This window comes from Thiocapsa sp. C2-2m, from assembly GCF_041903745.1.
Classification (GTDB): Bacteria; Pseudomonadota; Gammaproteobacteria; order Chromatiales; family Chromatiaceae; genus Thiocapsa; species Thiocapsa roseilacustris.
Map to the genome: position 1 here is coordinate 55,396 of NZ_JBBWVD010000012.1, position 56,800 is coordinate 112,195.

The following is a 56,800-nucleotide window of genomic DNA, read 5'->3' on the forward strand; positions in this document are numbered from 1 at the left end:
GGCAATGCGTGCGAAACGCGGCGCGTCGTCGGCGATGAGGCGATGGCCACGCGCGATCAGATCGAGCGCCAGCTCGCTTTTGCCGACGGCCGGATCGCCCACTAGGAGGACGCCCATGCCCAAGACCTCGATGAAGACGCCGTGCACCGTGCGGCGCTCGGCGAGCGCATGGGTAAGGAAATAACGCAGATGATTGATCAGCTCCTCGTCGCCCAGGGAGGAGCCGAGCAGCGGCGTGTGTGTCCGCTCGGCGGCCTCGCGGAAGGCAAACTCCGGATCAATGCCGTCGGAGAAGATGACGGCGGCCGGATGATCCGAGAAGAGCTTGTCCACGGTCTCGCCGAAGGCGGTCCGGCCCAGATCCGCCAGGTAGAGGATCTCGGCGTGTCCGATGACCTGCAGGCGATTGGGGTGGATGCAGTTCAGGGAGCCGATCAACGACTGCCGGGAGCGTCCCGGATCGTCGCCGCGCAGCGGGCGCGCGGTCGCCGGCTCCGGCGTGATCCAGCGCAGCTTGAGCCGGGGTCCGGTCTGGTCGATCAGGGATTGCAGGCTGTCGATCATCGCTGGCGGCCCGTCTCGACCGCTAGGTGGCCTTCAGAAGGTCCAGAATGACCGCGGGCGAGTCGGCATCGCGCAGTCGTGACCGCGTTGCGGACTCGCTGAAGCGACCCGCCAGATAGGCGAGCAGTTGGAGGTGCTCCTCGGTCGCGGTCTCCGGAACCAAGAGCGCGAAGGCGAGATCGACCGGCTCGCCGTCGGCCGCGTCGTAATCCACCCCACGCGTGGTTTGCACGAAAGCGCCGATGACGTGCGAGACATCTTTGACCCGCGCGTGCGGTAGGGCGACGCCGTGGCCTAGACCGGTGCTTCCGAGCCGTTCCCGCTCGAGAAGGCGCTCGAAGACAGTCTCCGTGCTCAAGCGTGGGTGGTCGTTGGCAAGCAGCTCGGCAAGGGTCTCGAGCAAGCGCTTCTTGCTGGCAATCTCAAGCCCTTGACCGATCCGGGCCTCGTTGATCAGTGCGGGGCTGAGCATCGGTATCGGCTCCCGTGCGCCGCTGGTAAGCGGCACTTCGGCTGGCTTCTGGATCGCTGTCCGCACGGCGATGGCGGGCGAAGGTGTCTGCTCATGGATCCTGAATATCGTGGTTAGTGTTTAGTGGTTAGTGGCTAGAAACAAATTCTTGAACTGTGCCGTCACGACCGGAACGCCAAAAAAGCGGCGCGTATTGGGTCTGTCCTCGGATGCTCCGGTCGGGGCCGTCGATTGCGTCTGCCGACCCCGTGCCGGATCCCGTTCGTTAAATGCCTTCGACGGGCAGGAGCGCCCCTCGGAGGTCTCGGGTACGTCAGATCCGATCGGGCTCTTCGCCCTCGCTGATCTTCGGGTTCGCGCCGCGATGATCGCTCTTCTTCTCCTTGTGGCGCAGCACTTGGCGATCGAGTTTGTCGATCAGTCCGTCGATCGCGGCATACATGTCCTCGTGGACAGAGTCGGCAAAGACTTTGTTGCCGTTGATATGCAGAGTGGCCTCCGCCTTTTGGGCAAGCTTTTCAACGCTCAGAACGACATGAGCGTTGATGACGTGGTCGAAGTGCCGCGCAAGGCGCTCGAACTTCGTGTCGACGTAGCCTTTCAGCGCGTCGGTGACGTCGATGTGATGACCCGTCAGGTTGATCTGCATCTGTTGACTCCTTATGGTTCAAACGGCCTGTTAATCCAGGCGCTTGCGCTCGTTCGAGGGTGGAACCCCCATGGCCTCGCGGTACTTGGCGACAGTTCGCCGCGCGACGTTGATCCCCTGATCGGCAAGCTCCTGTGCGATCTTGCTGTCGCTCATGGGCTTTTTCGCGGACTCGGCGGCGATCAGCTTGCGGATCAGGGCGCGAATCGCGGTCGACGAGCATTCCCCGCCGGAAGCGGTGTTGACGTGCGAGGAAAAGAAATACTTGAACTCGAAGCTCCCCCGCGGCGTATGCATGAATTTCTGTGTGGTTACTCGAGATACGGTCGACTCGTGCAGCTCCAATGCCTCGGCGACATCGCGCAGAACCATCGGCTTCATCGCCTCGTCCCCGTGCTCGAAGAATTCCTGCTGCATCTCGACGATCTTCGCGCCGACGCGCAGCACCGTGTCGTTGCGGCTGGCCAGGCTCTTGATGAACCAGCGTGCCTCCTGCAAATGGCTCTTCAAGGTGACGCCGTCCGCGCTTTGATCGGCGCGCCGGATCAGGCGCGCATAGTCGGCGTTCACTCTGAGTTTAGGCATCGACTCGGGATTTAGCTCGACCGACCATCGGCCCTCGCGTTTGCGCACGAAGATATCCGGGACGACATACTGGGCCGGCGTGCCGGCGATCAGGCTTCCGGGGCGCGGATTGAGCCGACGGATCAACGTCAGCGCACCGGCAACGGTCTCCTCGGGTTCCTTCAACTGACGCACCAGGGAGGCGACGTCGCGCTTGGCCAGATACTCGAACCCGTCGCGGCAGATCGCCGTCGCAGCGCTCCGACATGGCGTTTGGGGGGGCAGCTGACTCAGTTGGATCAGCAGACATTCCGCAAGGTTGCGGGCACCCACGCCCGGCGGGTCGAAGGACTGAATGCGGTGAACGACCGCCTCCACTTCCTCTGCACTGATCTCGGGATGGTCGATGGTCAGGAGCAGCTCGTCGACATCGATGCGCAGATAGCCGTCGGCGTCGATCGAATCGATGACCGCTTGGGCGATCATGTTGTCGCGCTCGCTCAGCCTGCAGAGGTTGAGCTGCCACGCGAGGTGGTCGAGCAGTGTCTGAGGGCGGCTCTGCTGGGCAAAGGGATCGTAATCCGAACCGTCGTCCGAGCCGTGCGACGTGCTCGGCAAGTAGGAATCGAAGACATCGGTCCAGAGCGTGTCGACCGGCAGCTCCTCGGGCATCTCGTTGGATTCGGCGTGAATCTCGCGGTCGACGGCTTGCTCGACCGAACCCCGCGGTGTTTCGATATCTTCGCTTTGGATCGTGCCCGTCTGCTGCTCCTCGCCGGCGTTGAAGCGGTCCGCGTCGTCGCCTTCCTCCAACATCAGGTTGGTATCCAGCGCCTCCTGAATCTCCTTCTGAAGCTCCAGGGTCGAGAGCTGCAACAGACGGATCGCCTGCTGCAACTGAGGCGTCATGGTCAGGTGCTGGCCGAGCCGAAGCTGGATGGATTGCTTCATGGATCGCGGATGCGCTTCTCGAGGTGTTCGATCAGGTGGCCGCCATGGCCCATGCTGCTCGATTCTAGCCGTTTCAGTCCGGTGAAGGCGTCATCAGCCGTGGCAGGATCCCATCTTACACCCAACATCTCGGAAAGAGCAGCCAACCGATGCACGTGCCGATGCGCATGCGGGCTCGCCCCTACATGGAAAAATCCGCGCCAAGGTAGACATCGCGGACCTGCTGATCGGCCAGAAGCTGCGCCGGGGTGCCCGCCGCGATGACGCACCCCGAGCTGATGATGTAGCCTCGATCACAGATATCGAGCGTCTCGCGCACGTTGTGATCGGTGATCAGCACGCCGATCCCGCGATCGCGCAGATGCGAGACAATGGCCTTGATGTCGCCGACGGCGATAGGGTCGACCCCGGCGAAGGGCTCGTCGAGCAGCATCACCAGGGGGTCGACCGCGAGCGCGCGTGCGATCTCGAGGCGCCGTCGCTCCCCGCCCGAGAGGCTGAGCGCGAGCGATCCGCCGACATGGGCGATCCCGAGCTCTTCGAGCAGGCGCTCGCAGCGCAGGTTGCGATCAGCCCGAGAAAGGTCGCCGCGCGCCTCCAGGATGGCGAGGATGTTGTCGCGCGCGCTGAGCTTGCGAAACACCGAGGGTTCCTGTGCCAGATAGCTCAGGCCGGCGCGTGCGCGCGCATGCATGGGTTTTAGGGTGATGTCCTGCCCGCTCAGCGCGATACGGCCCTCGTCCGCGGGAATGAGGCCGACGATTAGATAGAAGCAGGTGGTCTTGCCCGCCCCGTTCGGTCCGAGCAGGCCCACGACCTCGCCGGCGTCCACGCCGACGCTCACATCGCGTAAAACTTGACGGCCGCGATAGCTCTTCTTCAGATGCTCCGCGCGCAACGTGCTGGACCGGCTACCCGAAACAAGGTCGTTCATCTGAACCGCGCTGGCTCCGAGGCTATTGGCGGCATCCGAAATGCGCTCCCGCATCGACCCCGGTGATTGCCTCCGGCGCGGTTCAGTTTCATTCCTCCTCCGGCGTGATGGTGATCTTGACCCGTCCGCCGCCCCCCGCACGGAAATGGGCGCGGGCGCGATCATAGACGATGCGCTCGCTCGCGACGCGGTCGGCTCCCTGAATCAGCAAGGCGTCCTCGATGAGGGTGAGCTCGTCCTTGTCGGCGTCGTATTCCATGCGCCTGGCGAAGGCCAGGACCTCGCCCTCGTCGTTGTCGAGGAGCTGTTTGAAGCTGGCCGGCGCGCCGAGTGCGATAATAAAGCGCGGGCGGCGGTCGTCGCGATGGTAAACGGTCACATGATCGCCGAGAAGCCGCATGCTCCCCTGGTCGACTTGGACATTGCCGACATAAATACTGGTGTTCTCCGCCTCCAGGACCTCGACATCGTCTGCTTCGATCAGGATGGGTTGGCTCGCATCGTCCTCGAGCGCCGCCGCCGTGGCGCACGCGAGGGTGATGACGCAGGCCAGGGTCGCGGCCAGGGCGGAGCCCCGGCGCTGACGGTCGTAGAATCCTCTGTCGCTCATGGCTCCTCGATCTGCTCGGGTGCGATAAAGATATGTGCGCGTCCGTCGAACTGGGCACGCACGGGCTCGTCGTACCAGAGGCGCATCCCGGTCGCGGTCAGCCGATCCAACGCGCTGTTGACTTGGACCGGTCGATCGGTTTCGGCGAAGGCCTGTTTGTGCCAGATGCGCATCAGCTCGGTCTCCATCCGGGTGGCGGGCCGACTCGCGTCACCCTTGCGCTCAAGCTCCACGGCGCCCTCGAGACGGACCTCTTCGCCGCCGGGGAGGACCAGGCCGCTATTCGCGCGTGCGCGCCAGGGCTCGGCTTCGGTCTCGCCTTCACGCTGAAAGAGTGTCATGCGCGGGCGATCCAGCTCCGAGAGATCCTCCTCGACATACTGGCGCAGCTCCTCGGCGATCAAGCGCCGGCTCGGTTTGCCCGTGTCGTCGGTCTCGACAGCGGTGAAGCGTGCAACGACATAATCCGGGAGCCGCGCACGCTCGACCTCGGGTGCGGCCGGCTCGGGTTCGGGGCGCAGCTGCCACCATCCCAACAGTCCGGAGCCGACGAAGAAGGCGGCGAGCATCCACTGCCGTGAGGACCAGATCGGCAGGTCGCTGACCCGAAGTCGTCCGCTCATGGCGTGCCGGAGACGATCCGCGCCCAGGTTCCCTGCGCCTCCATGACGAGCTCGCAGACCTCGCGCGCGGCCCCGCGACCGCCGCGCGCTTGGGTACAGAGATGGGCGTGGCCGCGCACCAAATGGTGCGCGTCTGCGACCGCGATGGCGAGCCCGACCCGACGCATGATCGGCAGATCCATCAGATCGTCTCCGACATAGGCGATGGCCTCGTCGTCGAGAGACAGGTCGCGTTTGAGCGTCTCGTAGGCCGGAAGCTTGTCGCGACAGCCCTGGAAAAGGTGCTCTACGCCCAGACTTTGCATGCGGATGCTCACCACCTGCGAGGTCCGGCCCGTGATGATCCCGATCTGCACCCCGCTCTCCTGAAGCATCACCATACCGTGTCCGTCACGCGAGTTGAACGCCTTGTACTCTTGGCCGTCGTCGCCGAGATAGAGGCTGCCGTCGGTCAGCACCCCGTCGACGTCGAAGATGACCAGGCGGATCCGGGCGGCGCGTTCGAGGATGTCTTGCATGGGGTCAGTCCTCTTGGGTGTCGAGTCGGGGGGCCGGGGGGAGCCTCCGGTTTCTAGTCTCCAGCTATCAGCTATCAGCTATCAGCTATCAGCTATCAGCTATCAGCTATCAGCTATCAGCTATCAGCTTTCAACCTTTGGCTGGCGGCCGGTAGCTGACGGCTGGTGGCCGGCGGCTGACGGCTGATAGCTGATAGCTGATAGCTGAAAGCTGGCGGCTTCCTCACATGACCCCTGCGCGCAGTAGATCGTGCATGTTCAGTGCGCCGACGGGTCGGCCGGCGTCGTCGATGACCAGCAGCGCGTTGATGGACCGCGACTCCATGAGGCGCAGGGCCTCGGCAGCAAGGGCCTCGGCCTGGATCGTGATGCAGTTGGGGGTCAGTAGGGTGTCGATGGCGGTGCGATGGACATCGATCCCGCGGTCGAGCGCGCGTCGCAGGTCGCCGTCGGTGAAGATCCCGGCAAGGCGGCCGTCGTCGTCGACCACGGCGCTCATGCCCAGGCCTTTGCGGGACATCTCTTCCAGGGTGGCGCGCAAGGTCGTGCCTAGAGGGACCGACGGCAACTGCTCGTCGCGGTGCATGACCTCGCCGACATGCAGCAACAGCCGCCGTCCGAGACTGCCGGCCGGATGGGAGCGGGCGAAGTCCTCGGCGGTGAAACCGCGGCTCTCGAGCAGGGCGATGGCCAGGGCATCGCCCATCACCAGGGTTGCGGTGGTGCTTGAGGTCGGGGCAAGGCCGAGCGGACAGGCCTCGCTCGCGACGCTCACGTCGAGATGGACGTCGCCCTCTCGCGCCAAGGTTGATTTGGGCTTGCCGGTCATACTGATCAGGGGCACGCCGAGCCGTTTGAGCAAGGGCAGCAGCATCAAGAGCTCGGCCGTTTCGCCAGAGTTGGACAGGGCCAGGACCACGTCGCGGGGCGTGATCATCCCGAGGTCGCCATGGCTGGCCTCGCCCGGATGCACGAAGAAGGCGGGGCTACCGGTGCTGGCCAGGGTCGCCGCGATTTTGCCGCCGATGTGGCCCGACTTACCCATCCCGAGGACGACGATGCGGCCCTCGCAGGCCAGCAGGTAGCGGCACGCGGCGACGAAGTCGTCGTCGATCCGCTCGGCCAAGGCGGTGACCGCGCCGGCCTCGGTCTCCACGACGGCGCGCCCGAGCGCCTTGATCTTGGCCGATTCGCCAAGCGCGAGTTGAGCCGGCAGGCTGCCGAGTCTGCGTGGATCTGTCATGCTGGTCCGAGGTCCTCCATCGCGCCCCTTCGCGCATCGGCAATGGCGCGATGCAAAATACACCAACGATCGCCCCGCTGTCCCCCGGGGCGATCGCCCCGCCTAGGTGGCTTGGCGCGGTACGTCGTTGCACCACAGGGCATCGTCAAGATAGAAGATAATCCGATCGGAGTGACCTCGAGAACATGAGCCGCATTCTCCCCGTTAGAACCGGATGGGATCCGTCGCCCGACGACGACTTCTATCCCGACGACCTCCCCGAGGATTGGCGGTTGACCTATTTTGCCAATATGCTCGGTGCCGTTGCGCTTGACGCCGACGCCTGGGACTCTGCCGATGTGGGAACTCTCGCGCAATGGTGCCGCGATGTGCCGGCAACATTCGCATTCTATCTTCACCATGACACCTGCGCAGTGGCGGTCTCTGAGTCTGTCGGGACTCAAGCAGGTCTCGGCGAGCATTTCGGCGGTTGGATCCTGTGCCCGGATCAAGGCCACGGAGGCGACCTTACCGGGTCTGCATACGTGCTGCTCGAATGCGTCGCCGCGGCAGCGGGGTCGCGCGCATCGGCCCTTGCCTGTGCGGTGCCCGCAGGGCTCTATACCGACCTGCGCGCTGCGCGCGGCTGGTTGGAGGAGCTTGCGGCGGCGGCCCGAGGGCGACCCGCGCTCGCCTTGATGGGCAGAGCGCGGTTCGAGGACGTGAGCCGCTGGCAGTCACTCGTAGAGCTGCTCGGCCTAGGTTGACGATCGGGGTTGACGATCGGGGTTGACGATCGGGGTTGACGATCCGGCGGTTGACGCTCCGACACGAGCCCGCCAGAATGCCGGGTTTTCCAACCGCGCCGACAGCGATACGATCTATGGGAAGTCGACGCACCCGAGCGACGCCCCCCGCCGCAGTCTCCGCGATCGGCTCCTTCGAGCCCGCGGCGACGCCCGATGCCGCACGCCCCGGACCTTCGCCGGAGAAGGGCTCGCGTCCCGGCGGCGATGTTCTGGTAAAGATCCGCGGACTTTCTTTCCGCCGCGGCTCGCAGGTCGTGCTCCATCGGGTCGACATGGACATCCGGCGCGGCGCAGTGACCGCCGTCATGGGGCCGAGCGGCACGGGCAAGACGACCCTGCTCAAGCTGATCACCGGGCAGCTCCGCCCGGACGCCGGGAGCATCGAGGTCGATGGCGAGCCTGTTCACACGCTCGGAAAATCGGCGTTGTTTCGGCTGCGTCGGCGCATGGGGATGCTGTTCCAAAGCGGCGCTCTGCTGACCGACTTGAATGTCTTCGAGAACGTCGCCTATCCGTTGCGCGAGCATACGGATCTGGGCCCGTCGATGCTGCGCAAGCTTGTGCTCCTGAAGCTCGAGGCGGTCGGTCTGCGCGGCGCGCGCGACCTGATGCCGAGCGAGCTCTCCGGAGGCATGGCGCGTCGCGTGGCCCTGGCCCGGGCGATCGCGTTGGATCCCGACATGATTCTCTATGACGAGCCCTTCACGGGTCAGGATCCCATTTCCAAGGGGATGCTGGTGACCCTGATCCGACAGCTCAACGACGCCGCCGGCCTGACAAGCGTCCTGGTGTCCCACGATGTGGACGAGACGGCCAGTATCGCCGACCACCTTTACGTGATCTCACACGGGGAGGTCATCGCGCAGGGAACGCCGCAGGAGATCGCCGCGGACCGCTCGGCCTGGGTACGTCAGTTCATGGACGGCCTGCCGGACGGCCCCGTGCATTTCCACTATCCGGCGCCGCCCTTGGCGGATGATCTGTTGCCGCGGGGTGCCGCCTGATGCTTCTGGACGGCTTGGCGCGACTGGGACGCAGCGGGCTCGGCGCGCTCGAGCGACTCGGTCGAGCACATCTGCTGCTCGCCGGCATGGTGCTGGGCATCGGCGAGATCCTGCGACGTCCGGGTCTGCTGATTGCGCAGCTCTTCAATATCGGCGTGCTCTCGATGCTGATCATCGGGGTGTCCGGGTTGTTTGTCGGCATGGTGCTGGGTCTTCAAGGCTATTACGTGCTTGCCCAGTTCGGGGCGGCGGAGAGCCTCGGCGTCATGGTCGCGGCCTCGTTGGTGCGCGAGCTCGGCCCGGTGGTCACTGCCCTTCTGGTGGCCGGGCGTGCCGGCTCGGCCCTGACCGCCGAGATCGGTCTGATGAAGGCAACCGAGCAGCTCTCGGGTCTGGAGATGATGGCGGTCGATCCGGTGCGCCGCATCCTGACCCCGCGCTTTTTCGGCGGGGTCCTTGCGATGCCGCTGCTCGCGGCCATGTTCAGCGCGGTCGGCGTGCTCGGCGGCTATTTCGTTGGTGTCGGTCTGCTCGGCGTGGATTCGGGAGCCTTCTGGAGTCAGATGCAGTCAAAGGTCGACTTCCATGAGGACATCGTCAATGGCGTGCTCAAAAGCGTCGTTTTCGGGGTCGTGGTGACCTGGATCGCACTGTTCCAGGGGCATGACTCGGTCCCGACCTCGGAGGGCGTGAGCCGGGCGACGACGCGCTCCGTGGTCCACGCTGCACTCGCAGTGCTGGGACTCGACTTCGTCTTGACGGCCTTGATGTTCGGGGAATGATGGGTATGGGAAAACAACGCGGCATCGAGATCCTGGTCGGCCTCTTCATGGCGGTGGGCTTCGTGGCCCTTTTCTTCCTGGCGATGCAGGTCAGCAACCTGAGCGCGGCGGTCAACAGCGACGGCTATCGCTTGACCGCGCGTTTCTCCAACGTCGGCAGTCTCAAGGCAAGGTCGCCGGTGAGCATGGCCGGCGTGCGCGTCGGGCGTGTCGAGGCGGTGACCTTCGATAAGGACACCTACGAGGCGGTGGTGGCCATGCGCATCGATGCGGCCACGGATACCATCCCGGACGACACCTTCGCGAACATCTTCACAGCCGGTCTGCTCGGGGAGCAGTACATCGCCCTCGAGCCGGGCGGGAGCATGGAATATCTGCGCGACGGCGACGAGATCGCCCACACCCAGTCGGCCCTGATCCTGGAGCAGATGATCGGACAATTCCTATTCAGTAAAGCCGGAGGCGACTAATGCCGTATCGAGGTTCCTTCTTCCTTCTCTTTGCCCTGCTCGGGGTGCTTTGGACGAGTGCGTCTTTCGCCTATGCCGACGACGCGACGGCCTTGGTCAAGCGCACCACCGAGAACATGCTGAAGACGCTCGAAGCGCGTCGTTCCGAAGTCGACCGTGATCCTTCGCTGATCTTCGGGATGATCGAGAGCGGGGTCGCCCCGCATTTCGATTTCGATCGTATCACCCAAGGCGCGGTCGGTCAGTCCTGGCGCGACGCGACCCCCGCGCAGCAACGCGCACTGGTCAACGGCTTTAAACAGGTCTTGGTCCGAACCTATGCGCGCTCGATCCTGAGCTATTCGGGCGAAGAGATCCGCTACCTGCCGATCAAGCCGGGTCGCCAGCCCTCCACCGTCACCGTCTCCACCGAGATCCTCTCGCCCGGTTCCGCGCCGATCCCGGTCGACTATCGGATGCACAACAACGCCGGAGGCTGGAAGGTCTACGACGTGGTCATCAACAATGCCAGCCTGGTCGGGAACTACCGCACGAGCTTCGCAAACGAGATCCGCCGGGGCGGGATCGACGGTCTGATCGCAACGCTCGGCGAGATGAATACCCGGACGCGCGAATGAAGGAGGCGCGACTGACGCCCCTCGGCGAGGGGCGTTATTCTCTGGACGGCGTGCTGGACTTCTCGACGGTCAACCGTGTCGCCGTCGGCGGAATCGCCTTGTTCAAGCGGGATGCCTTGGTCGATATCGACCTTGCCGGTGTGGAGTCCGCGAACAGCGCGGGGCTCGCACTCTTGCTGGAGTGGTTGGACGTCGCCCGTGCGCGTGGCGCCCGTGTGACCTATCGGAACCTGCCGGATTCGCTAGTGCGGATCGCTGCCGTGTCGAACCTCGCCGCACTCTTGCCTATGGAAACCGCCATCGGTCGCTGAGGCTCCGGCGCCGCGGGTGCGTCTTTGCCCGGATGTCGACGCGCCCTGCGCGCCCCCGCCGTCGACCACATCAATCCAACCGTTTCCGAGACCTCATTTCCGAATGCTATGTTTTTTAATATCTTAAACCGCGCCAACTCCGGCGGTCGTCAAGTCTGCCCGGGCCGATCCCACCCAAGAACATCGCATGCCGCTCTGTGCGCGGTTTAAGGTCTTCATGGATAAGCTTCTCATCACAGGCGGTACCCCGTTGCAGGGTCGGGTTCGCGCGTCCGGCGCGAAGAACGCCGCCTTGCCGATCCTCGCCGCCACCCTCCTAGCCGATGCGCCCGTCACACTCGGCAACATCCCGCGTCTGCGCGACATCCGAACCACGTTGGAGCTGCTCGGACGCATGGGTGCCTCCTTGTCGCTCGAAGACGGATGCAGGGTCGAGGTGCAGCCCCGCGAGCTGACCAGCTTCGCCGCGCCCTACGAGCTGGTGAAGACCATGCGCGCCTCGATCCTGGTGCTCGGACCGCTGCTTGCCCGCTACGGGCAGGCCGATGTCTCCCTGCCGGGTGGTTGCGCGATCGGGGCGCGGCCGGTCAACCTGCATATCGATGGCCTGCGCGCCATGGGTGCCGAGATCCATGTGGAGGGCGGCTACATCCGGGCGCGTGCGCAACGGCTGCATGGCGCGCGTCTGGTCATGGATCTGGTTTCGGTCACCGGGACCGAGAATCTGCTGATGGCCGCGACCTTGGCCAAGGGCGAGACCCTGATCGAGAATGCGGCGCGCGAGCCCGAGGTGATCGATCTTGCCGAGTTTCTGATCGCCCTGGGTGCGCGCATCGAGGGCGCCGGAACCGACCGGATCTACATACAGGGCGTGGAGCGTCTCGGCGGTGCAGTCTACGAGGTCATGCCCGATCGCATCGAGACCGGGACCTTCCTGGTTGGCGCGGCCATGACCGGCGGCTGTGTTACGGTCACCCACACGCGGCCGGATTGTCTGGATGCCGTGCTTCAGAAGCTGCGCGAGGCCGGCGCCGAGATCGAGGTCGGCACGGACTCGATCCGGCTCGACATGCAGGGCAAACGCCCGCGCGCCGTCGACATCCACACGGCCCCGCATCCCGCGTTTCCGACCGACATGCAGGCCCAGTTCTGTGCCTTGAACAGCATCGCCGAAGGGGTCGGGACCATCACCGAGACCATCTTCGAGAACCGTTTCATGCATGTGCTCGAGCTGCAGCGTATGGGCGCGGACATCCGCATCGAGGGTAATGTCGCCATCTGCCGCGGTGTGGAGCGACTCACCGCCGCGCCCGTCATGGCGACCGATCTGCGCGCCTCGGCCGGTCTGGTGCTGGCCGGGCTCGTCGCCTCGGGCGAGACGCTGATCGACCGCATCTATCACCTCGACCGCGGTTATGACAACATCGAGGCAAAGCTCTCGGCCCTGGGCGCGGCGATTCGCCGAACCGAAGGGGCAGGGACGAGCCGATAGGGGCTACTCGCAGCCAACAGGACAGCGACATTATGAGTCTCGACACGCCGCTTACCATCGCGCTCTCCAAGGGTCGGATCTTCGACGAGACCCTGCCGCTCCTGGCCCATGCCGGCATCGAGCCGCTCGACGACCCCGAGACCAGCCGCAAGCTGATCCTCGAGACCAACATGCCGCATGTGCGCTTTCTCATCATCCGCGCGAGCGACGTGCCGACCTATGTCCAATACGGCGCCGCGGATCTGGGCGTGTCGGGCAAGGATGTGCTGCTTGAGCACGGCGGCGAGGGGCTCTACGAGCCGCTCGACCTCGGTATCGCGCGCTGTCGTCTGATGGTCGCCGGTCTGCCGGATGTGGCCGCACCCGCGACGCGGCGGCTGCGGATCGCGACCAAATATGTCAAAAGCGCTGAGCGCTACTATGCCTCCAAGGGTGAGCAGGTCGAGATCATCAAGCTCTACGGCTCGATGGAGCTCGCTCCACTGGTCCATCTGTCCGATCGGATCGTCGATTTGGTGGAGAGCGGCAACACCCTGAAGGCCAACGGTCTGGTCCCGCTCGAGCACATCGCCGACATCAGCTCGCGCCTGGTGGTCAACAAGGCATCTTGGAAGATGAAACATTCCGGGGTCACGACCTTGCTGGACGCGCTGCGCGAGGCCGTGGCGAGCCGATCGGCACCAGCCCAATCGGCCCAAACCCAATCGGATCGGTCGCGCGGGCCGGGGAGCTGAGCATCCATGAGCATGATGAGACGTCTCTCGACGACGGCCCCTGACTTCCACGCCGACTTGGACGGCCTGCTCGCCTGGGATTCGGTCTCGGACGATCGGGTTCAGCAAACGGTCGCCGATATCATCGGCGACCTGCGCACGCGCGGCGATGCGGCGCTGCTCGACTACACGACGCGCTTCGACCGCTGGACGCCGGCATCCGCCGCCGATCTGGAGATCCCGCGGGTGCGCCTGGAAGAGGCTTGGGGACGCATACCCGATGTCCAGCGCGAGGCCCTGCAGACCGCCGCCGCCCGCATCCGCGCCTATGCCGAGCAGCAAAGGATCGAGAGTTGGAGCTACACCGAGGCCGACGGCACCCTGCTGGGACAGCAGGTGACGCCCTTGGATCGTGTCGGGCTCTATGTACCGGGCGGCAAGGCGGCCTATCCCTCCTCGGTCCTCATGAACGCCATCCCGGCTAAGGTCGCCGGCGTCGGCGAGCTCATCATGGTGGTGCCCACGCCCGACGGTGAGCTCAACGAGCTGGTCCTGGCCGCGGCCCATATCGCGGGAACGGATCGCGCCTTCGCCGTCGGCGGGGCGCAGGCGGTCGCCGCGCTCGCCTTCGGGACCGAGACCATCCCGGGTGTCGACAAGATCGTCGGACCCGGCAACATCTATGTGGCGACGGCCAAACGGGCGGTGTTCGGGCAGGTCGGCATCGACATGGTCGCCGGCCCCTCCGAGATCCTGGTTGTCTGCGACGGCGGGACGGATCCGGACTGGATCGCGATGGACCTCTTCTCGCAGGCCGAGCACGACGAGGACGCGCAATCCATCCTGGTCAGCTGGGATGCCGACTTCCTGGATCGAGTCACCGCGAGTATCGAGCGTTTGCTCCCGACCATGGAGCGCGCGACCATCATCGCGACCGCCTTGCGCGGGCGCGGGGCCATGATCCAGGCGCGTGATCTCGATGATGCCGTCGCCGTCGCCAATCGGATTGCGCCCGAGCATTTGGAGCTGTCGGTCGAGGACCCGCAGGCCATCGTGGGCAGGGTCCGCCATGCCGGCGCCATCTTTATGGGGCGCTACACAGCCGAGGCGGTCGGCGACTATTGCGCCGGGCCGAACCATGTCTTGCCGACCTCGCGCACGGCGCGCTTTTCATCCCCGCTGGGTGTCTACGACTTCCAGAAGCGTTCGAGCCTGATTATGGCCTCGGCCGCCGGTGCGGCGCAGTTGGCCAAGACCGCCTCGGTGTTGGCGAGAGGGGAGGGGCTCACCGCACATGCACGCTCGGCGGAATATCGCGGCGCGGCGCAGTCACCGGTCGAGCCTGGTTTATCCTAGTGGAGCAATGCAGAGATTCCGAGACCGTCCGAGATCGTCCTCGTTGTCGTTGTCGTAATCGATCATCGATACGGCCACGACCACGACAACGACAACGACAACGAACGGTCTCGACACATCTGCCGCGCTGCACTATGACCTTCGCGAGACGCCCATGCATGACCTGATCAGCCAGCTCATTCGTCCCGATATCCGTGCACTGACGGCCTACCACGTTCCGGATCCGGCGGGACTGGTGAAGCTCGATGCCATGGAGAACCCCTACGGTTGGCCGCAGGCCCTCAAGGTCGAGTGGCTCGAGGTCCTGCATGAGCTCGCCCTGAACCGCTATCCGGACCCGCAGGGCACGGCGGTCCAGGCGGCCTTGCGCGAGGCGATGGGCATCCCGTCCGAGATGGGCGTACTCCTGGGGAACGGCTCGGACGAGCTCATCCAGATGCTCGCCATGGCTGTCGCCCGGCCCGGACGCAAAGTCCTGTCGCTCGATCCGGGCTTCGTCATGTATCGGATGATCGCCCGCTTCGCCGGGATGGACTATGTCGGCGTCCCTTTGCGCCAGGGCGACTTCTCGATCGATCTTCCGGTCATGCTCGACGCCGTCGAGCGCGAGCAGCCGGCATTGATCTATCTCGCCTATCCGAACAACCCGACCGGCAATCGCTTCGATGCCGACGACATGGTACGCATCATCGAGGCAGCGCCGGGCCTGGTCATCGTCGACGAGGCCTATGCGCCATTCACCGATTGCAGTTTCTTGGGTCTTCTTGGCGACTGGCAGAACCTCCTGGTCATGCGCACGGTCTCGAAGATGGGGCTTGCCGGGATCCGGTTGGGTTATCTGGTTGGTCCGCAGGCCTGGCTCGAGCAGATCGACAAGGTGCGTCTGCCGTACAACATCAACGTCTTGACCCAGGCATCCGCGGCCTTCGCACTGAAGCACAAACCGCTTCTCGACGAGCAGGCACGGATGATTCGAGCCGAGCGTCAGCGTCTTCAGACCGCGCTCTCGACCCTGAACGGGGTCCACGCCTATCCGAGCGAGGCCAATTTCATCCTGATGCGTGTCGCCGAAGATCGCGCCGACAGCATCTTCCAGGGGCTGAAGGATCAGGGTATCTTGATCAAGAACCTCAACGGCGCGCACCCGATGCTGAAGGACTGTTTGCGGGTAACGGTCGGTCGGGCCGAGGAGAACGCCGTCTTTCTGAGTGCACTGACCGGGCTCTTGTAGCCTGATGATCAGGCGGCGCCACCCGAACGGGAAGAATTCGATGACGCTGAAGACCCAACCGCAGTATGGATTCGAGGACTACCTCGCTGCCGAGCGCGCGGGTCGCGATGCCAAGCATGAGTACGTGAACGGCGAGGTGTTCGCCATGACGGGCGCCTCCTTCAATCACAACCTGATCGTGCTCAATCTGGGAAGCGAGCTGCGCGCCCGACTGAAGGGTTCACCCTGTTACGTGCTGCCGAGCGACATGCGGGTTCGTATCGAAGCGGCGAACGCCGGGAAGTATCCGGATCTGACGGCACTGTGCGAAGCGCCTCGTTTCCACGACGATCGACAGGATGTGCTGCTGAACCCGGCGCTGATCGTCGAAGTTCTGTCCGTATCGACCGAAGCCTACGATCGCGGCGGCAAGTTCGCGACCTACCGCCGACTGCCGAGCCTCGAAGAATACGCCCTGGTCAGCCAGGATCAGCCGCTGGTCGAGGTTTTTTCCCGCCAGCCGGACGGCCGTTGGGTACTGAGCGAGAGCGAGGGGCTTGATGCGGAGGTGGTCTTTTCCTCTCTCGGGTGCCGGGTCGCGATGCGGGAGATCTACGATAAGGTGGATTTCGAGCAGGGGAGTGATCGAGGAGACTGACCGGGACGCCTTGAAGCGACCGAACGACGATGGAGCAGCGTTCGTAACCTATGGGGCAATGTCCTCGATTCGAATCGGATCACCCGCGCTCAGTCCCAACTCGGCGGCGCGCCCCGCCCGCAGCTCGAGCACCTGATCGACCGCTCGCTTGAAGGGGCCGTAGCTCGGGCAGGACGCCTCGAGGCAGGGCGGCACCTGCTCGGCCATTGCCACGACCCGACCTTCGTACATGAAGATCAGGTCGAGCGCGACCGGGACGTTCTTCATCCACATCCGGATCGGGCGCGAGGGGTCGGCGGGGAACAGCATCCCGCGATCGTCCGCAAGGGCCGGTCTGAACATGAGGCCGAGTGCGCGCTGCTGCGGCGTGCGCGCGACTTCCAGTTGGATGGTCGCCGAGCCCACCTCGGCCTTGGCCGATATCGGCAGGTATTGGGGTTCGCTCGCAGGCGCAGCGCCGATCGCGATGTTTATGGACAACCAGAGTGCCGCAGCGGCGGCCGGGAGGACGAGGTGAAGGCTTCTCGGTCGGGCGGTCATGGGGTCATCCGGTTGTGTGACGTCAAAGATCACCTATCTTTGCATGGGGCAATGTATCAAGGTCGTTCTCTCGGTTCCATTATCGTGGGGTTGCTGCTCATGCTCGCTATCCTCAATCCATCCCTCGCGGACGGGGGTCTGATCGACGATTTCTCCCGTGCGGACGGTCTCTCGGTACTGGGTACGCCTTGGCGAGCCGTGACCGACCAGGTCATGGGCGGGCGCTCGGAGGGGGCCATCAAGCGGCGTGTTCTCGACGGGCGGCAGGCGCTCTGTCTCGCCGGCGAGGTCAGTCTGGCGAACAACGGCGGTTTCGTGCAGGCGATGCTGGATCTGACCCAGCCGGGCGGTCCCGAGACCGGGTTGGATGCGAGCACGTTCGACGGGGTTCGGCTCTTGGTGCACGGCAACCGCGAGGTCTACAACCTCCATCTCAAATCCACGGCGACCCTTCTGCCCTGGCAGTCCTATCGCGCCACCTTCGTCGCCGGACCCGAGTGGCGCGAGGTGCATCTGCCCTTCGAGTCCTTCGAGCCGCATCGCCTGGTCCAGCGGCTTGATACCCGTCGACTGACCAAGCTCGGGATCCTCGGCATCGGTCGTGTGTTTCACGCCGATGTCTGTATCGCCGAGGTCGGCTTCTATCGTCTGAAGCGGGATTGATGCTCCTCTGCTTGGCTCGCGCTCGACTTCACCTGTCCAAAGTCCGTCATTCCAAACGCCACCGTGCCCGCGGCCAACCTGACCGAGCAAGAGCTCGTCGACCTGGCGGCCTCTCTGCTCTCCCTACGCTGACTCTTGGCGGTCGGCCGAGCGGTCATCGCGGTCATCGCGGGCGTCTCGGGGAATCGGCATCCAAGCGTCGGCAGGCAAGGGCCGCGGCAGCGGGGTGACCTTCAGGCTCGGCGTCTCGTGTCGCGCGATCAGGACGAGGATCAGGAGCGCGGGCATTACGAACGACAAGAGGCGCAGCGGCGAGCCCTCCGGGGCGCCGAACAGCAGGATCCCCGGACCGATGGCCAAGAGACCGGCGATGGTCATGAGTCCGAGTGTGCGTCTCGCCAGTGCGAGCCAGCGCTGCCGCAACCAGGTCCGGTGAAAGTCGGCGGGCGGGGCGCCGAGTGTCGCGACGAGATGTTCCAAGGTCCGCGCGAGCTTGGCCTCGACATCCGGGGTGCGTGCCGGCTCGGCAGCCTGGATGCGCAGATGGGCACGCCAACCCCCGTTGAACGGACGTAAGGACCGCCACGCCCATCCCAACACCGCCAGCAGATCCTCCGGTGGACGGATCGACCGCTGAGGGGTCGGAAGGAGCCGGATCTCGGCAGGCATCCCATGTCCGACCTGTGCGTCGAGCTCGATGCCGATCCCGTAGAGGTCCGTCAAGGCGCGCAGGAAGACGAGACGCACCGCCCCGTTCGAGCCCCCGTCGGTGCCCGGGTCGACCTCGATTCGATAACTGCAGGCCACCCGCACACCGCCGAGCCTCGGGAACTGGCGCCTCGGATCCACCGCATCGACCCGCTCGATCAGGGCCTTCGGGTCAGGCCCGTCGCTGCGCAGGGTCGCGACGCGACCGGCCACGTCGGTCAGCGTCCGGATCAAACGGAAGTGTTGTCGACCCGGGTTCTCGAGGACGAGCGTCTCGGTCAGTCCGCCCGGACCATCCTGCGTGCCCGGATACTCTTTTAGTTTGAAACGGATACGGCGCGCCAGTCGGTCGCTCCCGGCGAGATCGACATGTCGCCCCCGACGCGTAAAGGGCTCCGCAAGGGCCAGGATCTCGTGATGCGTGAGCGGGATGCGCGGCTGACGTCGCGCGTCCTCGGTTCGCCCGGACTTGCGGGGCTTGTCCCGCTTGATCGGCGGCGGCCAGAGCGGTCGCATCGGCTTCGGCGCATACATGCTAAACCGCGTCCCGAGCGAACCCTGAGCTCGAGTCTGGAATGGCCGTCGGGTGGATCCCTTGAGATACGAGTTGGACGCGGTTTAGAAATAAGCAAGAAAAAGACTTAAACCGCGTTAACGGCGTTGCTCGTTGGCGCGTGCAAGGCAGCCGGATTGACTCGGAGCGATTCATGTCACACCGAGACGCGGTTTAACCCTTCATGGAGGAGAAGAACTCGTCGTTGGTCTTGGTCGCCTTGAGCTTGTCGTGCAGGAATTCCATTGCGGCGAGCTCGTCCATCGGGTGCAGGATCTTGCGCAGGATCCACATCTTCTGAAGCTCGGCGGGGTTCATCAGCAGCTCTTCGCGGCGCGTGCCGGAGCGGTTGATGTTGATGGAGGGGAAGATGCGACGCTCGGCGATGCGGCGATCCATATGGATCTCCATGTTGCCGGTGCCCTTGAACTCCTCGTAGATGACGTCGTCCATGCGCGAGCCGGTGTCGACCAATGCGGTCGCCAGGATCGTCAGGCTGCCGCCTTCCTCGACGTTGCGCGCGGCGCCGAAAAAGCGCTTGGGGCGCTGCAGTGCGTTGGCGTCGACACCACCGGTCAACACCTTGCCTGACGAGGGCACGACCGTGTTGTAGGCGCGCGCGAGACGGGTGATGGAGTCGAGCAGGATCACGACGTCGCGCTTGTGCTCGACCAGGCGCTTGGCCTTCTCGATGACCATCTCGGCGACCTGGACGTGGCGGGTCGCAGGCTCGTCGAAGGTCGAGGAGATAACCTCGCCGCGCACCGAGCGGGCCATCTCGGTAACCTCTTCCGGGCGCTCGTCGATCAGCAGCACGATCAGGTAGCAATCCGGATGATTGTGTCCGATCGATTGGGCGATGTTCTGCAACATCATGGTCTTGCCGGCCTTGGGCGGCGAGACGATGAGTCCGCGCTGACCCTTGCCGATGGGGGCTACCAGATCGATGGTCCGTGCTGTGATGTCCTCGGTGCTGCCGTTGCCGATCTCAAGGGTGAGCCGCTTGTTGGCGAACAGCGGCGTGAAGTTCTCGAACAGGATCTTCGACTTGGCGTTTTCCGGCCGGTCGAAGTTGATGTCGTTGACCTTGAGCAGCGCGAAATAGCGCTCGCCGTCCTTGGGTGGGCGAATCTTGCCGGAGATGGTGTCGCCGGTGCGCAGCGCGAAGCGGCGGATCTGGCTGGGGGAGACATAGATGTCGTCCGGCCCGGCGAGATAGGAGGCGTCTGCCGAGCGCAGGAATCCGAAGCCGTCGGTGAGGATCTCAAGCACCCCGTCGCCGGAGATGTCCTCGCCGCGTTTGGCCTGCGCCTTGAGGATGGCGAAGATCAGGTCTTGTTTACGCGACCGCCCGACGCCTTCGATCTCCATCGACTGGGCCAGTGCGACCAGCTCGGGTACGGGCGCTTTCTTTAGTTCGGTTAGGTTCATCACTTTTTTCGTCGGCGGAGGTGAGGGGGTGTTCGGCAACGCCCCGGGGCAGGGCCCGTGTTGCGGGGGAACGCGGTTGGGGGTGTTCGCTTTACGGGGACGGGGCGCCTTGGCGGCGGCCCCTCGGGAGTGTCGATCGGTGGCCATGGGTGCCGGTGTCGGTTCCGGTCCGCGGGGCGGCCGGCAGGTTGGACCGGATGCCTTTACCGGTGGCCTTTAGAGATTACTGTCGATGAAGGCCGTGAGCTGGGACTTGGACACTGCACCGACCTTGGTGGCCTCGACCTCGCCTTGACGGAACAGCATCAGGGTCGGGATGCCGCGAATACCGTAACGTGGCGGGGTGTTGGGGTTCTCGTCGATGTTGAGCTTCGCGACCTTGATACGGCCGGCGTACTCACCGGCGATCTCGTCGAGTACGGGTGCAATCATCTTGCAGGGTCCGCACCAGTCGGCCCAGTAGTCCACGAGCACGGGTTCGAGGGATTTCAACACCTCGTCTTCGAATGAATCATCGGTCACATGGACGATGCTATCGCTCACTGAAGTGATCTCCCATAGGGTGGTTGCGGCGCGGGCGGTGGTTTCGCTAACACGTTCGGCGGATGACGGCGGAGCGGGGTCGCTGGGGCGCGGCGCGAACGGGTTGTGGAGCGGGTGGGCGAATTGGCGTTGGTATGTGCCCTTGAGTAAGATGCTATTTGATCCAAAGCGAAGAGATTTTGCAAGCCTTGCACAATCCGCGAGGCGCGTAGCTCCAGGGACTCCCCAAGTCATGACCGACAAACACCTCACTCAGACCCGCTTCGACAGCTTCGCGCTCGATCAACGGATCATCGACGGACTCGAAGAGGCGGGCTTCACCCGCTGTACCCCGATCCAGGAACGAACCCTGCCGATCGCACTGTCGGGACGGGACGTCGCCGGCCAGGCCCAGACCGGTACGGGCAAGACAGCCGCTTTCCTGATCGTGCTGATGCAGCGTCTGCTGACCAATTCTGCGCCGCCGTCGGAACGGATCGCGCGTCCGCGTGCGCTTATCCTTGCCCCGACCCGCGAGCTCGCCGTTCAGATTCATCGGGATACCGAGCTGCTGGCCAAGCACACAAGCTTGCGCATTGCGGTGGTTTACGGCGGAGCGGGGTATCAAGAACAGCGCGACCAGGTTGCCCGCGGGATCGACATCCTCATCGGTACACCTGGGCGTCTGATCGACTATTTCAAGCAGAAGGTGTTCGATCTGCAGGCGATCGAGGCGGTCGTGCTCGACGAGGCCGACCGGATGTTCGACCTCGGATTCATCAAGGATATCCGCTTCCTGCTCCGGCGAATGCCGCCACCTGAGAACCGTCAGGGGCTCCTCTTCTCGGCGACGCTGTCCTATCGCGTCACCGAGCTTGCCTACGAGCACATGAATCATCCTCAGCTCGTGAAGATCGAAACCGAGACCATCACGGCCGATCGCGTGCGCCAATGCTGCTACATGACCTCCAACGAGGAGAAGATCGCCTTGTTGCTCGGCTTGGTCCGCGGCTGGGACGATGCGCGCATCATGGTCTTCGTCAACACCAAACGCGAGGCCGATCGCGTCTGGGGCTTCCTCCAGGGCAACGGGATCAACACCGCGGTGCTCTCCGGCGACGTGCCCCAGAAGAAGCGTCTGAAGCTCCTGAAGGACTTCACCGACGGCAAGCTACCGGTGCTGGTCGGCACCGACGTGGCCGCGCGCGGCCTGCACATCCCGGACGTGACCCATGTCGTGAACTACGATCTGCCCGAGGATCCGGAGGACTATGTTCACCGCATCGGGCGGACCGCGCGTGCCGGTGCTGCCGGGGACGCGATCGGCTTTGTCTGCGAGACCTATGCCTTCTGCCTGCCGGACATCGAGGCCTTCATCGGCGCGAAGATCCCGGTCGAGCCGGTCGATCCGGCGCTGCTTGCCGAGGTGAATCCGCGCAGCCGGCTGCGCCCGGACCGAGAGGATCGGTGCGAGGCGCGGCCGGCACGCTCGCCCCGTGGTGGCGGAGCCGGTGCCGGACGCGGCGAGCGCCGTCCGCGCGCGGGCGGGGAGCGTCGGTCGCCACCCCGGTCGGAGACGCAGCCGAGGGCGCCGTCCGCGGAGACTCCGGACGAGACCCCTGTCGCGGCACCTCGGAGACAGCCAGAGGTCGCTGCGCTTACGGATCCGTTGGCGGCGGCCCGCTCGGTGGCGGACCCGTCAGCGGTCAGCGACGCGCCGTTGACCGATAGCCGGGAGGCGGGCGCGCAGGATACGGAGACCTCGACAGGTGAGCCGAAGAAGCGGCGTCGGCGGCGTCGGTCCAAGAAACCGAGCGCGGACGTCACGAATCAGCCGACGCCTGCTCCGGCGCCCGAGCCGGTCGATTGAGCGGCGAAACCGCGCTTTGTAACCTGTCGGGGAAAGGTTGAGGACCGAATCGTTGTCGTAATCGAGAACGACGACAACGACAACGACAACGACAACGACAACGATAACCTTGGCGCCCGGGTTGTTTTGAACTGTTCCGGTGTGGCCTCTGCGATTCGGCTCGGTCAGTCCGAATGCAGACCCGGAAGCAGATCGCCGAAGTGAGCGATCGCGGGAAAGTCGGCGACCTCTCGTCTCGGACCCTTCGAGTCGGGCTCGACAACGGCCATCAACCAGTGAAACCCGAAGTCGCGCGCCGCCTGCAAGACCCGCGTGCTGTCGTCAATAAAGAGGGTCCGCTCGACGTCGAAGGGTTCGGTCGCCTGCACGAGCGACCAGAAACCCGGCGCCTCCTTGGCGATCCGCAGGTCGTGCGAGCAGATAATCCGCTCGAAGTGTCCGCCGAGCCGCGTCCGCGCGAGCTTCAGTGCGAGCGCCTTCTGATGGGCGTTGGTGACCAGGACGCGCCGCTTGCCGCGTCGCTTGAGTGCCTCTAGAAACTCAAGCACATGCGGATGGACCGCGATCAGATGCTCGACCTCCTGCTTGAGCAGGGCGATATCCAGGCCGAGCTCGCGGCTCCAGTGGTCGATGCAGTACCACTCGAGTGTGCCCTCGATATCGCGATAGCGGGCGAGCAGCTCGGCCTTGGCAGCTTCGGGTGCGAGCCCGCGGGCTTGCGCGTAGCGCTTGGGGACGTGCTCGAGCCAAAAATGATTGTCGAAGTGCAGGTCGAGCAGGGTGCCGTCCATGTCCAGGAAGACGGTGTCGATACGATGCCAATCGAACATGCCATGCCCCTTGTCGACTTGAGTTTCCAGCGTCGCTTCGCAACGACTTGACCCATCGGAGTTTCGTTTATGCTTCGCAAACCGAAAATACTGGATCGGCGGATCGTCGCCCAGAGCCGCTTGTTCCGGGTGGAGGAGGTCGATCTGGAGTTTTCGAACGGCGCGCGCCGCACCTTCGAGCGCGTGCCCGGCGGCACGGATTCGGTCATGATCGTCCCCCTGCTCGACCCCGAGACGGTGCTCCTTATCCGCGAATACGGTGCCGGCAGCGACCGCTACGAGCTCGGCCTGCCCAAGGGCGTCGTTGAATCCGGCGAGGATCCCTTGGCCGCCGCGGATCGCGAGATCCAGGAGGAGATCGGCTATGGTGCGCGTGATCTGCGCATCATCAAACGCGTCTCGCTGGTGCCCGGCTATATCGAGCACCATAGTCTCATCGTGCTGGCGCGCGACCTCTATCCCAAGTCACTCCCCGGCGATGAGCCCGAGCCGATCGAGGTGGTGCCTTGGAGACTCGACGCGATCGACGCGCTGCTTGCCCGCGAGGACTTCGACGAGGCCCGATCGGTGGCGGCCCTGTTCATCGCCTTGCGCATCATCGGCCGCGAGCCCTGATCGAGACGGATCCGAACCCGGTGATCCGGTTGCGCCCCGGACGGCGTTGACGACTGAACCGCGCCCGGTGCGGTATGCGTCGTTTGTTGGATTGGCTTGGCCGCGCCAGCTCCGATAACTGTCGGAGCTAGCACGGTTTAATGTATTAAAAATGTTAAATTTTAAACCGCGTCTCCACAAAGATCGGAAAAATCCTCGAGCCCGACACAACATGAAAATGACGTGTTTCACTCTGGACGCGGTTTAAACCCCCAACGGAGATCACGCATGCTGCGCTTGTCCGCCACCTCGGCGATCGTCTTGACACTGGGTCTGCTCACGGGTTCCCCGGCGAGCATCGACGGCGCGAAGGCCCAAGACACGCCCCCGCCCGATGATTCGGCCTACAGCTTCGACGACTTTCCGCGCGAGGATCTGCTCGAGCATCCGGATTGGTTCAAGACGGGTTTCCTCGATCTTCCGAGCGACCTCGAAGCGGCGATCGCCGACGACAAACAGGGGCTGATCGTCTATTTCGGCCAGAAACACTGTGCCTACTGTCACAAGCTCCTGAACGAAAACTTCGGTCTTTCCGATGTCCTCGAGTACACCCAGCGCCATTTCGATCTGGTCGCCATCGACGTCTGGGGTGTGGAGGAGGTTACGACGATCGACGGCGAGGTGATGACCGAGCGCGAGCTCTCCGTCCGCGAGGACACCAACTTTACCCCCTCCCTGCTCTTCTACGACGCCGAGGGCAAGCTCGCCCTACGCTTGCGCGGCTATTATCCGCCCTATCAGTTCCGAGCCGCGCTCGAGTATGTCGCCGACGGGCACTATACCCGCGAGACCTTTCGGGATTATCTCGCCCGCGGCGAGAACCGGATGGTGTTCGAGCCGGAGGACCTGAACGAGCAGCCCTTCTTCGCGAAGCCTCCGTACAACCTGGATCGACGCTTCCCGAGCGAACGCCCGCTCGCCGTCTTCTTCGAGCAGGGTGATTGCCATGCCTGCGACGTGTTGCACGGCCAAGCCCTGAGGGAACCCGCGATCACGCGCTATTTCGGAAACTTCGACAGCATCCAGCTCGATATGTGGTCCGACACGCCGGTCGTCACGCCCTCCGGCGAGCGCACCACCGCACGCGAGTGGGCCGCCGAGCTCGGGCTCTTTTACGCCCCGTCGATCCTCTTCTTCGACGAGCGCGGCAAGGAGCTGCTCAGGGTCGACTCGGTGGTGCGTTTCTATCGGCTGCGCAACGTCCTGAATTACATCAGCAGCAAGGCGTATCTCACCGAGAGTTTTGGGGAGTGGCGCCTGTCCGAGGCCCTGTGAACCGCCGTTGAACCGCGTCCGGCGGGATATGGACGGTGCGGGGATTGCTTCGGTCTCGTGGATACCGACAGGCGTCCGAGTCGACGGGGTTCAAGATGATAAAAATTTTAAACACTTAAGCCGCGTCAAGCCTGAGCTCGCTGGTGCCCTCGACGGTGCGGCCCTGAGCCGCACATCGACATGTCGCTCGGACGCGGCTTAATCGGACGCGGCTTAATAGGAGGTCGCGGTCGAGAGCCTTTATCTGGTATTTTTGCGCAGTGCAGCATTCGGGGCGTTCGTCGTGCCGAATCATCCAATCATGCGATCGGGTCGCTCGGCCCCGTCAAGCCTGTTTCGCGCAAGAGGAAGATCCATGCAAAGCGTCTACATCGCCGGTGCCGGTTCCGGCAGCGGTAAGTCCGTGGTTGTTCTGGGCTTCATGGAGATGCTCTACGCCATCAATCGGAGGGTGGGGTTTTTCCGCCCGATCGTCTCCAAGGGCGTCGAGCAGGACAACCTGACCACCCTCATCCGCAGTCGTTACGACCTACCCTTCTCCCCGGAGATGCTCTACGGCTGTACGGCGGAGACCGCCAGTCATCTGGTTGCGGCCGGTCATTATGACGAGTTGCTCAAGATGATCTTGAATAAATTCAAGATGCTGGAAGAGAGCTGCGACCTTGTCGTCTGCGCCGGGACCGACTTCGACGGTTTGGTTCCCTCCCTGGAGTTCGACTTCAACGCCGACCTGGCCAACAACCTCGGCTGCAACGTCGTGGTTGTGGTGAAGGGCTTCGGGCGCAGCCCGGAAGAGGCGCTTGAGGCGCTCTACATGGCCCACGAGTCGATGCGCAATCGCGGCGGGGATTTTCTCGCGAGCGTCATCAACGGGGTCGACCCCGAGCATGTCGAAACGGTCAAGGCCCGCGCCCGCAAGCTCTTGCCGGAACGCGAGAACGTCTATGTGCTGCCGCGCCAGGCCGCACTCGGCATGCCCACCGTCGGCGAGATCCGCAAGGCCCTGGACTGCGAGTGTCTCTGCGGCGACGGCGACGCCATGAATCAGGTCGTCTCCAATTACAAGATCGCGGCGATGGAGGTCCCGGACTTCCTCAGCTACATCGAGGACGGCTGTCTCATCATCACCGCCGGCGACCGCTCCGACATTATCCTTGCGAGTCTCGCGGCCGATGTCTCCTCGTCCTTCCCGCGTGTGGCCGGGCTGCTCCTCACCGGCGGGCTGCAGCCGGCCGAGAATGTCCAGCGTCTGCTCGAGGGCCTGCGCCGCACCAAGGTCTCGATTCTGCGCGTGCCGACCGACACCTTCACCACCGCCATGCGGGTGAACAGCATCGAGGCGACCATCCTCCCCGGCGACGAGCGCAAGATCGCGGCCGGTCTGGGCGTCTTCGAAGGCCATGTCGACGTCGAGGAGCTGCGCGGTCGGATCGCGGTGCGACACTCCGACCGCACTACGCCGTTGATGTTCGAGTACGAGTTGATCCGTCGCGCCAAAACGCGTCGTCAGCGCATCGTGCTGCCCGAGGGCACCGACGAGCGGATCCTGCGAGCGGCGGAGATTCTCACGCTCCGCCAGGTCGTGGATCTCACGCTGCTCGGCGACCCCGAGAAGATCCGCCGCCGGATCGGCGAGCTCGGACTCAAGCTGGACGGGATCCCGATCATCGACCCGAGCGGCGCCCCGGATCGCGAGCGCTACGCGCAAACCTATTTCGAGCTGCGCAAGCACAAGTGCATCTCCGAGCAGATGGCGCGCGATGCCTTGGAGGACGTGAGCTATTTCGGCACCATGATGGTCTATGCAGGCGATGCCGACGGTATGGTCTCGGGTGCTGCGCATACGACTCAGCACACCATCCGACCGGCGTTCGAGATCATCAAGACCAAACCGGGGATAAAGCTCGTTTCCAGTGTCTTCTTCATGTGTCTTGCCGATCGGGTCTTGGTCTACGGCGACTGCGCCGTCAACCCGAATCCGACCTCGGAAGACCTCGCCGACATCGCCATCACCTCGGCCGGTACGGCCGCCGCCTTCGGGATCGAGCCGAGGGTCGCCATGCTGTCCTACTCGAGCGGCAGCTCGGGAAAGGGCGCCGACGTGGAGCGGGTGCGCGAGGCGGTGCGGATTGCCCGCGAGCGCCGTCCCGACCTCAAGCTGGAAGGGCCGATCCAGTACGATGCGGCGGTGGACGTCGGGGTGGCGCGCTCGAAGATGCCCGAGAGCGAGGTGGCCGGCCATGCGACCGTCTTTGTCTTCCCGGATCTCAATACCGGCAACAACACCTACAAGGCAGTGCAGCGCAGCGCCAACGCCGTGGCGATCGGCCCGGTGCTGCAGGGTCTGAAGAAGCCCGTCAACGATCTGAGCCGAGGTTGCACCGTGACCGACATCGTCAATACGGTCACGATCACCGCGATCCAGGCACAGAACGATCACGCACTCGCCTTGGCGCAAGCCGATGCCGATGCCCTCGGCATCGCTCGGGACTGATCAGGAGACTCAGGTGAAGGTACTCGTCCTCAATTCAGGCAGCTCGTCGATCAAATATCAGCTCTTCCGCAGCGAGGATTGGGTTGCGCTCGCCTCGGGCTCGGTGTCGCGCATCGGCGAGCCGGAGGGCGAGATCAAGGAGGAGTGGTTGGATGCGTCGGGGATCCGGCAATCGGGGCGCGCCCGGGTGCCGATTCCGACCCATCAAGACGGCATCGACCGCATCGTCAAGGCGCTGCACGAGACCAGGGTCTTGGGCGATGTCTCGGAGCTGGCCGTGATCGGTCATCGCGTCGTCCACGGCGGCGAGCATTTCAAGCGCCCGACCATTGTCGATGATGCCGTCGCCGAGGCGATTAGGGGCGTGGTCCCCTTGGCGCCGCTGCACAATCCGGCCCATCTCGCCGGTATCGAGGTCGCACGACGGCTCTTCCCGACGGTCCCCTCGGTTGCGGTCTTCGATACCGCGTTCCATCAGACGATGCCGCGGACCTCGTATCGCTACGCGATCCCGGAGTGGCTGTACCGGGAGCACAGGATTCGCCGCTACGGATTCCACGGCACCTCGCACTACTACGTTGCCAAGCGCGCTGCCGGCATGCTGGGGCGGCCTTTGGAGACCTGCAACCTGATCACGCTGCATCTGGGCAACGGCTCGAGCGCGACTGCGATCCGCGACGGCAAGAGCGTGGATACCTCAATGGGTTTAACGCCGCTGGAGGGTCTCGTCATGGGCACGCGCTGCGGCGACATCGATCCGGCCATTCACTTTTATCTCGCCAAAAACCTCGGCATGGATACGGACGCCATCGAGGATCTGCTGAATCGCCAGAGCGGTCTCTTGGGAATCTGCGGGGTGAACGATATGCGCGAGATCGACCGTCTGGCCGAGGAAGGCAACGACGGCGCCGAGCTTGCCATCGGCATCACGGCCCATCGGATCAAGAAATACATCGGCGCCTATTATGCCGAGCTCGGCCGGGTCGATGCCGTCGTCTTCACCGGCGGTATCGGCGAGAACTCCGCCGAGATCCGCTGTCGCGCCTGCGAGGGGTTGGAGAACCTCGGGATCAAGATGGACGACATCACCAACTATGCCCTCGAAGGGCGCGGCGAGCGCTGTATCACTACACCAGAAAGTGCCGTGCAGGTGCTGGTGATTCCCACCAACGAGGAGCTGGAGATCGCGCAGCAGGCACTCGCCGCCGCCTCGGAAGCCCCGAGCGACGGATGAGTCTGCCGGCTCGCCGTCGCAGGTTGCATCGGCTGGCGGCCTGGCTCCCTTTCCCGGATAATCGCACGGGCTCGGATACCTAATAACAACGACCGCCTTAGGAGATGACGATGCCCGATTCCAATTCCTCGTTGGTGCGTCCGCTTGTCTGGGTCCTGCTGGCAGCGCTGATCGGCGTCTATCTGCTCTATGATTGGTATTCGGGTCATCTTACGGAGCAGCTCGCCGGAAAAGACGCGCAGATCGCCGAGGCGGCCGCACAGATCAAGGAGCGAGACGCCCGCATCGGCGACATCCGCCAAGAGGTCGCGCAGCTCGAGGATCGCATCGCGGAGCTGACAGAGCAGCATTCCGGCGAAAAACAGCAGCTTTCCGACCTGCATTCGGGAGAGAAACAGGGCCTGACGGATCGAATCGCAGCCCTCGAGCAGAGCAACTCGAAGCTCGGCGAGGACATCGAGGTGCTGCGACGCACCGACGCACGCACCATTGCCGCCGAGCAGGAGAAGACCGCCGCGGTAATCGAAGAGCGTGACCGCGGGATCGCCGCCTTCAAGGCCCTTCAAGGCCAGTACGAGATGGCCGTCGCAAAGGCCGACGCGCTTCAGACCGATTTGAACGGGCTCCAGCAGGTGATCGCCGACTCTGCTATGGAGCATCGTGCGCAGATCGAGGAGCTCGAGCGGCACATCAACGAGCGGGTGAAACTGGCGAAGGCCACCCCGAAAGACAGCGAGTTGATGCGTGCTGCCCAGAAGGCCGGCTTGCTCCCCTCGGCCGTCGCCTTGGATGAGGAGACGGCCGCGTTCTGCACGAATCTGGCCGAGACATCGGCAACGGCCCAGACGGCACTCGAGGCATTGCAGGCCGAGTTTGCCAACGTCCGCGACGCGCAGGCCGAACGCATCGCGGCGCTGGAAGGCGAACTGAGCGAAGCACGCGCGGCGCTCGCGCAGTCAGGCGAGCAGACGGAGTCAACCGAAGCCCTAAGCGCACTTCAAGAGCGGCTTGACCAGACCGAGGCCGAGCTCGAGAAGGCGAAGTCCGAGGCTGCCGCGGTGTTGGAAGAGACCAAGGCCGCCACCGCCGCGCAGTTGGCCGACGCGCAGGCGCGCATCGGGACCCTCACCGAAGAATTGGCGCAGTCGGTCGCGCCGGATACCCTGTCTGCTCTGAAGGCACAAAGTGAAGCTGCCGAGGCCGCGCTGGCGCTGGCGAAGGACGAGGCGGCACGTCGGATCGAGGAGGGCGAGGGGCAGATCGCCGCATTGCTCGAACAGCTTCGAAGCGAGCAAACCGAGAAGGCGAAAGTTGCCGAGGAGAAGGACGCTTTGGGGGTCGAGCTTCAAGCGGCGCTCGACAACGCGAAGGCCGAGCTGGCCGAATTACAGGCCGAGTTGGCGGCGGTGCGGGAATCCGCAGTGCAGACCGGCTCGAAGGCATTGGAGGATGCCGAGGCCCGTATTGCCGCACTCGAAGCGACGATCGCGGAAGAACGCAGCACGGCCGATCAGCTGCGCTCGTCCGTGCAGCAGGAGGCCGATGGCAAGCTGGCGGAGGTGCGTGAGCTTTACCGGCGGTTCTCGGAGCTTGCCGGCACCTACACCGATCGCGGCGTGCTGCTCAAACTCGCCGACACGGAGCTGCTCTTCCAACCCGCAATGGCGAGCTTGACCGGGAATAATCTGCCGACCCTGGATCGCATCGCCGCACTGCTCGCGACCTATCCCGACCTCCGTGCCCGCATCGAGGGACATACCGACAGCCTCGGCGACGCGGCAACCAATCTCGCCCTGTCTCAACAGCGTGCCGAGGCGGTCAAGCAGGCACTGATGGAACGCGGGGTCGAGCCGGAACGCTTGAAGGCCGAGGGCCTCGGACCGGAGCGCCCCATTGCCGACAACGCGACGTCTGCGGGGCGTGCTCAGAACCGCCGCGTGGAGGTCTATGTCAGCGAGGATTGACCCGTCCGATTCGGGAGCGATGTGCCGGCGTGCTCCACCGCCGGCACATCCGCGCACGCCTATTGTCCCGCGAGATCCGTCGACCACGGGAATGGCCGGGCCGGCCCCGCCCGCAGGTACCGGCTGGCAGGCCAGCCTGAAGCTTGAGATCGCCCTGCGGCACGGGCGCAGCCGAGTCGTCGGCAAACATCAGCTCGGCCCCTTGACGATCCAACGCCCCTTTTATCCCGAGGGGGCGCCGTGCCATCTGTATCTCCTTCACCCGCCCGGCGGCGTGGTCGGCGGCGATCGATTGGAGCTCGAGGTCCGGGTGGGCGGCAGAGCACACACCCTGATCACGGCACCGGGGGCCACGAAGTTCTATCGCAGTGTCGGACCGCTCGGTTTGCAGACACAACGCTTGGTGGTGGCCGCGGGCGGCGTGCTCGAATGGTTCCCGCACGAAAACATCATTTTCCCCGGGGCCTCATGTCGCTTGAGCACGCAGGTCGCGCTTTCGGGCGACGCCCGTTTTGCCGGTTGGGAGATCCACTGTCTCGGACGCCCGGCAATCGGCGAGCGCTTCGGCGAGGGCCGAGCCGAGATCGCCATGACCCTATCACGCGACGATCGGCCGCTCTTGGACGATCGGTTGCGCGTGGCGGGTACGTCGAGCCTGGATGGGCCCGCCGGCTTGCGCGGTTTTCCGGTCAGCGCGACCTTCCTTGCGACCGGCGCCGACCGAGACGACTTGGAGATCGCCCGGCGCCGTCTGACCGACGCTGTAGGATATCCGGTTGGGGCGACACTCATCGATGACATCTTGGTGATCCGCGCGCTCGCCCTCGAGGTCGAGCCGGTCAGCCGTCTCTTCGTCGCCCTGTGGTGCGATCTGCGTCCCAGCCTACTCGGCCTGTCCGCCAGCGCGCCCCGGATTTGGGCGACCTGAGCCGTGCCGCTTAGGCGATTTCCGAAGAATTCCCTACCGTAGGTTGTGCTGACGTCAGGAAGCACAACTTGCGCCGACGGTTGGTTGTGCCTCGCACGGCTCGGCACAACCTACACCACTGTCCGCCATTGCGCCCCGGATTTGGGCGACCTGAGCCGCGCCGCGCAAGATCGGCAACGCTCGGGCCGTGCTCGACCCCGGTTGATGCAGCCGATGATCGGACGGGCGCGGTTCGAAGGATTCGAGGGCATATCGCGCTATCATTGGACATCCAGACAGCGACGACCAGGAGCCGATCATGGACCTTAGCCCACGAGAGAAGGATAAGCTGCTGCTCTTCACGGCGGGCCTGCTCGCCGAGCGCCGCAAGGCGAGGGGCGTGCGGCTGAACTATCCCGAGGCGATCGCCTACATCAGTTGCGCAATCCTGGAAGGCGCGCGCGACGGCCGCACGGTGGCCGAGCTGATGGATTACGGGCGCACTCTCTTGACCCGCGAGGATGTGATCGACGGCATCCCGGAGATGATCGACGACATACAGGTCGAGGCGACCTTCCCGGACGGGACCAAGCTGGTCACGGTGCACGATCCGATCGGCTGATGAACCGCGTCCGTCCGCGAGGGCATGGCTTGTCCGCGTTCGGGATCAACCTTGAATCGACCCACGAGCGCCCTGCCTGACGCGGCGGATGTACTTCTGGATTTTAGGCGATGTCCGCAGAATTCCATACCCGTAGGTTGTGCTGACGATAGGAAGCACAACATCCGCCGAGGGTTGGTTGTGCCTCGCACGGCTCGGCACAACCTACGCCCGGACGCGGTTCATCAGTTGTTCGGGTGTTATGTCCTAAACCGCGCCAGCTCCGACAGTTGTCGGAGCTGGCGCGGCCAAGCCAATCCAACAAACGACGCATACCGCACCGGGCGCGGTTTAGTGCAGGAGTAGGCCCATGATTCCAGGTGAGATCATCACGGTTCCGGGCGACATCGAATTGAACGCCGGCCGGCCCGGATTGACCATCAAGGTCGCCAACACAGGCGACCGTCCGATCCAGGTCGGCTCGCACTATCACTTCTACGAGACCAACACCGCACTCGCCTTCGATCGGGAGGAGACCCGAGGTCGGCGGCTCGACATCCCCGCCGGTACGGCCGTGCGCTTCGAGCCCGGTCAGTCCCGCACCGTGACCCTGGTGCCCTATGCTGGCGACCGGGTCGTCTACGGCTTCAACGCCAAAGTGATGGGTGCGCTCGACGGAGATCAATCATGACCAAGATCAGCAGGGCTGCATATGCCTCCATGTACGGCCCGACCGTCGGGGATCGGGTGCGTCTGGGCGACACCGAGCTCTTCATCCAGGTCGAGGAGGATCGCACCCGGTACGGCGACGAGGTGACGTTCGGCGGCGGCAAGGTCATCCGCGACGGCATGGGCCAGTGCCAGCGCCAGGCCGACGAGGTGGTGGATCTGGTCATCACCAATGCCCTGATCCTGGATCACTGGGGCATTGTGAAGGCCGATATCGGCATCAAGAGGGGGCGCATCGCCGGGATCGGCAAGGCCGGCAATCCAGACACCCAGGCCGGCGTGGATATCCTGATCGGGCCGGGCACCGAGGTCATTGCCGGCGAGGGGCAGATCATCACCGCCGGGGGAGTCGACGCGCATATCCACTTCATCTGCCCTCAGCAGATCGAAGAGGCGCTGATGTCCGGCGTCACCACCATGCTGGGCGGCGGTACCGGGCCGGCGACCGGCACCAATGCAACCACCTGCACGCCAGGACCCTGGAACATCCGCCGCATGCTCCAGGCCGCCGAAGCGTTTCCGGTCAATCTGGGGTTCCTCGGCAAAGGCAACGGCAGTCTGCCGAATGCCCTGGAGGAGCAGGTCCGCGCCGGCGCCATGGGTCTCAAACTGCACGAGGATTGGGGCACGACACCGGCCGCGATCGACTGCTGTCTGGGGGTTGCCGAGAAGATGGACGTGCAGGTCGCGATCCACACCGACACACTCAACGAGTCCGGCTTCGTCGAGGACACCATCGCCGCCTTCAAGGACCGCTGCATCCACACCTATCACACCGAGGGTGCGGGCGGCGGTCATGCCCCGGACATCATCAAGGCCGCCGGCCTGCCGAACGTGCTGCCGTCCTCGACCAACCCGACCCGACCCTATACGGTCAACACGGTCGACGAGCATCTGGACATGCTGATGGTCTGCCATCACCTGTCCCCGTCGATTCCGGAAGACGTCGCCTTTGCCGAGTCGCGCATCCGCCGGGAGACCATTGCGGCCGAGGACATCCTGCATGATCTTGGCGCCTTCTCGATGATCGCCTCGGACTCCCAGGCGATGGGTCGGGTCGGCGAGGTCATCTGCCGCACCTGGCAAACCGCCCACAAGATGAAGGTCCAGCGCGGCTCGCTCCCCGGCGATCCGGCCGAGCACGACAACTTCCGGGCCAAACGCTACATCGCCAAGTACACCATCAACCCGGCGATCACCCACGGCATCGCGCATGAGGTCGGCTCGGTGGAGGTCGGCAAGCTCGCGGACCTGGTGCTCTGGCGGCCCGCCTTCTTCGGGGCCAAACCCAGTCTCATCATCAAGGGCGGGCTGATCGCAGCGGCCGCGATGGGCGACCCCAACGCCTCCATCCCGACACCGCAGCCGGTCCATTATCGACCCATGTTCGGTGCATTCGGCGGTGCCTTGAGCGCCACCTGCATGACGTTCCTCTCGCAATGGGCCTTGGAGGCCGGCGAGCCGCAGCGGCTGGATCTCAAGCGTCTGGTCGGGATCACCCGCGACAGTCGGCTGGTGCGCAAGTGCAACATGATCCACAACGACTATCAGCCGACCATCGAGGTGGATCCGCAGACCTACCAGGTCCGGGCGGACGGACAGCTTCTGACCTGTGAGCCTGCCGGGGTGCTGCCACTCGCTCAGCGGTACTTTCTGTTTTAAACCGCGCCCGGTGCGGTATGCGATGTCTTTGGATGGGATCGGCCCCGGCAGACTTGACGACCGCTGGAGCTGGCGCGGTTTAAGATATTAAAAAATATATTATTTTAAACCGCGTCCCCGCTAATGGCTGTGGATGCACCAAACGTCGAGCTCACGCGAAAATCAGCATCTCGCTCTGGACGCGGTTTAAGCCTGATGCGCTCCGGTTCTCGCATCGTCGGGGGTGTCCATGTGCGCCCGGCGACACCTCAGAGGGTCGGATTCGGTTATTCTATCGTCCCGACGACGTGTCCCCTTGCGGTGCGCGACTTGCCTTGCAGGCTTTTTTGCCTGCAGACCCGATTGAAATTCCAATGAAGCCCCTATGAAACAGGCCATTACCGATCTGATCCGCACGGCCCTCGCCAGTCTCGTCGAGGCCCAGACGGGCGACGCCGGCGGATTGCCCGAGCCCCAAGTGGACCGGACCAAGGACACCTCTCACGGCGACTTTGCCACCAACGTCGCGTTGGTGCTCGCCAAGCGTCTCGGGGCCAAGCCGCGCGAGGTCGCGCAACACCTGGTGGATGCCTTGCCCGCCTCCACGCTGATCGCGCGTGTGGAGATCGCCGGGCCCGGCTTCATCAACTTCTTTCTCGCCGAGGACGTCTATCGACGGCTTGTCCCCGAGATCCTGAGTGCGGGCCCCGCCTTCGGGCTCAGCCGAATCGGTGCCGGGCGGCGCGTGCAGGTGGAGTTCGTCTCGGCCAATCCGACCGGACCTCTCCATGTCGGACACGGCCGCGGGGCCGCCTACGGCGCAGTCGTCGCCGACCTGCTCGCGGCGGTCGGCTTCGACGTCCACCGCGAGTATTACGTCAACGACGCCGGGCGACAGATGGACATTCTCGCCAGCTCGGTTTGGCTGAGATATCTCGAGCTGTGCGGCGAGGAGCTGACCTTTCCGAGCAACGGCTACAAAGGCGACTACGTGTGGGATATCGCCGCGACGCTGCATCGCGAGCACGGCGACGTCTATCGGGTGGAAGCCGACACGGTCTTTGCTGGCCTGCCGCCCGATGCGCTGCCCGACGGACAGGACGGCGGCGACAAGGAGGCCCATATCGACGGGGTCATCGCCGCGGCTAAGCATCTGTTGGGCGACAACCGCTACCGCTATGTCTTCGAGCTGGGGCTGAACGTCATCCTCGACGACATCCGCGATGACCTTGCGGGGTTCGGTGTCGAGTATCAGGAGTGGTACTCGGAGCGTACGCTCGCCGAGAGCGGCGCCGTTACCCGGGCGATCGAGCGCCTGCGCGAAGCCGGTCATGTCTACGAGCGCAACGGCGCACTCTGGTTTCGCTCCAGCGCCTTCGGCGACGAGAAGGATCGGGTGGTGGTGCGCGAAAACGGACAGAGCACCTATTTCGCCTCCGATATCGCCTATCACATGGACAAGCTCGAGCGCGGCTTCGAGCGCGTCATCGATATTTGGGGCGCGGACCACCACGGCTATGTGCCGCGGGTGAAGGCCGCGCTCCAGGCGATGGGCGACGACGTCGAGCGGCTCGAGGTGCTCCTGGTGCAGTTCGCGATCCTCTATCGCGGCGGCGAGAAGGCGCAAATGTCGACCCGCTCGGGCGAGTTCGTCACCCTGCGCCAGTTGCGCAAGGAGGTCGGGCGCGATGCCGCGCGCTTCTTCTACGTCATGCGCCGCTGCGAGCAGCATCTGGATTTCGACCTGGATCTGGCCAAGTCCGAGTCCTCCGACAACCCGGTCTACTACGTCCAGTACGCCCACGCGAGGGTATGCAGCGTGTTGCGGCAGGCCGCGGAGAAGGGGATGCCGGTGGAGCCGAGTCCGGGTGTCGAGAATCTGGAGCGACTGACCGAGTCGCATGAGCTGGCGCTGCAACGCACCCTGGCGCGCTACCCGGAGGTGGTCGAGACCGCTGCGCTCAAGGCCGAGCCGCATCTGCTGACCCATTATCTGCGCGAGCTGGCGAACGAGCTTCACACCTACTACAACGCCCACCAGTTCCTGGTCGCGGACGTGGCCCTGCGCGATGCACGCATCAAGCTGATCCTGGCGGTGCGCGAGGTGTTGCGCAACGGGTTGGGTCTGCTCGGTGTCTCTGCCCCGGAGGCCATGTGAGATGAGCAAGGATTATCGGCGGGCCGGCCTCGCGCGGGCGACGCCGCGGCGCGGCAAACAGGGTTCTTCCTGTCTCTGGTCGTTCCTGCTCGGCGGCATGCTGGGCGCCTTCGGGGTCGGTCTCTATTGGACCCAGAACCCGGACGCCATGCAGACACCGCCGGCGGCCTTGCCGGCCAAGGTGGAGCGGCCGGCGGCGGCGCCGCCGAGCTTCGAGTTTCCCAACCTACTGCGTGATACCGAGGTCGATATTGCGCCCCCGCCGCCCCCCCCGCCCGCCGCCCCGCGTCCCGAGCCGCAAACGGCGGTCGAGACGGTGCGGCCCGCGGCGGTCACGGCCCCTGCAGTGCCGATCTCGACGACAGGCAAGGGCTTCCTGGTTCAGGTCGGATCCTTCAAGCGTGCGAGCGATGCCGAGCGAATGAAGGCAGAGCTTGCGCTCCTCGGGATCTCCAGTCGGGTGGAGGTGGCGACCATCCCGAGCGGCGAGACCTTTCATCGTGTCCGCACCGGTCCCTATGCGGATCAGGCTGCCCTCGACAAGGTTCGTGGTCTGCTCAAACGCAACGGCAAGGATGCGATGACGATCCCGATCAAGTGAATCCGACAGCTGGCGCCGGATGCCGGTCGCGACTTCGGGCGTCCCCCCGATGCAGGTTATTCCCCGCGGTCCGTGCCTTGCCATGAATCCTTTGGGGGGCTCTGAGCATGCAATATCAGGTGAAACGGGGTACTCGTGCAGCGGTGCAGAGATACCGGGACCATTTTCGTTGTCGTTGTCGTTGTCGTTGTCGTCTCGATGGTCGATTACGACAACGACAACGACAACGACCCGACTCGACACATCTGCGGTGCTACTCTAGCCCAGCTCGGGTGTCTCCCCGCAGGCGACATAAACGGCGCGTTCGGCGACATTGGTTGCCCGATCGGCAACCCGCTCGTAGTTGTGGACGATCCACAGCAAATAGGTCCCGGTCGTGGCGAAATCCGGATCGGCACGCATCATCGTCAACACCCGCTCGATCACCGCTTGCTCGTTGCGGTCGACCTGATCCTCGCGCGCGACGCTCGCGCGTGCGCCCCGCTCGTCGCTTCCGCAGGTGAAGGCGTCCAGCGTCTCGCCGAGCATGGCGATCGCATCCGCGGCGACCTCGACAATGGCCTCGACCGATTCGCCCGGGAACCGCGTTTCCCCGGCCCTGCACAAGATACGTGCGACATCCGCGGCATAATCCCCGATGCGCTCGAGCTCCGAGACCAGCTCCATGCAGGCGCCGATGGCCCGCAGATCCGCACCGGCCGGCTTGTAGGCGGCCAGCGTCACCAGGCATTCCTGCTCGAGCAGGCGCCGTTGCTGATTGATGTGCGTGTCCCCTTCGATGATGCGCTCGGCCAGCTCGAGGTCGTGTTGGCTCAGGCAGATCACGGATTGGTTCAAGGCGTCGATGACCAGCTTTCCCATGTCGCCGACCGCATTCTGAAGCTGCGCGCGCCGGCGCTGCACCAGATTGATGTTCTCGCTCATCCCATCGTCCCCTGTCTCTTGTGTCGATGCTGTCGAAAGCCCGATGGCTTCGGCGACGGGTATAACATAAGGTCGTCGGCCCGCCTAGATTGGGAACGGATCAAGAATAAGTAAGGCAACTCGACGAGAGAATACCTTTGCCACGGTTGTCGTTGTCCTTCTCGATTGTGGCAACGACAACGACAACGATTCGGTTCGGTGCCCAACTGATTTCTGACACGTCATTCGGTTTTTCCCGAGCCATAGCGCGATGCAAGCTCCGCGGGTCCAACTGCTTTGCCGAAGAAATAGCCCTGCGCCTCGTTGCAGCCCTCGCGAATCAGAAGCTCGGCTTGCGCGGCTGTTTCGACGCCTTCGGCGAGGACCGCCAGACCAAGACTGCGTGCCAGACCGATGACGGCTTGCACGATGGCTTCATCGTCGCTGCCGGTCATCAGCCGCGCGATGAAGGAGCCGTCGATCTTCAGGCGTCGAATCCCGAGGTGCTTGATGCAGGCCAGGGACGAGCAGCCGGTACCGAAGTCGTCCACCGCCAGACCGATGCCGAGTCCGCTGAGCTGCTCCAGATTGACGATCGTGCGCTCGGGGCGCGCCATGATCGATGCCTCGGTCAGCTCCAGCTCCAAACGCCGCGGGTCGAGACCCGTTCGCGCCAGGATCGATTCGATCTGCTCCGGCACGTCGTCGCCCTGAATCCTGTGCACGGAGAGATTGACGGCGAGTCGGGGTACCGAAAATCCACCCCGGTCCCAGGCGGCCACCTGTGCACAGGCGTGCTCGAGGACCCAGAGATCCAGTTGATCGATCAGCCCGATCTCGTTCGCCAACGGGAGAAATTGGGCAGGAGACAAGAGGCCCAGCCTCGGATGGTTCCAGCGGCATAGGACCTCGATGCCGCACAGCTCGCCGTCGGGCAGGCCCACCTGGGGTTGATATTCGAGCATCAGCTCGTCGCGCGGGAGCGCGCTTCGCAGCTCCTGCTCCAGGCGCAGGCGCTCCGCGGCCCCTTCCGACATCTCCGGATCGAAGAATCTGAAGCCGTTGCGGCCGGCCGCCTTGGCGCGGTACATGGCGATATCGGCGTGTCGGATCAGGGTGTCGGCATCGATTCCGTCGAGCGGATAAATGCCGATGCCGATACTCAAGCTGAGGAAGAGCTCGCGACCCTCGACCTCGAAGGGTGTCGCGAAGAGGTCGAGCAGGCGTCTTGCCAGGATCGCTGCATCGTTTGGCTCCTGGACGTCCTCGGAGATGACGACGAACTCGTCGCCCCCCAAGCGGGCGAGGGTATCGCTCGCCCGCACGGCTTGCGTCAAGCGCACGGCGACCTGTTTGAGCAAGAGGTCGCCGACCGAGTGTCCGAGGGTATCGTTGACGATCTTGAACCGGTCCAAGTCCAGGAAGAGGAGCGCCGTCTCGCCGCCGCGTCGGATCGTGCGGGGGATCACCTCCGCCAAGCGCTGGCGGAACAGACTCCGGTTGGGTAATCCCGTGAGGGCGTCGTGCTGGGCGAGAAAGTGCAGTTGCTCACGCGAGCGCTTCAGCTCGGTGATGTCGCGGTTCACGCCTCGGCGCCCCAGAAAATCTCCCGATTCGCCGGAGACGGGGGTGCAGGAATGCTCGATCCAATGCTCACGGCCATCGAGGTGGCGGATCCGCAGCTCAAGCGGCGTGATATCGGTCGAATCGTCGCCGAGATGGGCCCGGAGGTGGTTTTCCCAGAGGTGGCGATCGTCCGGATGAAGCAGGCGACGGAAGAGGTCTGCATCGGCGACGAATGCCGCCGAGGGATAGCCGCTGAGGCGGGTACAGGCAGGCGAAACATAGCGATACTGCCCGTCCGGCCCGATCCAGTATTCCCAGTCCGAGCTGAATTCGGCGATGACGCGATAGCGCTCGCGACTCTCGCGCAAAGCCTCGCGTTGCAGGACGGCCTCGGTGCGATCGACGACGGCACAGAGGACGCGACGCCCTTCATCGTCCTCGGTCGGCAGCGCGACCATGTGGAGATCGCCGATGAAGATCTCGTTGTGCTTAGTCCGAAACCGCACCTCGCGTAGATCGACCGGCTCGTCCGGGCGCAGATGCGCGAGCGCGTGAATGGCCGGTCCTCGGTCGGGCTCGTCGATCAGCCGGACGAAGAAGTACTGATGAAAGGCGGTGTCGCGCAACCCGAAGAGACGCCGTGCCTCTTCGTTGGCCTCCTTGACGAGCCCCTGTCCGTCGACGACGAGCTCGGGTATGGGCAGGCTGTTGAAGAAGGCCATGAAGCGACTTAAGGCGCCCTGGGTCTGATGGTAGCTGCGCTGAAGCTCCTCGTTCTGGATCTCCAGCTCGGCCTGATAGATGCGGAGGCTTTCGACCAAGGCGGCTTGGTCGACGTCCTTGCCGACAAGGAGTTTTTCGGCCAGATCGAAGCGGCCCTGCCGCAGCGCGAGAAGCGCGCGCGTGCGCAGCTCTTCGTCGGGAACCTCGAACGGGTTACCGGGATCGGTGAGCGGCTGATCGTCTGCAGTCGACACCCCGCTAGCCCTCGCTGCCGCCTTCGGACCATTGACTGACATTGATGTGGCTGACGATCACGCCGCCGCCCGGGTGGTGGATCGGTGCGACATGCATGGAGAACCAGCGTCGTTCCAGGGGAGAGTGACAGGGGTAGTCCATAGCAAACGCGTCGCGCTGCCCCTCGAGGACCGCGCGGATGCCCTCCAGTGCGGTCCGTCCCCCGGGGCTGTCGTCGCCCGAGCTTGCATCGCAGGCGGAGAGATAGTTCGATCCGACGCCCGAGACCTTCAGGTCGGGGTCGCCGTTGGCGGCGGCGAACTCGCGCCAGGCGCGATTCACGAGTGTGATGACGCCGTTCGAATCGAGCACGGCGACATGCTCCGGCAGCGAGTCCAGCACCGCCTGCATGCGCTCGACATCGTAGAGCGTGGTGATGTCGACGAAGGTCGCCACCGCGCCGCGCGCGTCGCCCGGGCGCACCGCGTAGGGCAGGACGCGCTCGAGATAGACGCGCCCGTTGGCCGCGTGGATCTCGCGCTGGAGCATCTCGCCGCTGTCGACGGTGCGATGCAGCTCGTCGATGAAGCTCGGATACTGCAGCAGGTTCGCAAAATCGTCGATGGGCCGCCCGAGATCCCCGTTGCGGATCTTGAACAGACTGGTCGCCTCGGGCGTGAAGCGGGTCAGGCGCAGCGACGAATCGACGAAGACGGTGGCGATGGCGGCGGCCTTGGCCATGCTGTCGAGATCGGCATTGAGCCGATTGAGGATCTCGATCTTCTCCTGATTCTCGGCGTTGACCGTGTAAAGCTCCTCGTTGACCGATTGAAGCTCCTCGTTGGAGCTTTGCAGCTCCTCGTTGGAGGCCATCAACTCCTCGTTGGTCGCCTGCAGCTCCTCGTTGGCGGTCTCCAGCTCCTCGATCGTCGCCTGCAGGCTCTCGCGGGTCGCGTTCAGCTCGCGCTCGAGCGTCTCCATGCGCTGGATCGTTTCGCGGTCGACATTGATGGTTTCCATACCGGTCGTGGTGGCGCGCGGCTCGCCCGGTGCCGGGACCTGATCGGGCTTGGGCTCGGGCTCGGGTTCAAAGGACAGCAGCAGATGCGACTCGCCCTGAATCACGTCGAACGGCCGCACCACCAAGCGCAGCCGGCGCGAGACGCCGTTCGCGAGCCCGAGGGTCAAGATATCGGAGCGTAACGGCGTGGCACTGCGCGCTGCCTTATGCAGCAGCGCTTGGGCGACCGGAGCAAGCGGGGCCGCAAGCAGCTTGGCGACATCCAGGGTCGCATTGCCCTCGGTGATACGCAGATAGTCCCCGACCTCGCCGAAGACGTGGAGCAGCTCGAAGCGATTGCTGAGCAAGAGACTGGCCGGCGCATAACCGCGCAGCAGCATGGATTGTCCGGCATCGATGACGGCGGCATCGCTGGCGAGCTGATGACCGTGCCGCCCGGGACGCCGTCCGGGCAAGCCGGTCGCGCGCGCGGCGAGCGGGGTGTTCGCCAGATCCAGCGGCAGCGACACATGGCGCAGGATCCGATAGATCTTGTGCTTGGAGCTGACGGCGGTGAAGTCCGACTGAAGCTCGGCCAAGGTCTCGCTCGGACCCAGGAAGAGGAATCCGCCCGGTGCCAACGCGTACTGGATGCGGCGCAGCGCCCGCTCTTGAGCCTGAGTGCGGAAATAGATCAAGAGGTTGCGACACGAGACCAGGTCCATCCGCGTGAAGGGTGGATCCTCGAGCAGATTGTGCTTGGCGAAGACGATGCTCTGGCGGATCTCGTTCTTGACGACGAAATGGTTGCCGCGCTTGTAAAAGAAGCGCTCGAGCCGTTCCGGGGAGAGCTCCGCCGTGATCGCCTCGGAGAAGACCCCTGCGCCGCCGACCTCGACATTCTGCTGCTCCACGTCGGTCGCGAAGAGCTTGAAGTTCGGCCAACGCCGCGCGCGGTCGAAGGCCTCGGCGAACAGGATCGCCAGGCTGTAAGCCTCTTCGCCGGTGGATGCGCCCGCCACCCAGGCCCGTATCGGCTGGTTCTCGCCGCGTTCGGCGACGATGGTCTTCACCACCGTCTCGGCCAGGATGTCGAAGGTCTCCGGGTCGCGGAAGAAGCTGGTCACCGGGATCAACATCTCGCGGCGCAGGACCGCCAGCTCACCCCGATCGTTGTCGAGCAGCCGGACATAGCTGGCCAGATCCGGGGTATGACGAACCTGCATCCGCCGCTCGATTCGGCGCATCACGGTCGCCGGTTTGTATTCTCGGAAGTTGATCCCGCCTTGGTGCTGCAACAGATGCATCGTCTCCTCGAAGGCGTCGTCCTTGTCGATGCCCAAGGCGCGCCCTTCGGGCTGGACCTTGGCTCGAGGGATCTGATGAATGTGCTCGACGATGCGCGGACCCAGCTCGTCCGGCGGAAGAATGGCATCGACGAGGCCGGTGGCGATCGCGCTGCGCGGCATGCCGTCGAACTTGGCCGACTCCGGCTCCTGGGCGAGCAGCAGACCTCCGGCGTCGTTGATGGCGACGGCGCCGCGTGTGCCGTCGGATCCGGTGCCGGAGAGGACCACGCCGATGGCATGTTTGCCGAACTCCCTGGCCACGGAGGTGAAGAAGAGGTCGATCGGTAGGGTGAGTCCGCGCGGGTTCTTCGGGGTCAGGCGCAGGGCGTCGCCCGAGACGCTCATCATGCTGGCCGGCGGGATCAGATGGACCCGGTCGGGCTCGATGCGCATATCGTGCTCGACCGTCACGACTGGCATTGCGGTGTGGCGGCCAAGCAGATTGGCCATCATGCTCTTGTGATCCGGCGAGAGATGCTGGATCACCACGTAAGCCGCGCCCAGATCGGTCGGCAAGGACTGAAAAAAACGCTCCAAGGCATCGAGCCCGCCAGCCGACGCGCCGATGGCCACCACATAGCCGTGGAACTGCCCCGAACGCCCCTGCTCGCCCTGCGGCTGCTCGGCTTCGATCACCTTCGACATGACGGATTCCTATGGCTCCTTCGCGGCCGGGTCGCGGATGTCCCGGCCGGTTCAGCATGACGGCCCCGATCGACCCGACGGGATCCAAGACGACCCGGCGACGTCCCTGAGGTCAGGTCGCAACGACTCTTGATTGTAGTCTTGCGCTCTTGCGCGTGCCGTGATTTTCATCAGGGAACGTAATCGTTGTCGTTGTCGTAATCGTAATCGTAATCGACAACGACAACAACGATGTCCTCCCGTCGAGTTGCTTGACTGAACGTTGAATCGTCCCCGGGGTTACCCGGGGACGATCGGAACCAATCTCCCCACCGATTGCCCCATTGTTCCGTCCCCCTCCTAAAATCGAAGCGTGTTTGCGCGAACCATCACCGTCGTCGGTCGAAACCCGGCTGCGGAAGGAGTCACAATGACGGATGATCTCGACACACCGAACAAGCCGCCCGCCGAGCGCTGGCATGCGGAGTCGGCAGCGGCGGTCGTCGGCCGACTCGAGACCAACGAGTCGCGAGGTCTAACGTTCGAGGAGGCCGAGCGGCGGCTTGCCGAGTATGGCCCCAATCGTCTGCCCGAGCCCAAGCGCCGCGGGCCGCTCGTGCGGCTCCTGCTGCAGTTTCACAATCCTCTGATCTACGTCCTCCTGGTCGCATCCGTCGTGACCTTCCTCCTGGACTACTACGCCGATGCCGCGGTCATCCTGGGCGTGGTCATCATCAACGCGCTCATCGGGTTCGTTCAGGAGGGTAAGGCCGAGCAGGCGCTCGAAGCGGTCCGCGCCATGCTGGCGAGCAAGGCGACGGTGCTGCGAGACGGCAATCGGCGCACTCACCTACGCGTACGGCCACTGGATCGTCGCCATGCCCCCGGCGGATGTCTTTCTCGCCGTCGTGGGCCTTGCGGTCGCGGCCATCCCCGAGGGGCTTCCCGCCATCGTGACCATCACGCTCGCGATCGGCACCCGCATCATGGCCCTCGAGAGGGCGATCGTGCGGCGCCTGCCTGCAGTGGAAACCTTGGGGTCGGTCACCGTGATCTGCTCGGACAAGACCGGCACCCTGACCAAGAACGAGATGACGGCGGTTCGTTTGGTGCTGCCGGATCGCGAGATCCAGGTGAGCGGCGCGGGGTATGCCCCCGACGGCGGCTTCGAGCAGGACGGCAGATCCCTCGATCCCTCGTCGCGACGAGGGGCTGCTGAGCCTGGCGCGTTGCGCGCTCCTCTGCAACGACGCCCACCTGAATCGCGAGGATTCGGGCGATTGGACCCTGGTCGGCGATCCGACCGAAGGTGCGCTCATGGCCTTGGCGCTCAAGGCGGGTCTTGACCCGGTCGCCGAGAACGCCGAGCACCCGCGCATCGACGAGATCCCCTTCGAGTCGGAGCATCGTTTCATGGCGACCCTGCATCACGATCATTCCGGTCATGCCTTCGTCCTGCTCAAGGGTGCGCCCGAACGAGTTCTGGGGCTGTGTGCCCAGGATGCTGCTGGCCGCCCTATGGATCCGGAAGTCTGGGGCGAGGGGATCCTGGAAGCGGCGCGATCGGGTCAGCGTGTCTTGGCCTTGGCGCGTCGCGAGGTCCCCGCGGGGACGACGGCGCTCGACATCGACGACATCCAACCCGGCTTCACCCTGCTCGGTCTCGCCGGCATGATCGACCCGCCGCGACCCGAGGCGATCGCTGCGGTGGCGGAGTGTCGGACCGCCGGAATCCGCGTGAAGATGATCACGGGCGACCACGCCGAGACGGCCGCGGTCATCGGTCGCGAGCTCGGTCTGTCCGGCGAGAAGGCGCTCACCGGCGACGTGGTGGAGCGTCTAAGCGACGCGGAGCTGAGTTCGACAACATCAAGAAATCGCTGGTCTTCATCCTGCCGACCAACGGGGCGCAGGCCGGCATCATCCTGGTCGCGGTGCTCGCCGGCGTGGCCTTGCCGATCACCGCCAGCCAGATCCTCTGGGTCAACATGGTGACCGCCGTCACGCTGGCGTTGGCGCTTGCCTTCGAGCCGGCGGAGGAAGGCGTGATGCGCCGTCCGCCGCGACCGCCGAAAGAGCCGCTGATCACCCGAGTGATGCTCACCCGCATCATCTTCGTCAGTTTGCTGATGATCGCCCTGACCTTCGGGGTCTACGAATGGGAGCTGATGCGTGGCCAAAGCCTGGAGGTCGCCCGCACCGCGGCGGTGAACATGCTGGTCTTCGGGGAGCTGGTGTATCTGTTCAACGTGCGTCGATTCACCGCACCCACCATGGCGCGCCACACCCTGTACGGGAATCCGGTCGCCTTCTGGGCTAGTCTCGTCCTGATTGGGCTGCAGCTGCTCTTCACCTATGCCCCGCCAATGCATGCCGTTTTCCATACCAGCGGCTTAGATCTCGCCGCCTGGGGGCTGATTCTGGGGCTCTCGGTCTTCGCCTTCTTCGCGGTGGTGATCGAGAAGGGCATCCTGCGGCGCCTCGGCATCAAACGCATGTAACCCGTAGGTTGTGCCGAGCGAGAGCGAGGCACAACTATCACTCAAAACGTGTACTAATGCATGCAACGACGCAGTAGAATCCGGCTACACCAGCCTGGAAAATATTACCGGAGCAAGCCGATGAACCCCTTGCTGCATATCGACCCGGACGACCCCTATCCCGAGAGCGACGGACAGCCGATGGCGGACAACACCGAACAGTACGATTGGATCGTCAAGATCAAGGAAAATCTGGAGATCCTCTTCGCCGACCGCCCGGATGTCTTCATCGCCGGCGATCTGCTGTGGTATCCGGTGCCGGATCGGCGCGAGACCGGGCCGATCGCCCCGGACGTGCTGGTTGCCTTCGGTCGTCCGAAGGGGCGGCGCGGCTCTTACCGGCAGTGGGAGGAGGGCGGGATCGCGCCTCAGGTCGTGTTCGAGATCCTTTCGCTGTCCAACAGCGAAAAGGAGATGGCGGACAAACTGGCCTTCTACGGCCTATACGGCGTCGAGGAGTATTACCTCTACGATCCCGAACGGAACCGCTTGGAGATCTGGATACGGCGTCGGACCGACGATGGCACGTCCCGTTTGACCGCTCAATCGCATGTCCGAGGCTGGACCAGTCCTCGCTTGGGCATGCGTTTTGCCGTCACACCCGAGACGCTGGAGTTGTTCGATCCGTCCGGACGGCCCTTTCTGACCTCCATCGAGCTGGCGCGGCGGGCCGATGCGGAGCAGGCACGCGCCGTTCAGGAAGCCGCTCGCGCAGACCATCAAGCCGAACGCGCCGACCAGGAAGCCATACGCGCCGAGCAGGAAGCCATACGCGCCCGAGAAGCCGATGCCCGCGCGGACAGGGAGCACGCCCGCGCCGAGCGGTTGGCGGAGCGCTTGCGTGCTCTGGGGATCGACCCGGACGCCGGGCCGCAGTAACCGCATCCGAGCCGTGCGTCTTGCCGATCGGTGATACGGCTCGGGCGGAAAACCGATGCCGGCAGTGCCGAGGCCCGATCAGGTCTCCCGGTCGGCCACGCGCAACATCTCTTTGAGCCGTTCCAATTCCTCCCGAGCATGAACCTGCTCGGTCACGTCGTACTGGACGCCGAGGTAATAGATCAGTTTGCCTTGGCGATCGTACAGCGGTCGAATCGAGAATCGGTTGTAGAAGAGCGTCCCGTCCTTGCGATAGTTGCGCAGTGTGACGGTGGTACGCTTATGCTCGCGGATTGCCTCGCGGACCTTCTCCAACCCCTCTTGGTCGCGGTCTTGACCCTGGAGGAGGCGGCAGTTGTGCCCGACGATCTCCTCGCGGCTGTAACCCGTGATCAGCTCGAACGCCTCGTTGGCGTAAACAATCGGGTTGTCCTCTTGATCTGGATCCGAGAGTGTAATCCCGTTGATCGAGGTATCGAGGATCTGCGACAACACGAAGGGGATCAGATCCGCATCTTTGTCGGCGACGAAATCCATGGCGTGTTCTCTGCGTTGTTTCGTATCCCTCAGAGGTTAGAGGCTTTCGGCGCGAGCGGCAATGGTTGTTGCGCCGACATCAACCACCCAGCCAAGCCACCGTCGCGCCGAGCAGAACCAACATCGCCAAGCCGAATTCCCATCGCATCATCCTGACTTCGGCCTGTCGCGCGAGCACGCTTGGAGACGAGCTCGACGCGACTGCCGCGAGCGCGTCCAGGATGGCGTCGCGCCAACCCGGCAGTCGGATCCGCACGATGCGGCGCAGTTGGCCGCGCAGGGTGCGAATCCGCTCATGTACCGAGCGCAGCGGGATCGGCGACCAGCTGGTCGAATCGCGCGTTGGTCGATGCTGCGAGCGCTGCGATACGAGCCAACCGATCGAGACGGCTCCGACGAGAGCCGCGACCGCGACAGCCGAGCTCAAGGTCCAGGGGTGCGAGTCGGCCTGAATCGGCGACCACAGGCCGGTCGGCGGGTATCCGAGCAGGCTTGTCGCCGCACCGACGATAGCGGGGACGAGGAGGTAAGCGCCGAGGGACATCCGGCTGCGCGGATGCCGTGACCGACTCGTGGTACCCGCGTGCAGCGCCATACCCGCGACAAGCCGACCGCCCAGCAGCGCGACCGCGATCGACGGCCACCAAAGATCGAGGGCGGCAAGGGGCCCCGCATCCATCCAGACCGCGAGAATCGGCAGGGGCGCAAGCACGACCAGCACGAGGGCAAGCCAGGCCATCATCATGCGCAGCGCGCGGTGTCGGGTCCGGTCGGCGTCATCCAGCAGCACCAGTGCCGCGAGCGCGAGACCGGATTGCAGCCCAACCATCGGCAAGAGGGCCGCGATCGCGGCCCCCGACTCGGGTCGTTGCAGTGCGGCCGCGAGCGCCCACAGCCATTGCGCCGTCAACGCCATCAGGACGCTGCCCGCGAGCGCGCGTTGCCCTGCCCATGAAAAGCCCGCGATCAGGGCCGTTGCCGCCGTCGCGAATGCCCACCAGTGGAGCGCTACCCCAATGACCGTCCAGCCGATCGCGCCCAAGGGCAGAAGACGCAGCCAGCCGAGCAGACCGGCCGCGGCGACGAAGGCGATCAGCGCGACACGCACCCCGAGTGTCGTCGACCCGAACGCGGGCAACAGCCACAGATGCACACCGAGCACGCCGGCCTTCACCCCGAATCCAAGCGTCATGAGGACCAGGACGACTGTCGGGTTGTCGAGCGCCGCAACCGCCCCGCGCAGGTCGGCGAAGGAGGTCCCGCCGGCCGCATGGGCGAGGATCAGGAACAGCTCGAACAGCAGCAGGTCGCTGAGCACAAGTAGGATGACCAGCCGTCGGCCGGCCGAGCGTGCCGCACGCGTTGCCGCCTGGAGGATCAGCGCGTAAACCGCATAGCCCGCCAGCGTTCCGGCGGCGAACCACATGAGTCCGTCGTCCGCCAAGGCGAGGGCGAAGCCGGACCCCATCGCGAGCAACGCCGGCAAGGCCGAACGCCGTTCGCCGACATCGCCCGGTCGTCGACCGCCCATCAGCGCGCCGGCGATCAGCCACAGCAGCGCCGTCGTCGCCAAAAAGACCCGTCCGGTCGCATCGAGTGCCAGCCCGCTCCCCAGCAGTGTCTCGGGTAGGGACAGCGTCAGGTCGGGGACAAGCAGTGCAACCGCCAGCGCCGGCGCGGCCGACCAGGGTAGAAGTCCAATCACCCATGGCCGTGCCGCGCGAATCGCCCACAGTGACGCGGCGAGGAAGGGCCAAGCCAGGGCGAACAGCACCGCCGACTGAAGGAGTCCCGCGCTCACGGTCGCCTGAACTCCTGCTCCGCGATAAAGCGTGCCCACTCCAGCGGACTGAAGGGCATCGCCGCGAAGAGCCCCGCTAGGACGGCGGCCAGCGCCGTGATCAGGGGCGGCCACAAGAGAGCGCGTGCGGTCTCGCGCCGCCCGAATTCCCGCTCCTCGGGCCAGGTCGCGGGCGGCTCGCGGAACCAGGCGGCATGGAGTATCGGCAGGAAATAGGCGGCATTGAGCAGGCTGCTTGCTGCCAGGACCACGAGCACCCAATATTGACCCGCGTCCAAGGCGCCTAGGCCCAGATACCACTTGGTGATGAAGCCGGCCACCGGCGGTGCGCCGATCATACCGAAGGCCGCGATCGTGAATGCGACCATGGTCCAAGGCATCCGGCGGCCCACGCCGTTCATCTCGCTGACCTTGTGGATCCCCAGTGTCTCGGCCAGATTTCCGGCGCAGAAGAACAACGTGATCTTCATCAGCCCCTGATGGACCAGATGCACCAGACCGCCGACGGTGGCGATGGGGCTGGCGATCGCGACACCCAGGATGATGTAGGAGACCTGACTGACGGTCGAGAAGGCGAGTCGCCGCTTCAGATCATCCTGGAAGATGGCGCGCAGGGATCCGTAGAGGATGGTCGCCGCGGCCAGAATGGCCAGCGGCAGCGTGACCCCGAGCAGGGCCGAGAATTCGACCCCGAAGACCTCGTAGACCACCCGCACGATCCCGAAGGCGCCGGCCTTCACGACCGCGACCGCATGCAGCAAGGCGCTGACCGGCGCCGGGGCAACCATGGCCATCGGCAGCCAGGCATGCAGCGGGATCAGGGCGGCCTTCACCCCGAGACCGGCGATCAGAAAAATGAAGATGAGGATCAGGGCCGGATGATGCGACGGATCCAGCTCGGACACGAACCCGCGCGGGGTGAACTCGAGCGTCCCGGTCAGGGTATAAAGCCAGACGGTCCCCAGCAGCATCAGGGCACCGCCGCCGATCGTATAGGCCAGATAGACCTGACCGGCCCGGCGCGCGACCTCGGTGCCGCGATGTACCACAAGAGGGTAGGTGGCGAGGGTCAGCAACTCGTAGAAGAGCAGGAAGGTCAGCATGTCGGCGGCCATGGCGACCCCGACGGTCGCGGTCACGCAGAGGCTGAAGAACCCGAAAAAGCGGCTGCGATGTGGCGAGCCCTCCAGGTAGCCGATGGCATAGACGGTCGTGACCAGCCACAGCAGACTCGACAGGACCAGGAAGAGCAGCGCCAGCGGTCCCGCGCGCAGGCCCAGATCCAAGCCTGGCAGAAAGGTCAAGCGCACCTCGTAGGTATGCCCGTGGGCGACGCCCCAGATCATGACGCCCACCAGCGCGAGCTTGGTCAAGGCCCCCGCCAAGTTAAGCGTGGTGCGCAGGCGCACGCGCGACTCGTCCAGACCGAAGATCAGTAGACCCGGAACCAGCGAGCTGCAGAGGACCAGGAGCGGAACCCAGGCGTCCAAGGTCATGGGGTCACGACCTCCGTCTGGATCCCAAAGGGGTTGCCGATCTCGAGCAAGGCGAGCGGCTGAGAGACGATCAACCCCATCAGCACCGCCGCCACGGCCAGTGCGAAGGCGACCCACTCCATCGTCGCCGGCACCGGCTGCGCCTGATGCGGGTTCTCGGACTGGGTGAAGGCATAGCCGACGACCTTAAAGACATAGGTTGCGGCCAGCACGCCGCCGAGGATGATGACGATCGCCCAGCCCCAGCGACCCTGCGTCAGCGCCGACTCCAGCAACAACCATTTACCGACGAAGCCGCCGCTCGGTGGCAGCCCCATGATGCTGACTCCGGCCAAGGCAAAGGCGGCCATGCTCAGCGGCAGTCGCTGCACGACGCGATCCAGATCCGCGATCCGGTCGTGCCCGCCGAAGCGCAGCAGATTCCCGGCAACCAGGAACATCGCCGCCTTCGCCAAGGCATGGGAGAGGGCCAGAAAGAGGACACCGGTCCAGGCCATCATCCCGGTCCCGACGGCCAGCGGAAAGGCCAGAAACAGATAGCCGATCTGGGCCACCGTCGAATAGGCGATCAGGAGCTTCAGACGTGTCTGAACCAGGGCCAGAATCGAGCCCCAGAGGATGGCCGCTGCGCCCAGCAGGCCCAACAGCGTTGAGACCCCGCCGGCGATCTCCCCGAAGAGCTCGACCCAAAGACGCACCAGCAGATAGAAGGAGCCCTTGACGACGAGCGCCGAGAGCGCGGCGCTGACCGGCGCCGCTGCGCTCGCATGCGCCGGGGGCAACCAGAAATGCAGCGGGAACAGCGCCGTCTTGAGCATCAAGCCGGCGCTCATCAGGCCCATCGCGGCCCAGGCGGCCGGCTCCGCGGCAATCCGCTCGGCCAGCAGAGCGATATCGACCGTCCCGTAGGCGTGGTAGAGCAGGGCAACCCCGAGCAGATAGGCGAGCGATCCGAGCAGACTCACCAACAGATAACGCATGGCCCCGACCAGCGCATCTGCACCGCCGGCAATCGCCGTGAGCGCCACCGCCGAGAGGCCCAGGATTTCGAGCGTCACGTAGAGATTGAAGATGTCGGCCGAGAGAAAGAGCGCATTGAGCGCCGTCAACAGAAGCAGCCAGAGCGGCCAGAAGACCTGCCCACGGGCGGGGGTGTCTCTGAAATAGGCGGCCGCGTAGAGACTGATCCCGAGACCGACGACGCCGGTCATGAGCAGCATTGCGAGACTCAGCCCGTCCGCGTAGAGATCAATGCCGAGAGGCGCACCCCAGCCGCCCACCGCAAGGCGTTGCGGGCCGTCGGCGACAAGTTCGGGAATCTGGAGGATCACGGCGCCGAGGAGTGCGATGACACTGAACAATCCGATCGGTGTTGCCCAGCGTCGCATCACGAACGCGAGCAGTGCGCCGATCAGGGGCAGCAGGATTGGCGCAGTCAGTCCGCTTTGTCCCAAGACGACCGGATCCATGGTTTCAGCGCTCGGTCTCGTCGGGCAAGCGGGCCCGCCCGGTTGCGCCCGCGACACGCAGCATGAGACTGAGAGCCAGGGCCGTGGCGGCAACCGCCACCACGATCCCGGTGATCACCATCGCGTGGGGCACGGGATCCGGGATCCCCGACGCCGTGCGACCTGCCAGGCCGGCCAGCACCAGGAAGACCCCGCTGCCCATCACATTGAACGCCAGGATCTTACGCAGCAAATGGGCGTGCACGATCAAGGCATAGAGACCGAGTACAAAGAGTCCGAGCCCCGTCAGTGCATAGAGGACCGCGGGTGTCATGGATGCTCCTCCGGGCGTCCGCCCAGAAAGAGTGCCGCCAGGGTTGCCCCGATGGAGAGACTGGCGGTCGCCTCGATCAGCAGGATGAGTGCACCGGCCCATTCGAGCGGATAGTCCAGCCAAACCGCTCCGAGAAAGAGCGAAACCAGGCCCACGAGGATGAAGATCAGCACGCCGGCGACCAGGATCAGGCGAAGCGGCCACCCCGCCAGAGCGACAGGCAACCGCCAGCCCGTGAGGGTCAGAACCACACCGGCCGCACCGAGCACGGCACCCGCTTGGAAGGCCCCGCCGGGCGATGCGCTCCCAGCCCACAAGAGATATCCGGCCACGATGAGCATCAAGGGCGCATAGAGTCGGCTCAGCCGATCCAGCATGGTGCCGGGCTGCCGATCGGCGAAGGGCGACCCTTCGGCCAAGGACCAGACGCCGGCCAGCGCCAACAGCAAGACGACCAGCTCGAGCAGGGTGTCGTAGCCGCGGAAGTCGAGCAGCACGGCCGTCACCGGATGTGTCACCCCGGTGTCGGCCATCGCCGCCTCGACCTGTGCGGATAGCCCCGGCGATTCGGACGGGAGCGAGAGGATGGCGAACGCGAGGCCACCGAAGATCGCGGCCAAGAGCGCGATCAGGAGTAAATGCGCTGCGCGTGCGCCCAACCCCATTGGTGTCACGTCAAAACGCCGCTTCGGCGCGGGCGGTCATGTTTCGGCATCTCGGCGTTCCTGCGGCTGAGGGTTCTCCGTTCGGCTCGACTGTGCGTGCTCGTCCGCCAGCGCCGACAGCGGCAGCCGTGCGAGCGCTGCGAGCAGCAAGGCGCCGGTCAAGCCGGCACCGATTGCGGCTTCGGCCAGCGCGATGTCCGGGGCGTCGAGCCGGACCCAGACCAGAGCCAGGGTTAGGCCGAAACCGACGAAGAGGACCACGGCTTCCAGCAGCCCGGGGCTCGCCAAGGCCCGCGCCGCGAGCCAGAGGAGCAGAAGTGCGAGAAGGCCATCGATCGCCCAAGCGACCTGTCCGATCAAGTCCATGGCGCGATCAGGTCCATGGCCCGATCCCGCGGCGCAGCGCCGCACGCGCGACCAGGTGGCAGGCAAAGGCCGAGGCGACCAGAACCAAGAGCCAAATCAGCGCCAGCTTGCCCACCGCAGCAAACGACTCCGCCTGTACCGCAAGCCCGGCCACGATCAGCCCAAGCCCCAGGTTGTCTGCCTTGGTCAGGGCATGCAGACGGGTGTAGACATCGGGGAAGCGCAGCAGCCCCACTGTCCCGGCGAGAAAGAAGACTCCGCCGAGGATCAGCAGGCCGGCCGAGACGCCATCAGGGATCGACATGGCCGTCCTCCCCCTCGCCGCTCCAACTCCGGCGCACGAAGGCGACCATGGTGACGGCGGCCAGCAGGGCGAACACCAGGGCGACATCACGCACCGCCGGGTGACCGGATGCCTCCGCGAGCAGCAGCAGGACCGCGACGGCGGTGGTGCCGAACAACTGGGCCGCGAGCATGCGGTCCGCCGGGGTGGGGCCGCGCAGGATCCGCCAGAGTCCGGCAGCCAGCGTGAAGATCAAGACAAGGGCAAGTGCGAGATACAACAGGGTCATGACGCCTCGGCGTGGGTGCTCGGCGGCGTGCTCAGCCGAATGCGGAAGAGCGCGGCGACCTTGGTCTCGAGGGCTGCCAGATCCCCTTCGTTCGAAGCACGCTGATCCAGGATATGGATGATAAGGTTATTCCGAACGATCTCGGCACTCAAGGTTCCCGGCAGAAGGCTGATGACGGCCGTCATGACGACACGTGCCCGACCGGGCGGAAGACGCAGCCGATAGGTCAGGATGCCCGGCGCGATGGGAAGGCTCGGCGCACAGGCGCGCCAAGCGACATCGACCCCGCCGCGCAGAGACCACCAAAGGAAGAAAGGAACGAAGCGGGCAAATCCGACCGCGGACCAAGGCACCGGACGCGACAGCGACAGACTCAGGGCAGTGGCCAGTACGACGAAGAGACCGCCGAGCGGCCAAGAGCCGGGCTGCCCCTCGGTCAAGATCCACCACAGCAGCGCGAAGAGCGCGAGACGCAGCGCCAGGGTTCGTACAATCGTCAATGGCCCGTGCAGTCGCATCAGTTGTTCCCGACCGGAGCGGGTGCGTTGAGGGCCTCGTCCGGCCAGAATCGCGTCCCGAATCCGGCCTCGGCTTTGGGCAGGTTCCAGAGACCCTCGGCGTCGGCGAAAGACGGACATAGTGCCAGCATCACGAGTAGCTTGGTCGGGGTTCTGAACGTTCGCATGGTCTGAAGGATAACCTCCGGAGCCTATGATGCACACCTTGAGCGGATCGGCCGTCTCGCAATCGCCCGCTATCCCGCGGTGCTCTTCCGAAGCTGAAGGTTGCCGGGCAGCCGATGTATACTGCTCGGCCGACGCCCCCTCCGTTCGATCCTCCGATTTGAATTCGATATGGCAAAGAAGCAGAAGCGATTTTCCGTCAAGGCCCGTCAGCAGGCGTGCGCGGTCACGCCCGAGTCGGCGCGCGCGGATCTCGATGCCGGGCGCTTTCGCGAGGCGATGACGGGCTTCAAGGATTTGTTGAAGCAGGCCCCTGCGGGCGAAGACAAGGATGGACTTCGGGTCGGGCTTGCCGATGCCTACGAGGGGCGCGCGCACCAGCTCGGCGCCAAAGGCATGCACAAGGAGGCACTGGTGATGTGGGAGAACCGCGCCGCGTTGGGGGCGCTCCCGGCGCATCCGGGCCACGCCATCTGCCTGCTCCGTCTGGGACGTGTCGCTCAGGTCATGCCGATGCTGGACGACGTCTCCTTGAAAGCCGATCCCGAGTCCAGGGCGCTGTTGCTCGGCCACCTGGCGGCCCAAATGCTCGCCGGTACCGACGGGATTGCCGAGGCCCTGCCCGCCGATGACCCTATCCGCGTGCAAGCGACCGTTGCCGAAGAGGCCCTCAATGCCTATTGCGTCGGCAACGATCAGGCGCTCGCGCAGGCGCTGAAGGCGATCCCGTTCCGTTCGCCCTATCGCGATCTGGTCCAGATCCTCAAGGCAGTGAGTCGTCTCGACCCCGCCGCGCGCGATCATCGGGGTGACTGGGCAGAGGAGGCGCGCAACGAGGCGGTCAAGCTCCTGGACCGCATCGACGACAACTCGGGCTTCGCCGGGTTGCGCGATGCCGCGCGCTTGGCGCTGCTCTCGGAGATCGAGCTGGCACCCAAGCTCCGCGATGTCGGCCCGGCGACACGCGATCTGGTCTTCTCTCTGCGCGGCTGGCCCGCCGAGCGTGCGATCCTCTGGAACGAGCTGCAGACGCTCGGCAACTCGCCGCAGCCGAAAGAACTCCTGCGTCTGATGTTTCGGCATCGCCGGGCACTCGGCGAGACCTGGGTTCACGAGCGTGGGCTGCGTCTGCTCTTGCCGAAGCCGCAAACCGGCGCGAAATGGTGGATCGAGGTC

General features: G+C 64.8%; 52 protein-coding genes and 2 pseudogenes (2 of these 54 running past the window's edge). 27 read left to right on the forward strand and 27 right to left on the reverse strand.

Annotation, left to right across the window (positions count from 1 at the left end):
* The 9 genes from hprK to AADX97_RS11145 form a co-directional block, all read right to left on the reverse strand.
* A protein-coding gene (gene hprK, locus AADX97_RS11105) for an HPr(Ser) kinase/phosphatase (RefSeq protein ID WP_374234316.1) crosses the window boundary here: on the reverse strand, positions 1-564 show its 5' portion. Its footprint begins 399 nt before the window's first position; 564 of the gene's 963 nt are visible here — the first part of the coding sequence; its start codon is at positions 562-564; its stop codon lies off the left edge, out of view.
* 22 nt (positions 565-586) lie between these two features.
* A complete protein-coding gene (locus AADX97_RS11110) occupies positions 587-1,036 on the reverse strand; it encodes a PTS sugar transporter subunit IIA (protein WP_374234317.1) in 450 nt (149 codons plus the stop codon).
* Positions 1,037-1,349: 313 nt separating this feature from the next.
* A complete protein-coding gene (gene hpf, locus AADX97_RS11115) occupies positions 1,350-1,685 on the reverse strand; it encodes a ribosome hibernation-promoting factor, HPF/YfiA family (protein ID WP_374234318.1) in 336 nt (111 codons plus the stop codon).
* Positions 1,686-1,715: 30 nt separating this feature from the next.
* Entirely contained in the window at positions 1,716-3,200 is a 1,485-nt protein-coding gene (locus AADX97_RS11120) for an RNA polymerase factor sigma-54 (protein ID WP_374234319.1), read from the reverse strand.
* 181 nt (positions 3,201-3,381) lie between these two features.
* Positions 3,382-4,134 carry an LPS export ABC transporter ATP-binding protein gene (gene lptB / locus AADX97_RS11125; RefSeq protein ID WP_374234320.1) on the reverse strand — a complete coding sequence of 251 codons (753 nt, stop codon included), beginning with the start codon at positions 4,132-4,134 and terminating at the stop codon, positions 3,382-3,384.
* An 88-nt stretch (positions 4,135-4,222) separates the two neighbouring features.
* On the reverse strand, positions 4,223-4,744 hold the full coding sequence (gene lptA / locus AADX97_RS11130) for a lipopolysaccharide transport periplasmic protein LptA (RefSeq protein ID WP_374234321.1): 522 nt from the start codon (positions 4,742-4,744) through the stop codon (positions 4,223-4,225).
* Positions 4,741-5,367, reverse strand: a complete 627-nt coding sequence (lptC, locus tag AADX97_RS11135) for an LPS export ABC transporter periplasmic protein LptC (protein ID WP_374234322.1) — start codon at positions 5,365-5,367, stop codon at positions 4,741-4,743. The genes lptA and lptC overlap by 4 nt, the downstream gene beginning before the upstream one ends.
* A complete protein-coding gene (kdsC, locus tag AADX97_RS11140; RefSeq protein WP_374234323.1) occupies positions 5,364-5,885 on the reverse strand; it encodes a 3-deoxy-manno-octulosonate-8-phosphatase KdsC in 522 nt (173 codons plus the stop codon). Before kdsC ends, lptC begins: the two co-directional genes overlap by 4 nt.
* A 223-nt stretch (positions 5,886-6,108) precedes the next feature.
* Positions 6,109-7,128 carry a KpsF/GutQ family sugar-phosphate isomerase gene (locus tag AADX97_RS11145; RefSeq protein ID WP_374234325.1) on the reverse strand — a complete coding sequence of 340 codons (1,020 nt, stop codon included), beginning with the start codon at positions 7,126-7,128 and terminating at the stop codon, positions 6,109-6,111.
* Between the two features lie 185 nt (positions 7,129-7,313).
* On the opposite strand from AADX97_RS11145, the gene AADX97_RS11150 reads away from it, so the two are divergent.
* The 11 genes from AADX97_RS11150 (at position 7,314) to AADX97_RS11200 (ending at position 16,529) form a co-directional block, all read left to right on the forward strand.
* Positions 7,314-7,874: a hypothetical protein gene (locus tag AADX97_RS11150; protein ID WP_374234326.1), complete on the forward strand. Its 561-nt coding sequence runs from the start codon at positions 7,314-7,316 to the stop codon at positions 7,872-7,874.
* 116 nt (positions 7,875-7,990) lie between these two features.
* Positions 7,991-8,920 (forward strand): ABC transporter ATP-binding protein, encoded by a 930-nt coding sequence (locus AADX97_RS11155; protein ID WP_374234327.1) that lies wholly within the window; start codon positions 7,991-7,993, stop codon positions 8,918-8,920.
* Positions 8,920-9,702: a lipid asymmetry maintenance ABC transporter permease subunit MlaE gene (gene mlaE, locus AADX97_RS11160; protein WP_374234328.1), complete on the forward strand. Its 783-nt coding sequence runs from the start codon at positions 8,920-8,922 to the stop codon at positions 9,700-9,702. Before AADX97_RS11155 ends, mlaE begins: the two co-directional genes overlap by 1 nt.
* A gap of 5 nt (positions 9,703-9,707) precedes the next feature.
* The gene (mlaD, locus tag AADX97_RS11165) at positions 9,708-10,172 is read left to right on the forward strand and encodes an outer membrane lipid asymmetry maintenance protein MlaD (RefSeq protein ID WP_374234329.1); all 465 of its coding nucleotides are present in this window, start codon (positions 9,708-9,710) and stop codon (positions 10,170-10,172) included.
* On the forward strand, positions 10,172-10,789 hold the full coding sequence (locus AADX97_RS11170; RefSeq protein WP_374234330.1) for a phospholipid-binding protein MlaC: 618 nt from the start codon (positions 10,172-10,174) through the stop codon (positions 10,787-10,789). Before mlaD ends, AADX97_RS11170 begins: the two co-directional genes overlap by 1 nt.
* Positions 10,786-11,100 carry a lipid asymmetry maintenance protein MlaB gene (locus AADX97_RS11175; protein WP_374234331.1) on the forward strand — a complete coding sequence of 105 codons (315 nt, stop codon included), beginning with the start codon at positions 10,786-10,788 and terminating at the stop codon, positions 11,098-11,100. Before AADX97_RS11170 ends, AADX97_RS11175 begins: the two co-directional genes overlap by 4 nt.
* A 217-nt stretch (positions 11,101-11,317) precedes the next feature.
* The gene (gene murA, locus AADX97_RS11180) at positions 11,318-12,592 is read left to right on the forward strand and encodes a UDP-N-acetylglucosamine 1-carboxyvinyltransferase (protein ID WP_374234332.1); all 1,275 of its coding nucleotides are present in this window, start codon (positions 11,318-11,320) and stop codon (positions 12,590-12,592) included.
* Positions 12,593-12,624: 32 nt separating this feature from the next.
* Complete coding sequence (gene hisG, locus AADX97_RS11185) at positions 12,625-13,326, forward strand: ATP phosphoribosyltransferase (protein ID WP_374234333.1); 702 nt, start codon at positions 12,625-12,627, stop codon at positions 13,324-13,326.
* Positions 13,327-13,332: 6 nt separating this feature from the next.
* Entirely contained in the window at positions 13,333-14,661 is a 1,329-nt protein-coding gene (gene hisD / locus AADX97_RS11190; RefSeq protein WP_374234334.1) for a histidinol dehydrogenase, read from the forward strand.
* Between the two features lie 154 nt (positions 14,662-14,815).
* Positions 14,816-15,892: a histidinol-phosphate transaminase gene (gene hisC, locus AADX97_RS11195; protein WP_374234335.1), complete on the forward strand. Its 1,077-nt coding sequence runs from the start codon at positions 14,816-14,818 to the stop codon at positions 15,890-15,892.
* A 40-nt stretch (positions 15,893-15,932) separates the two neighbouring features.
* A complete protein-coding gene (locus tag AADX97_RS11200) occupies positions 15,933-16,529 on the forward strand; it encodes a Uma2 family endonuclease (protein WP_374234336.1) in 597 nt (198 codons plus the stop codon).
* Between the two features lie 48 nt (positions 16,530-16,577).
* Here the strand turns inward: AADX97_RS11200 and AADX97_RS11205 are convergent, their stop codons facing one another.
* Positions 16,578-17,069, reverse strand: a complete 492-nt coding sequence (locus AADX97_RS11205) for a DUF192 domain-containing protein (protein WP_374234337.1) — start codon at positions 17,067-17,069, stop codon at positions 16,578-16,580.
* A gap of 99 nt (positions 17,070-17,168) precedes the next feature.
* Here AADX97_RS11205 and AADX97_RS11210 point away from each other — a divergent pair, with 99 nt between their 5' ends.
* Complete coding sequence (locus AADX97_RS11210) at positions 17,169-17,732, forward strand: CIA30 family protein (protein ID WP_374234338.1); 564 nt, start codon at positions 17,169-17,171, stop codon at positions 17,730-17,732.
* A gap of 123 nt (positions 17,733-17,855) precedes the next feature.
* Here AADX97_RS11210 and AADX97_RS11215 read toward each other — a convergent pair whose 3' ends face one another.
* From AADX97_RS11215 to trxA, 3 genes are all read right to left on the reverse strand, one after another.
* Entirely contained in the window at positions 17,856-18,974 is a 1,119-nt protein-coding gene (locus tag AADX97_RS11215) for a hypothetical protein (RefSeq protein ID WP_374234339.1), read from the reverse strand.
* A gap of 193 nt (positions 18,975-19,167) precedes the next feature.
* Positions 19,168-20,424, reverse strand: a complete 1,257-nt coding sequence (gene rho, locus AADX97_RS11220) for a transcription termination factor Rho (protein ID WP_213457618.1) — start codon at positions 20,422-20,424, stop codon at positions 19,168-19,170.
* A 216-nt stretch (positions 20,425-20,640) separates the two neighbouring features.
* Complete coding sequence (trxA, locus tag AADX97_RS11225; RefSeq protein ID WP_007192251.1) at positions 20,641-20,967, reverse strand: thioredoxin TrxA; 327 nt, start codon at positions 20,965-20,967, stop codon at positions 20,641-20,643.
* A 232-nt stretch (positions 20,968-21,199) separates the two neighbouring features.
* On the opposite strand from trxA, the gene AADX97_RS11230 reads away from it, so the two are divergent.
* Positions 21,200-22,816, forward strand: coding sequence for a DEAD/DEAH box helicase (locus AADX97_RS11230; protein ID WP_374234340.1), 1,617 nt, complete (start codon positions 21,200-21,202; stop codon positions 22,814-22,816).
* A gap of 164 nt (positions 22,817-22,980) precedes the next feature.
* On the opposite strand, the gene yrfG is transcribed toward AADX97_RS11230, so the two are convergent.
* Positions 22,981-23,646: a GMP/IMP nucleotidase gene (gene yrfG / locus AADX97_RS11235; protein ID WP_374234341.1), complete on the reverse strand. Its 666-nt coding sequence runs from the start codon at positions 23,644-23,646 to the stop codon at positions 22,981-22,983.
* A gap of 69 nt (positions 23,647-23,715) precedes the next feature.
* Between yrfG and nudE the strand changes: the two genes are divergently transcribed.
* The 11 genes from nudE to AADX97_RS11290 all read left to right on the forward strand — a co-directional run bounded on the left by nudE (position 23,716) and on the right by AADX97_RS11290 (position 37,904).
* Complete coding sequence (nudE, locus tag AADX97_RS11240) at positions 23,716-24,261, forward strand: ADP compounds hydrolase NudE (protein WP_374234342.1); 546 nt, start codon at positions 23,716-23,718, stop codon at positions 24,259-24,261.
* A gap of 267 nt (positions 24,262-24,528) precedes the next feature.
* On the forward strand, positions 24,529-25,575 hold the full coding sequence (locus AADX97_RS11245) for a thioredoxin family protein (protein ID WP_374234343.1): 1,047 nt from the start codon (positions 24,529-24,531) through the stop codon (positions 25,573-25,575).
* Positions 25,576-25,930: 355 nt separating this feature from the next.
* Complete coding sequence (pta, locus tag AADX97_RS11250) at positions 25,931-28,069, forward strand: phosphate acetyltransferase (RefSeq protein WP_374234344.1); 2,139 nt, start codon at positions 25,931-25,933, stop codon at positions 28,067-28,069.
* A 13-nt stretch (positions 28,070-28,082) separates the two neighbouring features.
* A complete protein-coding gene (locus AADX97_RS11255) occupies positions 28,083-29,303 on the forward strand; it encodes an acetate/propionate family kinase (protein WP_374234345.1) in 1,221 nt (406 codons plus the stop codon).
* Between the two features lie 110 nt (positions 29,304-29,413).
* Positions 29,414-31,267: an OmpA family protein gene (locus AADX97_RS11260; protein WP_374234346.1), complete on the forward strand. Its 1,854-nt coding sequence runs from the start codon at positions 29,414-29,416 to the stop codon at positions 31,265-31,267.
* 91 nt (positions 31,268-31,358) lie between these two features.
* Positions 31,359-32,195: an urease accessory protein UreD gene (locus tag AADX97_RS11265; protein ID WP_374234347.1), complete on the forward strand. Its 837-nt coding sequence runs from the start codon at positions 31,359-31,361 to the stop codon at positions 32,193-32,195.
* Positions 32,196-32,493: 298 nt separating this feature from the next.
* On the forward strand, positions 32,494-32,796 hold the full coding sequence (ureA, locus tag AADX97_RS11270; protein ID WP_374234348.1) for an urease subunit gamma: 303 nt from the start codon (positions 32,494-32,496) through the stop codon (positions 32,794-32,796).
* A 349-nt stretch (positions 32,797-33,145) separates the two neighbouring features.
* Entirely contained in the window at positions 33,146-33,466 is a 321-nt protein-coding gene (locus AADX97_RS11275) for an urease subunit beta (RefSeq protein ID WP_374234349.1), read from the forward strand.
* A complete protein-coding gene (ureC, locus tag AADX97_RS11280) occupies positions 33,463-35,166 on the forward strand; it encodes an urease subunit alpha (protein WP_374234350.1) in 1,704 nt (567 codons plus the stop codon). The genes AADX97_RS11275 and ureC overlap by 4 nt, the downstream gene beginning before the upstream one ends.
* Before the next feature lie 364 nt (positions 35,167-35,530).
* On the forward strand, positions 35,531-37,303 hold the full coding sequence (gene argS / locus AADX97_RS11285) for an arginine--tRNA ligase (RefSeq protein ID WP_374234351.1): 1,773 nt from the start codon (positions 35,531-35,533) through the stop codon (positions 37,301-37,303).
* A gap of 1 nt (position 37,304) precedes the next feature.
* The gene (locus AADX97_RS11290; RefSeq protein WP_374234352.1) at positions 37,305-37,904 is read left to right on the forward strand and encodes an SPOR domain-containing protein; all 600 of its coding nucleotides are present in this window, start codon (positions 37,305-37,307) and stop codon (positions 37,902-37,904) included.
* A 258-nt stretch (positions 37,905-38,162) separates the two neighbouring features.
* Here AADX97_RS11290 and phoU read toward each other — a convergent pair whose 3' ends face one another.
* The 3 genes from phoU to AADX97_RS11305 all read right to left on the reverse strand — a co-directional run bounded on the left by phoU (position 38,163) and on the right by AADX97_RS11305 (position 44,324).
* Positions 38,163-38,828 (reverse strand): phosphate signaling complex protein PhoU, encoded by a 666-nt coding sequence (gene phoU / locus AADX97_RS11295; RefSeq protein ID WP_374234353.1) that lies wholly within the window; start codon positions 38,826-38,828, stop codon positions 38,163-38,165.
* Positions 38,829-39,049: 221 nt separating this feature from the next.
* The gene (locus AADX97_RS11300) at positions 39,050-41,350 is read right to left on the reverse strand and encodes an EAL domain-containing protein (RefSeq protein ID WP_374234354.1); all 2,301 of its coding nucleotides are present in this window, start codon (positions 41,348-41,350) and stop codon (positions 39,050-39,052) included.
* A gap of 4 nt (positions 41,351-41,354) precedes the next feature.
* On the reverse strand, positions 41,355-44,324 hold the full coding sequence (locus AADX97_RS11305; RefSeq protein WP_374234355.1) for a chemotaxis protein CheB: 2,970 nt from the start codon (positions 44,322-44,324) through the stop codon (positions 41,355-41,357).
* 409 nt (positions 44,325-44,733) lie between these two features.
* Here AADX97_RS11305 and AADX97_RS11310 point away from each other — a divergent pair.
* Positions 44,734-46,804: pseudogene (locus AADX97_RS11310) on the forward strand (HAD-IC family P-type ATPase).
* 120 nt (positions 46,805-46,924) lie between these two features.
* On the forward strand, positions 46,925-47,722 hold the full coding sequence (locus AADX97_RS11315; protein ID WP_374234356.1) for a Uma2 family endonuclease: 798 nt from the start codon (positions 46,925-46,927) through the stop codon (positions 47,720-47,722).
* A gap of 78 nt (positions 47,723-47,800) precedes the next feature.
* Here the strand turns inward: AADX97_RS11315 and AADX97_RS11320 are convergent, their stop codons facing one another.
* The 10 genes and pseudogenes from AADX97_RS11320 to AADX97_RS11365 all read right to left on the reverse strand — a co-directional run bounded on the left by AADX97_RS11320 (position 47,801) and on the right by AADX97_RS11365 (position 55,626).
* Positions 47,801-48,259, reverse strand: a complete 459-nt coding sequence (locus tag AADX97_RS11320; protein ID WP_374234357.1) for a PAS domain-containing protein — start codon at positions 48,257-48,259, stop codon at positions 47,801-47,803.
* 79 nt (positions 48,260-48,338) lie between these two features.
* Positions 48,339-50,060 carry a proton-conducting transporter membrane subunit gene (locus AADX97_RS11325; protein ID WP_374234358.1) on the reverse strand — a complete coding sequence of 574 codons (1,722 nt, stop codon included), beginning with the start codon at positions 50,058-50,060 and terminating at the stop codon, positions 48,339-48,341.
* Complete coding sequence (locus AADX97_RS11330; RefSeq protein ID WP_374234359.1) at positions 50,057-51,556, reverse strand: proton-conducting transporter membrane subunit; 1,500 nt, start codon at positions 51,554-51,556, stop codon at positions 50,057-50,059. Before AADX97_RS11330 ends, AADX97_RS11325 begins: the two co-directional genes overlap by 4 nt.
* Complete coding sequence (locus AADX97_RS11335) at positions 51,553-53,025, reverse strand: complex I subunit 5 family protein (protein WP_374234360.1); 1,473 nt, start codon at positions 53,023-53,025, stop codon at positions 51,553-51,555. Before AADX97_RS11335 ends, AADX97_RS11330 begins: the two co-directional genes overlap by 4 nt.
* A gap of 4 nt (positions 53,026-53,029) precedes the next feature.
* Positions 53,030-53,338, reverse strand: coding sequence for an NADH-quinone oxidoreductase subunit K (locus tag AADX97_RS11340; RefSeq protein WP_213457649.1), 309 nt, complete (start codon positions 53,336-53,338; stop codon positions 53,030-53,032).
* Positions 53,335-54,369: pseudogene (mbhE, locus tag AADX97_RS11345) on the reverse strand (hydrogen gas-evolving membrane-bound hydrogenase subunit E). Before mbhE ends, AADX97_RS11340 begins: the two are co-directional and overlap by 4 nt.
* A 7-nt stretch (positions 54,370-54,376) precedes the next feature.
* On the reverse strand, positions 54,377-54,673 hold the full coding sequence (mnhG, locus tag AADX97_RS11350; RefSeq protein ID WP_374234361.1) for a monovalent cation/H(+) antiporter subunit G: 297 nt from the start codon (positions 54,671-54,673) through the stop codon (positions 54,377-54,379).
* On the reverse strand, positions 54,660-54,941 hold the full coding sequence (locus tag AADX97_RS11355) for a monovalent cation/H+ antiporter complex subunit F (RefSeq protein ID WP_213457651.1): 282 nt from the start codon (positions 54,939-54,941) through the stop codon (positions 54,660-54,662). The genes mnhG and AADX97_RS11355 overlap by 14 nt, the downstream gene beginning before the upstream one ends.
* Positions 54,938-55,441, reverse strand: coding sequence for a Na+/H+ antiporter subunit E (locus tag AADX97_RS11360; RefSeq protein WP_374234362.1), 504 nt, complete (start codon positions 55,439-55,441; stop codon positions 54,938-54,940). The genes AADX97_RS11355 and AADX97_RS11360 overlap by 4 nt, the downstream gene beginning before the upstream one ends.
* Positions 55,442-55,458: 17 nt before the next feature.
* Entirely contained in the window at positions 55,459-55,626 is a 168-nt protein-coding gene (locus AADX97_RS11365) for a hypothetical protein (protein WP_374234363.1), read from the reverse strand.
* A gap of 169 nt (positions 55,627-55,795) precedes the next feature.
* Here AADX97_RS11365 and AADX97_RS11370 point away from each other — a divergent pair, with 169 nt between their 5' ends.
* A protein-coding gene (locus AADX97_RS11370; protein ID WP_374234364.1) for a hypothetical protein crosses the window boundary here: on the forward strand, positions 55,796-56,800 show its 5' end (the start). It continues 1,608 nt past the right edge of the window; 1,005 of the gene's 2,613 nt are visible here — the first part of the coding sequence; the start codon lies at positions 55,796-55,798; its stop codon lies off the right edge, out of view.

Bases quoted from the DNA above. Each gene is read 5' to 3' on its own strand.
- AADX97_RS11110 (WP_374234317.1), bottom strand. From the start codon at position 1,036: ATGCTCAGCCCCGCACTGATCAACGAGGCCCGGATCGGTCAAGGGCTT.
- hpf (WP_374234318.1), bottom strand. From the start codon at position 1,685: ATGCAGATCAACCTGACGGGTCATCACATCGACGTCACCGACGCGCTG.
- AADX97_RS11120 (WP_374234319.1), bottom strand. From the start codon at position 3,200: ATGAAGCAATCCATCCAGCTTCGGCTCGGCCAGCACCTGACCATGACG.
- lptB (WP_374234320.1), bottom strand. From the start codon at position 4,134: ATGAACGACCTTGTTTCGGGTAGCCGGTCCAGCACGTTGCGCGCGGAG.
- lptA (WP_374234321.1), bottom strand. From the start codon at position 4,744: ATGAGCGACAGAGGATTCTACGACCGTCAGCGCCGGGGCTCCGCCCTG.
- lptC (WP_374234322.1), bottom strand. From the start codon at position 5,367: ATGAGCGGACGACTTCGGGTCAGCGACCTGCCGATCTGGTCCTCACGG.
- kdsC (WP_374234323.1), bottom strand. From the start codon at position 5,885: ATGCAAGACATCCTCGAACGCGCCGCCCGGATCCGCCTGGTCATCTTC.
- AADX97_RS11145 (WP_374234325.1), bottom strand. From the start codon at position 7,128: ATGACAGATCCACGCAGACTCGGCAGCCTGCCGGCTCAACTCGCGCTT.
- AADX97_RS11150 (WP_374234326.1), top strand. From the start codon at position 7,314: ATGAGCCGCATTCTCCCCGTTAGAACCGGATGGGATCCGTCGCCCGAC.
- AADX97_RS11155 (WP_374234327.1), top strand. From the start codon at position 7,991: ATGGGAAGTCGACGCACCCGAGCGACGCCCCCCGCCGCAGTCTCCGCG.
- mlaE (WP_374234328.1), top strand. From the start codon at position 8,920: ATGCTTCTGGACGGCTTGGCGCGACTGGGACGCAGCGGGCTCGGCGCG.
- mlaD (WP_374234329.1), top strand. From the start codon at position 9,708: ATGGGAAAACAACGCGGCATCGAGATCCTGGTCGGCCTCTTCATGGCG.
- AADX97_RS11170 (WP_374234330.1), top strand. From the start codon at position 10,172: ATGCCGTATCGAGGTTCCTTCTTCCTTCTCTTTGCCCTGCTCGGGGTG.
- AADX97_RS11175 (WP_374234331.1), top strand. From the start codon at position 10,786: ATGAAGGAGGCGCGACTGACGCCCCTCGGCGAGGGGCGTTATTCTCTG.
- murA (WP_374234332.1), top strand. From the start codon at position 11,318: ATGGATAAGCTTCTCATCACAGGCGGTACCCCGTTGCAGGGTCGGGTT.
- hisG (WP_374234333.1), top strand. From the start codon at position 12,625: ATGAGTCTCGACACGCCGCTTACCATCGCGCTCTCCAAGGGTCGGATC.
- hisD (WP_374234334.1), top strand. From the start codon at position 13,333: ATGAGCATGATGAGACGTCTCTCGACGACGGCCCCTGACTTCCACGCC.
- hisC (WP_374234335.1), top strand. From the start codon at position 14,816: ATGCATGACCTGATCAGCCAGCTCATTCGTCCCGATATCCGTGCACTG.
- AADX97_RS11200 (WP_374234336.1), top strand. From the start codon at position 15,933: ATGACGCTGAAGACCCAACCGCAGTATGGATTCGAGGACTACCTCGCT.
- AADX97_RS11205 (WP_374234337.1), bottom strand. From the start codon at position 17,069: ATGACCGCCCGACCGAGAAGCCTTCACCTCGTCCTCCCGGCCGCCGCT.
- AADX97_RS11210 (WP_374234338.1), top strand. From the start codon at position 17,169: ATGCTCGCTATCCTCAATCCATCCCTCGCGGACGGGGGTCTGATCGAC.
- AADX97_RS11215 (WP_374234339.1), bottom strand. From the start codon at position 18,974: ATGTATGCGCCGAAGCCGATGCGACCGCTCTGGCCGCCGCCGATCAAG.
- rho (WP_213457618.1), bottom strand. From the start codon at position 20,424: ATGAACCTAACCGAACTAAAGAAAGCGCCCGTACCCGAGCTGGTCGCA.
- AADX97_RS11230 (WP_374234340.1), top strand. From the start codon at position 21,200: ATGACCGACAAACACCTCACTCAGACCCGCTTCGACAGCTTCGCGCTC.
- yrfG (WP_374234341.1), bottom strand. From the start codon at position 23,646: ATGTTCGATTGGCATCGTATCGACACCGTCTTCCTGGACATGGACGGC.
- nudE (WP_374234342.1), top strand. From the start codon at position 23,716: ATGCTTCGCAAACCGAAAATACTGGATCGGCGGATCGTCGCCCAGAGC.
- AADX97_RS11245 (WP_374234343.1), top strand. From the start codon at position 24,529: ATGCTGCGCTTGTCCGCCACCTCGGCGATCGTCTTGACACTGGGTCTG.
- pta (WP_374234344.1), top strand. From the start codon at position 25,931: ATGCAAAGCGTCTACATCGCCGGTGCCGGTTCCGGCAGCGGTAAGTCC.
- AADX97_RS11260 (WP_374234346.1), top strand. From the start codon at position 29,414: ATGCCCGATTCCAATTCCTCGTTGGTGCGTCCGCTTGTCTGGGTCCTG.
- AADX97_RS11265 (WP_374234347.1), top strand. From the start codon at position 31,359: ATGGCCGGGCCGGCCCCGCCCGCAGGTACCGGCTGGCAGGCCAGCCTG.
- ureA (WP_374234348.1), top strand. From the start codon at position 32,494: ATGGACCTTAGCCCACGAGAGAAGGATAAGCTGCTGCTCTTCACGGCG.
- AADX97_RS11275 (WP_374234349.1), top strand. From the start codon at position 33,146: ATGATTCCAGGTGAGATCATCACGGTTCCGGGCGACATCGAATTGAAC.
- ureC (WP_374234350.1), top strand. From the start codon at position 33,463: ATGACCAAGATCAGCAGGGCTGCATATGCCTCCATGTACGGCCCGACC.
- argS (WP_374234351.1), top strand. From the start codon at position 35,531: ATGAAACAGGCCATTACCGATCTGATCCGCACGGCCCTCGCCAGTCTC.
- AADX97_RS11290 (WP_374234352.1), top strand. From the start codon at position 37,305: ATGAGCAAGGATTATCGGCGGGCCGGCCTCGCGCGGGCGACGCCGCGG.
- phoU (WP_374234353.1), bottom strand. From the start codon at position 38,828: ATGAGCGAGAACATCAATCTGGTGCAGCGCCGGCGCGCGCAGCTTCAG.
- AADX97_RS11305 (WP_374234355.1), bottom strand. From the start codon at position 44,324: ATGTCGAAGGTGATCGAAGCCGAGCAGCCGCAGGGCGAGCAGGGGCGT.
- AADX97_RS11315 (WP_374234356.1), top strand. From the start codon at position 46,925: ATGAACCCCTTGCTGCATATCGACCCGGACGACCCCTATCCCGAGAGC.
- AADX97_RS11320 (WP_374234357.1), bottom strand. From the start codon at position 48,259: ATGGATTTCGTCGCCGACAAAGATGCGGATCTGATCCCCTTCGTGTTG.
- AADX97_RS11330 (WP_374234359.1), bottom strand. From the start codon at position 51,556: ATGACCTTGGACGCCTGGGTTCCGCTCCTGGTCCTCTGCAGCTCGCTG.
- AADX97_RS11335 (WP_374234360.1), bottom strand. From the start codon at position 53,025: ATGGATCCGGTCGTCTTGGGACAAAGCGGACTGACTGCGCCAATCCTG.
- AADX97_RS11340 (WP_213457649.1), bottom strand. From the start codon at position 53,338: ATGACACCCGCGGTCCTCTATGCACTGACGGGGCTCGGACTCTTTGTA.
- mnhG (WP_374234361.1), bottom strand. From the start codon at position 54,673: ATGTCGATCCCTGATGGCGTCTCGGCCGGCCTGCTGATCCTCGGCGGA.
- AADX97_RS11355 (WP_213457651.1), bottom strand. From the start codon at position 54,941: ATGACCCTGTTGTATCTCGCACTTGCCCTTGTCTTGATCTTCACGCTG.
- AADX97_RS11365 (WP_374234363.1), bottom strand. From the start codon at position 55,626: ATGCGAACGTTCAGAACCCCGACCAAGCTACTCGTGATGCTGGCACTA.